This is a genomic window from Geomicrobium sp. JCM 19037, from assembly GCF_000698105.1.
Lineage (GTDB): Bacteria > Bacillota > Bacilli > Bacillales > Marinococcaceae > Geomicrobium_A.
In genome coordinates this window covers 1-51,544 of sequence record NZ_BAWZ01000031.1, presented here as the reverse complement: position 1 = coordinate 51,544, position 51,544 = coordinate 1, and the positions used below count along the sequence as shown (strand labels likewise).

Here is a 51,544-nt window from a genome sequence, read left to right as displayed (position 1 = left end):
CTCAGATAGCTTTTCCTTTGGTTTCTTTGGCTTCTTCTGCTCCGCCATCCAATCCCTCCCAACTAAAAAGAGCACCAACTAACACAGCGATTGCTGCATCAATCAGTGCCCCGATTTTTTCGGTAGCTTGTTTAGTTAACTAACGATTTCCTTCCGAAACCACGTATATTCGTGCAATTTTTGTAGTGGGAATGTAAAATTCGTGCTTTTTTCAATACCTGCGTTCTTCTGTAGGTAGAGATTTCCGCATTCTTTTTTCGCGATCATTTGTATAGCTTCATCAAAATCTATTTGTCTGTAGTTAACTTTCTCTTCGCTCACCTTACCGCCTCCCATTTATTTAATTAGAATTTGTATTTTTCGAGCGCCTTCATTTGAAAAAGGTGCAGAAATCTTGAAGCGTCTCTTTCTGTGATTCCTAACGAATGCTCAACGCCCTCAATTTGAAATCTCAACAAAATTTCGCCGTCATCATTTATTTCCCAGTCGAATAAAAAATTATCAATATAGATACCTTTCACCGCCTCCTACAATCGCTCTGTCGCCGATACCTTTTTATGCACCAGCTTATGGTCCTGCCATGTAATGACTTGCTCTCCAAACCCCGTGACTGGCTTCTCCACCTGTGTAATCTCGCCGCCTTTTATAATCAACACCGCATCTTTGCTCAAATCAATCTCCGCCGTCTTAAACAATGCGACCCCTCCCGTGTATGTGGTATACTCTCTGTGGGTACAGACTCCGCAAGGGGTCTTTTTTTGTCTTTTATCTATATAACCTCTGCAACTCGTATTTTAAAAACTCATCCACCGTAAGCTCCCGTCGATATGCCACCGCACCATACTTGCCATAAAACATGTCGATTTCTGCCATATTAGGCGGCTGACACCACGGACCCGGCGGTCTGTAAAGATACTCGTACCAGTAAAGTGGTGGCATCCTACAACCTCCCCGCAATCTCTCTCGCACGCTGTTCCGCCTTGTCCGCCTCGATCTCCTGCCTAATCACTTCGCGTTGCCATTTGAGTTGCTCACTATTTTTCGGTTTCATGTCGTTTCCTCCAATTAGCTTTCTTTATCTTCATTTCGTTTTTTAAATGGTCTAGTTTATTTTGATCTATGATGCTACCAATTTTTACTAAACGGTGATCTTTATCGTTATAAAACTCACTTAGAGTCCCATCAAAATGCATGACATGAATGAATTTCTTAGTTTTCCTAAGGAATATTGCCTTTCTGCCGGGATTGTCTTCCCCTGTCCATCCATTTTCTAGAACATCGCCGAATTTAAAGGTCAATCCGATCCCTCCACCTCTTCTTTTATGATTCTTTTAGCCGCCATCAACATTCATGTATGCCATTCGCTCTTTCCCGTCCATTCGTTTTGTAACAATCTCGAGTTTCTTATCAATCGATTTGTTTATCCTCTCAACTGATCCACATAACTGATCACTCACCGCGTTCACTCCCATCCAATAATTTGTCTCCAATTACGACCAAATTTGTGCTGAAGGTGCATGGTTAATCGACGATTTTCCTGCTGATATCTTTCTTTGCTTTGTTCTAAATTACGTAATTTTCTCTCTGTGTTTTGAATGATTGTTTTACTCTGGCTTTTATAAAATTTTTGGTGTTCTCGATCCAATGACCTTATAAAAGAGTCCTTGAGCACCTGTTCATCTATCAATAACTCTTGTCTTTTCGCTCGTTTATCTACACTAATTCCATTAACGTAAACACCGATGTGTGCAGGGATCTCGTCTCGCACTTTGGTAAACAATTCATGTGGCATTACATAGTAGTTCAGATGACCAACAAAGGTATTTTTGCTTTTGCTCCTGAAATCCGACACCGACGTTTTAATCTCATAACAGCGCCAAACTCCTTTAGTATCGTAGGTCATATATCACTCGCTCTTTGCCACCAAATCCTATCGTTACCTCGAAACAGCCGAATGTGCCCATCTTTTTTGTAGTGAAATAGATACGACGCTCCAAGTCCTCTGTAGCCACTGTTTTCGCCATATCATCACCTCACGATTTTTAGCGATAAGTCAGGATACTGCTTTTCAAACATTTTTCGCTTCAACTTAAAAGCCTCGGTTTCCATGCCCTTCACATCCACAATTTCTACCGACCCGTCGATGTGATACACCTTAAAATCCGCTTTATATTTGATCGCCCGGTGCGTCACTCCGTTTTTACGGAAACCATCTTGCAACAAGTACTCTGGCTGCATTACAAAATCTTTTATATCCCAGCCGTTTACGCAGCATCAGATCTTGGTAGTATCTAGCCTCTCGCTTGCTGTCAAACGTAATGCCGTCCACCTCAACGCGTTTGTTGTGGTACTTGCTACGCCTCTTACGCTGACGCTTGTTATACTCCTCAGCAGCCATCCTAAGCTGTGCCATGTAAATCCTCCTCACTGTTTGATCACCTAATTTAAAGGGTAATTTCAATAGATATACGCTTGGAGTTGATATTATGAATAAACGACTAAAGTACACCCTTCAAGGGTCGTTGAGCCATTTTGTAATTGCATTTCTTGTTACATTCTTTTTTGACGATGAGATTAATTGGTCATTTGTTATCAGCATTACGCTCGGAGGTACCGTTTATTGGGGATTAGTTCACCCCATTCTCAGCGATCGAAGAGCAAGTAAATCCCAATAACAAAAGTTGATTTGTAGAGAGGAGCGATGAGTTCACTCACCGGCTGCCTCCTACTTGTTGCTCTCTTCGATTTTTATAATCGCTTCAAATATCGGGTAGATCTGCTGCGGTACTACTGCGTTTCCAAGTCCTCTAATTCTGTCCACCGATCGGGAACCCCATGAGCCACTCGACCCACGGCGGGTTCAGTTGCCCACCATGTGTTGTGTATAGCATTTGGTTTTTCTCTTCCTCTGATATTTTCCCTTTGCTCACCAGGACTGACATCATATCTCTCGCCTGTTCCCCTCCATTCATCCCCTTCTCTGATGTCGGAGTTGGCCAGTGCTTCACTGCCGTAATTAAATTGGTCATGTGATCGCCAGTATCCATCTCCTTTTTGGATAACGGCCCCCTCTTCGCGTCCCAACTGTTCGGCGTAGGCCACAATAAACGTCCGATCTCGTCTGTGCGGGGCGCCGATGGCACAAGCCGGTAATATAACCGCGCGCCCTTTGTAACCGATGGTTCCAAGTCAAAAAGCGTCCGGTCGAGCTCCATTGTTGCGAAGTTAGCAACGTTTTCACCAACAACCCAACGGGGTCTAATTTCTTCGATGATCCTAAACATTTCTGGCCAGAGGTCGCGGTCATCTTCCGTGCCTTGTCGCTTCCCGGCGATACTGTAAGGTTGGCAAGGGAATCCTCCGGTAATAAGCTCAATTGCTCCAACGTCTACACCTCTTTCCTCTAGGGTTGATTTATCTAGTGTTGTAACGTCATCAAATATCGGTACGTCCGGCCAATGCTTATTTAGTACCTTTTGGCAGTAAGGTTCACGTTCGCAAAAAGCAACTGTATCTATGCCTGCCCACTCTGCTGCTAAACTAATTCCACCGATGCCGGCAAATAGTTCGAGGGATTTCATGCTCGCATCTTCCTCACAGGCTTAGTGCCTGCTAAATCCGCATCCATTCCACGCTCACGACGCTTATGGAATGTTTTATAACTAATGCCGTTTGTGGATTTAACCCACTCGTCAAAGACATTGCTAAACTCCCTTTTCTCCTGCGTTAATGCACGGTCTTTGCTCCAACCGTGTCTCAGCCTTACTTGCACTAGTTTTCGAGATATTCCTTTTTTTTCAGCGTTTAGATATTCTTGCAATGTGATCGTTTCTCTCACGCTAACCGCCTCCTAGCATAGTCTCATCCCATAAACAATCTGCGGCGACTGGGTTGAGCCACAATACTTCATTTCGCGTTGCTCCACCTTCTGCGGCTACTTGCCGTGTCTCAACCTTCCAACCTCTCAAACGATCATCGTACAGCTTGTGTGCGTAACCGGATAACAGCACCGGCCCTGGATGATCATTTAACGCGTCTAGTAGATCAATGTGGTCGTCTATTGTCATTTCGTGCTTATAGTGGCGCTTGGTCCTCGTCTCAATGATATAAGGCGGATCTGCATATATCAGGACTCCCTCACGCTTGTATCGATCCAATAATTGGAGAGCTGGCTGCTGCTCAATCTGCGCTTGTTTTAATCGTCCCGATACTGCCGTGATTTTGTCTGGCAGTCGCGCCCACTCTCTTGTCGTTTTGGGTCCATTTGCTTTAATGATGCTTCGCCACCCTGTGCGGTCACTTGTCTTAGCGCCTATCGCTTGCCAGCACCTAATCAAAAACCGCCGGGCATCCTCCATCTGATCGCCTGTTTGCTCGTAACTGCTGTAATACTCTTCGCGGGACAATGGTGTATATTCGATCATTCTGGCCAATTCGGTTGGTTGGTCGCGTAGGATCCGGAACAAGTTAACAATCTGGCTATCAAGATCATTTATCGTTTCAACGGTTGAAGGTGGTTTTGAGAAAAACACGGCTCCGGATCCGAAGAATGGTTCAAGATACGTTTCATGCGGCGGCATCTGCTCAATGATCCACTGAGCGATTCGCCACTTACTACCTGGATAATGCAAGATCCTTGGAATCACACCGCCCACCTCCTCATATCCGCTTCCCACTTCGCGAGCAACCGCGCCCTCTCCTCTTGCCTGAGCCTCCGATCCTCGTCCGTGCAAGTCGGGCATTGGGTGACCACGCACCCGTAGCCTAGTTCTGTCCATAGCGTCCCGGTGTCATCGCATGTTTTGCACATTACATAGCACCTGCCAATCTGTGATTAAGCTCAAAACGATCACCTTGTATCGTCACGATAAAGTCCTTGCACATCTCAAAAATCCGAGTACCTAGTGCCTCATCGACGTTACACAGGGCGTTTATATCAAGCTCAGACGATACCATGACCGGCTTGTGATTGAGATACCGGTGATTGATTACTGCGTACATTTGGTCTACTTGCCATGCTGTGGCTCTCGGCTCACCTTTTGCGGGCTTAAACAGGTCATCAATTAACAACACATCTACACGTTGCATCCGGTCAATCTTTCCGTCCAATGCACTCAGATCATCTCTCAAGTTATTAAACCCTTCGACAAACGGGAAGTACTGCACCGCCACGCCTTTTTTGCGTATGAGGTTATTTGCTAGAGCTGACAATAGGTGCGTTTTGCCGCTACCCGGTTGCCCGAGCAAGGCAATGCTGTTTTGTCGATCCTCACGCACCTCATAAAATGCCGTGTAGTAATCGTGCGCCGTTTGGTAGGCATCCTTGATCGCTTGGGGCTTGCCGTCAATCTCAAATTGTGAGAACCTAGTTTCTTAAATTCATCGGTCATCTCACTGCCCGCAAGTAGCTCCTCGGCTTTGCGCTGTTTAAGGCACGGGCATTTAACATAAAACTCGCGCTTATCGTCCGTAGACTCGACCCACCCGCCAATATCACGGCAACGGGGGCATTTATGCACGCTTGTATCGTCCGACGAACTCCGGGACGAATTGCTCTTGGCCTGTTCTGCCTTTGCCCATATCTCGCTGAGGATTGTTCCCATGTCTCGCATTTGGTTTTGCCTCCTTTTTGTGGAGCTCGTGCGCTCTTACTTTTTCGATATCGGTTAAAGAGTGATTAAACCACTCCCGTAAAATTGACTCTGTGTAGCTGAATTTCCGAACCCCGTTTTCAGAAGTAATCTTCATCGCTTCCATCACGACTTCCTCAGTTAAGTCATCGCACCAGTTGCCGATCTTGTCTTGTATGTGACCGTTGAGGATGTGAAAGTTCTGTTCAAAAAACGAGAAAGGGGTTTCCTTGCGCGCGTCTACTACTACTCTTTCTTTACTTTCTTTCTCTTTCTTTAACTGGGGTGCGCTTCCGCCCCCTGTAGGGGGTGCTGGCGCGCTACCTGTAGGGGGTGCTATTCCGCCCCCTGTACTACTATCTGCACCCAGTGAGTTATTAGAGGTATTTTGCTCCATTTCTTCAACATTTTCTGGAGCATCTGAGACTATTTTCCATGTCTCGTAATCTTTGTTGAACATCAACTCTCGGGACCCATTGAACGACGCTTCTTTAACAACGGTGATTACGTTTTTATCAATTAAACTTTTAATGCCACGCTTGGAAGCATCTTTGCTAAGCCCAGTTTTGCTCTGCACAAAGGATATAGAGAAAGCGTGGCTTTTCCGATGAAAGCCGTAAGTATAACGCCATATCACCAATAGGATTTTGTGTTGTGTACTGCTGAATTTACGTATGGCTACTTCCTCTAAAATCTCATTGGCAACTGCCGTATACCCCTGTTCTTTCTGCGGATTTGCCACGATTTATCCCCCTCCCTATCTATTGCGCCTACATATCGCATAACTACCCTTGACACTTATCACCTTGTACTCAGGCCGCCCTTTGGCGATGTAACTAATCACCGACTGCTTAAACTGGGATTCATTCTCCCGCCTAATAGCTACTATCCAAGGCGGGAGAAGCACCCGGTATTCGTCATTCATTCTTCAAATTTCAGCGCGAGGTCTTCTGCTGATCCTTTTTGCTTTGCTTCTTTCTTCGTTTCAGCTGGAGGTTCATCTGCTGGTTCATTAGGCACCTCGGAAACCTCGAAGTCCACATATTCACTATCATCGTTAATCTCCTTACGATCGCTAGGATCCTTTGTGTCCTCGACATACGCTGTTTGTAGTTCGATGGAAAGGATGCCCCACTTGGACAACAGGTTGCGGATAACGGTCTTTTTCGCCATTGCATCCCAATCGTTCTTCCAGCCAAAATCGGATTTACTGAACTTCTTCTTGTGTGCTTCAACTTCTGACTTGGTCCAGTACACGGTTTTTCTAAACCCATTGATAAGCTCGAAAAACCCTGCGTAACCGATCACCTTATCGGATTCTTTCGCTTCGAAATCAATGTCGATCTCTTCGGTGAGACGGTTCCATTTTTGCAACTCGCCCTCATGGATCTCGATCACATTAATATTTTTATATTGGCCCGTTCTCAATGCCAACTGGATCAACCTTTGTAGCCAATCTGAAACGTGGCTTTGTTGCCGTAAGGGACGATGTAGCATAGCCTAGGTTTTTATCAACCGGCAGGTCCATTGTGGCTGCAATCATCGCTGACGAGATCACGCTCATCGGTTCCGATTTCTGCAACATCTTTTCAGAGTTATAAAGATTTACGATGCTCGTAATGAACTGACTTGATCGCTTGCCGAGGTTTTCTTCAAAACGTTTCTTAATTGCCGGACTTTCGAGCAAGCCTTTGAGCGTCGTGCCTTGCTGTGCTGGAGCTTGACCGTTATTCTTTTGCAGGTTGTTTTTAAGTGATGTGTTGGTAGCCATAAGAGCCTCCTATACTGATTGGATTGTGAATGGTCGTGATACGCTTTCCTTCGAATACTCGTCATAAAGCTCGGGCTTTTCTTTCTTTATTTTTTTGGTATCAAGTCCTTGTCTAACAACGTTTTTCCATACGACTTTAAATTCCGTCGTGAGTGCCGTCTCAGCGTCTTGCATTTGATTTTTAATGTTGTTCTCGATCTCAGCCTTTTGAACGCCTAGTAGCTTAATCTGTTCCTTAATATGCTCTAGCTGTTTAAGATTCTCCAAGTCCGATTTGCCGAGGTTCACAACCTTCTCTTTCTCCGATTCCGGGTACTTCTCTTTGATGTACCTTTCTGCTGCGCTTGAACCGTCTAATGCAGGAGCAACGCCAGCCACTACATGCTCATACCAAAACTTTTTTTCTTGGCGGATAATCATGTCAATGAGTTCGTTATCGCGCTCAATCTCTTTCCATACAAAGCGCTGTCCGCCGATTAGTACGGCAAAGTATGCTTTGCTCTTACCTGTGACAGCGAGGTAGTGTTGCACCTGGACCAGGTAAGCATCCGGCACCTCTTCACCGTCCCAATCCTTGGCCAAAAACTGATTGGCAGTCTTGCACTCTAAAATTGCGTCCTCACCTACGACTACACGGTCCACGTCAGCGATCATAAAATGAAATGTAGGGTGTTTAAGCATAAAGTTCTTTCGGCGTACCTTCTTACCTGTTCTTCTTGCGAATTCGGTAGCAACAACATCCTCTAAGATGTTGCCAAAATACGCGGCCTCGCTTGGATCGTCCGTGTCTGGCACGTAATCCTCTGATTTTTCATGCCACACCTCAAACGGTGTTTTATACTTGCTGATGCCGAGCACGGCGGCTGCATCTGATCCTCCAATACCTCGCTTGCGATAGTTGAGCCATTCCTCACGACTTAGATCGGCTGTGCTTATCATTGCCTGTGTCATTCCGAATCACCTGCCACCCTTGCGGTATAATGAGTCTCTTCGGAACTGCGTTTCGTAACGGCGTCACCTTGTGCGTTTTTATGCTTCGCTCTGTTAATAGCAGCATCTGCGCTTTTTGCTTCCACTTTGATTTCTTTTCTGACTTCAATCACTACGGTAACGTTATATTTTGTCATTCTGCCGCCTCCTGTGCCCAGTTGATAACCGCGGGGTCATACGGTATACTGGGGATATAATTTATTGTGTTTAACCCCAGAGTCGTTTTGAGTTGCAGCTCAAACGGCTCTTTTTTTGTCCAAATAAAGATCTACAACTGTCTGCTCGCTAAATCCCAATCTCATTGCTACCTGCCTAATGCCTCGCTTTAAGCCGAGCACCTTAATGTGATTGACAATGTAGTATCTTACGTCTTGCTCAGTGATCATCTGCGCACTGCCACCTCTCTGATGTATGCCGCTATACAAGTTGTGTCGTCGTGTAAAAGCACGTCGTCAATCTCCAAATGCTCATCTGTCTCATGCACATTGTCTTTGCATCCTTCACACTCGCCTATAACCATCGGCTCGACCGGATCAAGATATTTGTGTGGCAGTAGCATTGTGTTTTCGATCATGTTTAGCCTCCTCAAAAATTGATGTGAGCGACTGTCAACGCCGCCAATAATCCAGTTGCAAACAATCCTACAAGCAACACGCCTTGCGCTTTCTCGCTCATGTGATCACTCCTATTAGTGATATAAATCCTGCTACGCCTGACAGCGTCTCCACCATCTGTTGGATGACCACCGGGGCGTCTGTGCCTAAAAAGCTAAACAAAACAGCGTCTTGGCAATTTAAGCGTTTGGCCCACTCCTGCGTAGTGTAAAAATCCGGGATCATCTTACTGCTCTCGACACGAGATACTATAGCCTGGTCTATGTTGAGCATTGCCGCTAGTGCCAGTTGCGTTAAGCCTTGTCTTTTGCGTGCTTTGCGGAATATTTTGCCTAATGCTTGCGTGCCGTCCACATCGTCTCACCTCCCAAATATGATGGATTGTCATAAATGACTGTTTGTCATAGATTGCAGGCTGTAGGTCAAGTTATGATGTGATTAGTTCATCCAACTCGCATCGTTGCTTGATTCATAATCCACGCTTCAACCTCTTCCTCCAAGAAAAATATCCTGCTCAATACTTTAAAATGTGGGATCTCTCCTTGCTTCGCCAGTTTATACACCGAGTGTTTGTGGACGCCGAGGTAATCCGCCACCTGCTGTGCGTCCCAGGTCCTTTTCTCCATCAATCCATCCTCCCTTCTAATTGATCAAGTCGTGCACACAGTTGATGCAACCAATCCCAGTCTTCAGTGATATGGGCGATGTACATTAGTTCTTTGATCTTTCCTGCCTCGTGATAAAAATTCTGCAAGTAAATCATGCTTTCGTGTAACTCCGCTAACTCCATTTCCGTTAATGCCCTGACATTCTCTGTGATAGCAAGTTCCGTAAACCGCTCTTTGACAACTTCATAGCTCATGGGGATCACCTCATACTAGTTGTGATTTCTTTTTCTCTCTCGGGAACCAGCCATCGATATACTGGATTGCTTCATCAAAGTCTTTCCGCGGTATCTTGTCGTACTTGCTGACACCGTAATACCTTTTAAGCGCCGAGTAGATGGTTTGAAAGTGGGCTTCATGCCCTTGGCGTCTTAATGCAAACACACGACGAGATACAGTGTCTTGTATCTGTTTCTTCATCCGTTCGTTGACCCAAACCTCGTTGTCTACCACTTGCTTAATGTCAGCGACTTCTTGTTTCACCTCTCGCACTGATTCAGCTTGAGCGATAATCATTTCTTCTACTGTCATTGGTTTGTTCAATTGCTGCTTCATTCGATTAAACTCATTGATGTATAATTCCTTAAATCTTGCAGCTTCTTTGCCCGTGTAGCCCATAACCAGAAAAGCGAAGCCATCTTGCTTGATCATGTACTTTGGATACTTTCTGTTCTGATCATCTGTGTAATCGATCTGCGCAAAATTGCGCTGATTGAATTCTGGGCTACATTCCATGTTTCTGATGTCTCTTAACACATCGTTGTGTCTTTTACCGAAAGATTTGGCTACTGTTTGGCTGTCGGTTACTACGTCTTGGTTTTTGATGAAAACTAGTTGGTTCATATTATTGCCTCCTTGTAGGAATTTGTCCCTAGCTGTCGAATAGGACAGGTAAAGGGGGTGAAGATATGGCGATAGAATTTCATGAAAATTTTTTCGTAAAAAACTGTTTGAATTGCTCTAACGAAATCACTGATTTAAAAGAAGATCATACTCACTGCACTGAATGCGGGTTTCCTATTCGCAATGAGTGCACTGGGACTACAAAATTCACTAGTGGATACGGCAATAATGAAGTGGCTCATGACACAGAAGATAAGGAATACGCTTTAGAACCCGATACTCCTTTCTGCCCTAAGTGCGGAACTGATTCACTGTTTAATCGCAAAGGATTAATTAAAGTCGATCATCCAAAAGTGGAAGTTTCCGATCCTCAACCCAAGCTCACAGATGACGACATTCCTTTTTAATGAACTGCTAGTTCATTTCCACATGAGGAGCAATATTTCGCTTCAGGTAAATGGCGCTCTCTTTTGCATAATGAACAGAAAGAATGCTTAGGAATGACTTTAGAGGTCGTCTTTTTATCAGTGGCGGCTTCTATCGTTTGTTCGTTCATTTGAATTCCTCCTATGCAGTTGTTTTCCGACTCGATATGCGTCCGTTATCTTCAAAAAAAAGCGTCCACTGAAATCCTAATGCCGAACTGATGCTCTTTGCTGTATCGACACTTGGATCTCGAGTCCCTACTTCAATACTTGACAAGTGACTTCTTGAAATCATAATTCTATCAGCTAACGCTTGTTGAGAATATCCTGCTTCTTCTCTTAAGTCAGCAAGCCATTTTCTCATTCTCGACCCTCCTTGACTCGTTTTGCGTCTATCTGATTAACATTATAAGACTCGTTTTGAGTCAAGTCAATACCTTTTTGATTCTTTTTGCGTCATTTGTTTATGACTCTTATTGAGTCATGTATACTGATGGCATATCAATGTAAGGAGTAGGCTATGCTCGCTGATAAATTATCTAAATTAAGAACTGAATTGAAGGTAAGTCAAACCGAGTTATCTAAAAGGTTAGGAATCCCTAGGACAACATATTCAGGCTATGAAAACGGATCAAGAGAGCCTGATTATGAAACTTTAAAGAAGATTGCGGATTATTTCGATGTTACAACAGACTTTTTGCTCGGCCACAAAACTGGCCAATCAGAAACTGAGCAACGAGTTTACGCTTATGGCGGTTTCCTGGACATGACCGATGAAGAAAAAGAAGAAGTTGAAGAAATTTTGGAGTTTGTGCGGGAACGTAACAAGAAGCGAAGGAAGTTGCAAAAAGAATTCGGTCAAGACAAAAAGGACCCTTTCGATCATAGCTAGGAGGAATACGGTGAGGAAAAAGAAGTTATTGTTACCCATGATCTTTATATTTGGCGCTTCTTTTATTGTCGCTTGCAGCGATGACGAGGAGCAATCTGCTGAATCAAACGAAATAGAAGGTGCTGAGGAAGCAGATGCATCAAATGAAGCTGTTGAAATCGAAGAGGTTGAAGAGATAACCAGAGAAGATGAAAGTGTTGAAGAAGATGCTGAGGTAGATGTATCGGATAATGAAACCGAAGAAAAAAATACAGAAATAGAAGATAGAGATCATGTTGTCGGAACGGCTGATGGCGATATTAATGAACTCTCTTCTATCACCACTATGAGTGTGCGTAACGACAACACTGATAGTTGGAAAAAAGTTGAACATTCCAATGGCGTTTTAATGCATGAATATTTACTTTCGTATGCCGACGAATATTGGGAAGAAAATGACGGTGTGCATTGGTTTATTGACTTTACAAATGGCACAACCACAAGCGCTAATGACTTAGGTATCTACTATTATGTGGCTGTCTACGAATATGTTGATGGAGAACAGCATGACGCAAGCGATCTCGGTACAGGGTTAATTCTAGGTGAATACCATGTATATAAAGATAATGGTGATATTGTCGACATCGAAGCCGTCATTGCAGAGGAAGAATCTTAAACTAAGTTACTGCCCGGAGAATTCCGGGTTTTATAAAAACTAAAAAGAGAACACACGTTTGGTCCAGGGGTGGTTTTTTGACTATTATTGAAAGTCTTGTCAACAGAGTATATAGCTAAACCAAATCAAAACTATCGATCAATTAAACATTGAAAAGATGGCCGAGACATTTTTAATCGAATTAAAATGGCATCGCAGACCTACAATCGGTAGTGACGACATGGGTATTAGGACAATCTGGATGGACAAGCGTGCAACCAAATCGGAACAAAATTTGCTATTTTATCATGACTTTACGCACTTTGTTTTGGACGACTTTGACCAAAGATACGCACACCCTATGTTTATCGAGTTATCAGAATGGCGTGCAAACATCGGAGCTCTTTACGCATCCATGCCACGCAAGCTCGTCGGCGAGCAATTTAGACACCACGGTGCCGTTACCTATCACGACATCGCCAGGGCTTTTGACGTCCCGCTCTGGGCAGCGAAGAAGCGAGTCGAGCAAATTTACTATGATCCATATCAAAATCTAGGAGTGAGATAAATGGGAAGCATACGGCAACGCGGAAAAGATAGTTGGCAACTACAAGTAACGGTGGGAGTAGACGCTCGCGGATATGCGGATCGGGAATATAAAACGATACGAGCAAAAAATATTTCCGAAGCTCGAAAAGAACTTGCGAAGTTTGAAGCTGAATTATTATCGGGAAATTATATCCGTCCTGAAAATATGACGTTACACCAATTGTACGAAAAGGAATGGGCAACGAAGTACGCACCTATTAACTATGGATCAAAGGCAACCTTAGAAGAAAACGTAAAAATCATTGAAAAGCGTTTGTTACCTCGGTTTGGTCATAAAAAAATTAAGGACATTAAAACCATCCACATTGTAAATTACATCTCAGAATTACAAAAAGACGGTTCCCGCTTAGATAACAAACCAGGCGCCTATCGCCGTCATCGATCCACAATGTGTATAAGGCGTATAACAGCTTGCTCAAATGTGCCCAATCATACGGTTGATCAAAGAGAATCCGGCGAAAGGGGTCAAGTTGCCATCAAAAGGGTCAAGCAAGGCTCAGATTAACTACAACAAAGAGCAAATTTGGGAATTAATAGATGCGATAAAGACAGAGCCATTTGACAAGCAAGTACTCTTTTGGATTGCTTTTATAACATCAGCAAGGGAAGCAGAAATTGCGGCATTGGACGACAACAGTATATTAATCGACGAATGTGCTATTCGAATTGATAAATCTCTAGGTGAGATGTCAGGAGGCGGGGTAGAAATCATACCTACCAAAAATCATTTAGAGGGGGTAGCAGCCATACCGGAGACTCTTATGGTGATGGTCGAGAAACTACTTCTTGATAAAAAGAAGTGGAAGATGCTCATGAGGGATAAGTGGGAGTATCCAGATAATGTATTTCTATTTTGCAATGATCACGGCCGTCCCATTCGACCAGATTCAATCAGCCAGTGGTGGATTCGATTCATTAAAAAAAACCAACTCCCGAAGGTGCGGTTTCATGATTTACGTCATATATCCATTACGTTTTTAATTTCTCAAAATCTCCCAATGAAATCCATCAGCTCTCGAGCGCGTCATTCAAAGATCGGAACGACGATGGATATATACGGTCATTCAATTGTTGAAGTTGATCGTGAGGCAGCCCAACTTTTCGAGCAATTCTTTTCCAAAAAAGAGGGGTAAAATAAAATCTTGCGTCAATCTTGCGTCAAAAACGTGGTTAAGTAAATGAAAATGGCGTCCCAGGAGAGATTCGAACTCCCGACCCACAGCTTAGAAGGCTGTTGCTCTATCCAGCTGAGCTACTGGGACAAAGGTGAAAAAGAGTTAATGACGACAATTAATATAGTACCTAAAAATTGCTAATGAGTCAATCGGTTTTTGTAATTTTTTTGGGATTGATTGCTGCTTAATGAGCAGCAATCAACGGTTACTTCGCTTGCCACGTTAAATCTTCGATTTCTTTGCCACTGTCTCGTTCCAAAAATCGAATGGACGTCACCTGACCTTCAGCGATTGTCACAATACTATACGTTGGTGGCCGGTCCGTGCGAGGTTGCACGAGACTACCAGGGTTTAGAAACAACGCGCCTTCATGTTCATGTGCTTCAGCGACATGTGTATGACCGTATAGGACGATACGTGCACCCTTTTCTTTGGCAATGCTATGAAGCGCTTCGTGATTGCCTCGGGTTACACGGAGCAAATGCCCATGTGTTTGCCATATTTTCACACCTTGAACCGTTGTTTCAAGAACGTCTTGAAACGGCATATCGATATCGGTATTTCCGTTTACAATCCGAAACGGTTGCACTAGTGGGTCATTTCCATTAAGTTCCGAGTCGCCACAATGGAACCAGCCGTCCGCTTCAGTGGCATGACGTTCATAGATTCGGTTAAGCCATTCACGATCGCCGTGTGTATCACTCAGTACGACAAGTTTAGTCATCACGATCACCTCCGTTGTTACAGTTTGTTCCACACGTTCTGTAATTGCTCGAGGCACGTCCTCGGTGACTGATCTTGTTCTTCTCATCAGCACTCATCTCCGCCAACGTTTTACCAAAGGACGGGATATACATAAGCGGATCGTAACCAAAACCATTTTCCCCTTTTGGCTCTCGTCCGATTGTCCCTTCACAATGGCCAAGGATCATCTCTTCGGTCTTTTTGTTTGGGTCGATATAAGCGAGTGCACACACGAACCTCGCCGTACGTTCCGCGTCAGAGACGTCTCGAAGCTCATCGAGTAGTTTTTGATTGTTTTTGTCATCGTCTTTCTCAGGTCCCGCGAACCTTGCAGAATACACACCGGGAGCACCATCAAGGGCATCAACTTCGAGACCGGAGTCGTCAGCGAGAGCGGGTAACCCCGTGTACTGTGCGACAAAATCGGCTTTGAGTTTGGCGTTTTCCGCGAATGTTGTACCTGTTTCTTCAACTTCTGGGCAGTCCGGATAATCTTTTAACGATTGAATTTCGGCCTTTCCTTCGAGCATGCGCTCAAATTCTTTTCTTTTGCCTTCATTGCCGGTAGCTAACACAATCTTTTTCATCCATCTCACCTCTATTTTTAAGATTCTCTAGCTTCTGCAGACTGGAGCACGTCTTGTTGAATATGAAGTAAAGATGAAATCCCCGCTTCTGCATACTCTAACATGTGTGTGAGTTGTCGCGCTGAAAATGTCGCTTCTTCTCCTGTACCTTGTAACTCTACGAACTCACCTTTGCCTGTCATAACGACATTCAAGTCGACAGCAGCAGACGCATCTTCTTCATAACATAAATCAAGAAGCACTTCGCCTTCTTGACTAATCCCGACAGAGACTGCAGCGAGTTGATCAACGAGGGGCTGCTCTTGAATCACTTCATCTTTTAGTAGTTTGGACAACGCTAGGGCTGTAGCAACATAAGCGCCTGTGATCGAGGCCGTTCGCGTTCCACCATCTGCTTGTATTACGTCACAGTCCACCCAAATCGTTCGTTCACCAAGCTTATCAAGTCAATGACCGCTCGCAACGCTCGTCCAATTAATCGTTGGATTTCCATCGTGCGACCTGTCACTTTCCCTTTTGATGATTCTCGAATATTGCGCTTTTCAGTCGCTCTTGGCAACATGCTATACTCTGCGGTAATCCAGCCTTTTCCTTGACCTCTTAAAAAAGGAGGAACCCGTTCTTCAACTGTCGCTGAACAAATGACTCGTGTATCACCGACTGAGATGAGTACCGATCCCTCTGGATGTTTAATATAATTTGTTTCAATTGTTGTTTTACGAATATCATTCGTTTCTCTTCCGTCGTTCCTCAACTGAATACCCTACTTCCTCTTTGATCATTGCATAACAAAAAGGCAGCAGATGCCGCCTCATTTTCTACTAGTATATCATGAATCGAACAATGCTGCTAAAACTCACCGCGATTTAGCATAACCGGACGTGTGACAGGTTCGGTGAGTGTCTCTCCGTTGCTCCGATTTAACGCCTGGGTTCCATTTACTTGGTACGATACCTCATTCACACCTTCTAGTTCCGTTAACGAGAGCGTTAGCATCGTAAGCGCTTCTTCAGATACGGCTGTTCCGCTATTCTCTGTGAGTAACGCCTCATTAAAGTTTAACGTCAACACTCCATCTTCTAGCGTCGGTTCTTCAATTAACTGCACACCTGACCGGATGCCTGTGAGTAAGTTCGATTGAATCGCCGGACCTTCGAGGAGTTGTTCAACGACAGCTAATGCTTGATTGTCATCCGCATCGGCTCGTCTAGTTACAGGTACAAAATAAACATCTTCCTCTTGTTCACGGATAAAGTATAACGTATTCGCTCTGCTCGCTGTAATATCAACAGGTGCATACCCTTCAAGGTTAATGCCAATATCTCTCGTTAGAGACTGTACAGGTGTATTGCCTTGTGGCATGTTCTCTTGAGTATGTCCATTAATTTGCAATTCAATCTGCTCAACATTCTCAAATTGTGTAAGTGTCCACGTGAGCGCTTGTAAGATCGCTTCTTCTTGTTCTCTCGGGTATTCTTCAAATGATGGCGAAAAATCAACGACCGCTGTGCCATCCTCCGTAATATTCACTCCTAGAATCTCAGTATCTGCAGGTAATACTGCCTGAAAGCCACTCGGAAGGTGCTCGGTTACAGGCCCTTCAGCGACCATAAATTCCAGCGATTGCTTTAGTACTTCTTCATTTGGGGGAAACCGGAATGTTCGAGGAACAACATACCCGTATTGATCCATTAAGTAAAGCTCACGTTCCGTTACATCCCCTGACCGTTCCCCTTCTTCTGGTTGATTACTCGCTTCCCCTTCACCTTGTTCATCTGTAGTCTCTATTTCTGTAACGACTTGACTTTGGTCGAGGTCTGTTGCCACTTCTTCCTCATCACTACCACACGCCTGTACGACAAGCACGGCCCCAAACAATAACATGGCTTTCATACTCCAGCTTCTCATGCCTCTTCCCTCCTAAATTCACGAATCTCGTATAGTATACGAGCCCTATTCGGAAAATAGACCAGCGGGTTTGGACAAGAAAAATCCGCGAGAATTATTGATTCATCGCGGATGACGCAAAGCTAATCGGAGATATGTTAACACTTGAATCTTCTAACCACGTACTGACCGTTTTTCTAAATGCATGCACGGACCCACTCGTGTAATAGAGATTCTCCTGCTCTTCTTCTGAAGTCGTGGACAACCGGTCGTGTTGTAAAATCATACTCACTTCTCTTGCCGTTTCTGCACCCGAAGAAATCACTTTGACATGCTCACCTACAGCTGATTGAATTACCTCTTTTAGTAGAGGGTAATGCGTACAGCCTAAGATTAGCGTGTCAAAATCTACAGACTCTAAAGGCTTTAACGTTTCTTTTACAACGTTGTATGCCTCTGAAAAGGACGTTCGATTTTGCTCTACAAGGGGCACAAATGGTGGACAAGCTAGACTTGTTACCTCAACTTGGCTTCCTTGAATGCCTGTATTGCTTCAGGATAAGCCCCGCTAGAAATCGTGCCTTCTGTCCCAATTACGGCGACTCGTTTGCTGACGGTATGATTTAGCGCTGCAATTGCCCCAGGATGAATGACGCCGACGACGGGGATCGATAATTTCTGTCTTGCTTCTTCGAGAATGACAGCCGTTGCGGTGTTGCAGGCAATGACAAGCATCTTAATCTTTTTTTGGAGCAGCCGCTCGATCATTTGCCAAGTAAAACGACGGACTTCCTCGTAAGGCCTCGAACCATACGGGCAACGATCTGTATCTCCGATATAAATCATCTGTTCCTTCGGGAGTTGGCGAGCGATTTCTTTTGCAACGGTTAATCCACCAACCCCAGAATCAATAACACCAATAGGTAAATTCACGCATATTCGCCTCTTTTTATCTGTTACTCTTTCGACATTTCATTATGCAGTGCATGTAACGTCACTTGAAGCTGCTCAACTTTTTCATCGGAAAAATGTTCCAGCACCTCATACAAATACTCCTGGCGTTTTTGGATCACCTCATCAATGATCTCACGGCCTTCCGATAAGATATGCACACGCACGACTCTTCGGTCCTTCTGATCTTTCACTCTTTCAACAAGTTCGTTCTTCTCTAAACGGTCCACCAAGTCTGTCGTTGTACTAAATGCGAGGTACATTTTCGATGATAGTTCACCAATCGTCAAGTCGCCTTTGTCTTTGAGGTATTGGAGCGCGATGAATTGGGGCGGAGTGATTGGAAATTGGTTTAGAATTTCTCTTCCTTTTTGTTTCACTGTAAAAGAAATTCGTCTTAAAGAATGTTCAATTTGTTCCACCTGGTCTGTATTCACACAATTAGCCTCCACTCAATATGTAGTGATGTTACTTATGAAAAAGCCGCCTGGTTTCAAGCACAGGCGGCTTAAGATGATCATCGGTTCTCTTGAACAAGGGACTTCACTTCATCAGCTGTTCCACACAACAAAGCTTCTGCTGAGAGCTTACGTGCTTCTTCATAGTCAAGGGACATGAGTTGCTCTCGAGCCGGGAGCACTGACGACGCACTCATGCTAAACTCATCAAGCCCAAGCCCGAGTAGCAGAGGAATCGCAACTTCATCACCAGCCATCTCTCCGCACATTCCCGTCCACTTGCCTTCGGCATGCGCAGCGTCAATGACACCTTTTACAAGTTGCAAAATTGCAGGGTGGTACGGTTGATAGAGATTCGCTACTTTTTCACTCATTCGATCCACAGCAAGTGTGTACTGAATTAAGTCATTTGTCCCAATGCTAAAAAAGTCAACTTCTTTAGCAAATTGCTTCGCTGCAACAGCGGTAGATGGAATTTCGACCATGATGCCAACTTCCATGTTCTCATCAAATGAAGTTCCTTCTTTTCGAAGCTTCTCTTGTTCTTCTTCAATGAGCAGCTTTGCCGCTCGATATTCTTCTAGTGTTGCCACCATCGGGAACATCACTTTCAAATTTCCGTAAGCACTCGCTCGTATGAGAGCTCTTAGCTGTGTGCGAAACATGTCTTGTTTCTCTAGGCATAAACGAATGGCTCGAAATCCTAGAAACGGGTTCATTTCATGAGGAAGATCCAAATACGGAAGCTCTTTATCGCCACCAATATCTAGTGTGCGTATAACAACGGGTTTGCTCTCCATCTTCTCAACGACGGTACGATACGCATCGAATTGCTCTTCTTCATTAGGCAATTCATTACGCTCCATGTAAAGAAACTCGGTACGATAAAGTCCAATACCTTCTGCACCGTTTTGAATCACACCATCTAAATCAGCTGCAGAACCAATGTTTGCCGCAAGTTCAACCGTGTGCCCATCACGGGTCGTTGAAGGCTCGTCAATGAGCTTCGCGCGTTGCTTCTTTCTTTCTTCGAACTGGAATTTCTCAGTTTCAAAGTGTGCAATCGTTTCTTGATCTGGATGAACATACACGTTCCCGTTCATTCCGTCTACAATGATCATATCACCATGCTCGACTTCTTCGGTAATCTTCGATAAGCCCACGACGCTGGGATTTCTAGGGAGCGCGCCATAATCGCAGAATGCGATGTGCGACCACCGATGTCTGTGGCAAACCCTAGCGCATATGCCTTATTTAACTGTGCTGTATCCGAAGGCGTTAAGTCCTTGGCAATGACAATGGATTGCTCGTTGATTTCAGATAGTGCAGCAGTATTTACACCGAGAAGGTGGCGCAATAGGCGTTGCGACACATCTTTAATGTCTGCTGCCCGCTCTCGCATGTATTCATTGTCCATGTCTTCAAACATAGCAATAAACATGTTCGCCGTTTCGTTTAGTGCAAACGCTGCGCTCACTTCTTCTTCTTGAACCTTTGTCTTGACTGCACCTGTCAGTTCAGGATCTTCAAGCACGAGTAAATGGGCAGAGAAGATCTCGGCGTTTTCCTTGCTTGATTCTCTTCTGTTCTCGCTTTTAGATCTTCTAACTCTGCCTTTGCCTTTTCGATGGCGTTTTGGAGGGAAGTCACTTCATCCTCTGCACCCTTTTTCGGTGCTTTTTCGATGTCTAATTGCGCCTGTTCATAAACAAACGCTTTCGCGATGGCAATGCCGTTGGAAGCAGCAATTCCTTGAAGGATTTGAGACATTATTCGCCCAGACCTTCTTGAATTTGTGCTGTAATAGCTTCCATTGCTTCTTGCTCGTCGTTTCCATTGATAACGACTTTAATTTCTCCTCCTTTACCAACGCCAAGCGACATAACACCCATAATCGACTTCAAGTTTACTTTTTTACCTTTTGCTTCCATTTCTATTTCTGATGAAAATTGGCTTGCTTTATGAACGAGCTGTGTTGCAGGTCTCGCATGCAGACCTGTATCAGCGGTAATCGTAAACGTCTTCTCTTGCATGGGATCCACTCCTCTTTTACGTATAAGTCATCACTCGTTTGAAAGCTAAGGATAGTTATCGCCTAGCTTGTCAATTCATATTTTATCATTACGGAGCGTGTACGCCAATTATTTTCACGCATTCATCACGATTTCGCCCATTTTTTTAAGCTTTCAAGTTTTTTAGTAGAAACTTTAACATTAAAAGAACTTCGTGAATACGATAAGCTGAGAATCTAAAACACAAGTGTGCGTGATTGACACTACTTTTAGCCTGAAACACGTCCAAGTGACCACTACTGCTTTTAGTTGAAAGCGAAACTCCTCGGTATAGTTGTTCGCCGCTTTTCGCTCCATCACTCACCGACGAGTGCATTCTCACATACGATATGGAGACTAAATGCTTTCTTCTAATCGTCCAATTTCCATTGAGAGCCGGACACACAAAGAGGGTGGCCTGGATTAGAAAGGGTGACACGATTGAAGGACTTGGAACGTGGTCCGCGCTCCCTTCTGACGAAAAGGGAGAAGGAGGTCTTTGACCTTCTCGTGCAGGACAAAACAACGAAGGAAATTGCCGGACAGCTCTACATCAGTGAAAAAACAGTCCGTAATCATATTTCTAATGCCATGCAAAAGTTAGGCGTTAAAGGACGTTCACAGGCTGTAATTGAACTGATTAGACTAGGTGAAATCCAAATTTAATCATTGCCTCAAAGCACCAGATCATGGGTCTTTACAGGCGATCATCGTAATAACTGATTGAGGGATCAGGCAGACAAGATCTAAAAAACCGGACGTTCTGATGTGAACATCCGGTTTCGGTCTGTTTGTTTATAGATTGTCGCTTCCAAAGAAGTTCTTGAAAGACTGCAAAGTCATATCGCGGTTAAGCGCTGCAATTGACGTTGTTAGTGGAATTCCTTTCGGGCATGACTCTACACAGTTTTGGGAGTTCCCGCAATTTTGCAGTCCCCCTTCACCCATAAGTGCGTTTAGACGCTCTTCACGGTTCATTTCACCTGTTGGGTGTGCATTGAATAAACGTACTTGCGACACTGGTGCAGGTCCAATAAAGTCCGATTTGTCGTTCACATTTGGGCATGCTTCAAGGCAAACTCCGCACGTCATACATTTCGAAAGCTCATACGCCCATTGACGCTTGTTCTCAGCCATACGTGGTCCTGGTCCAAGATCATACGTACCGTCAATTGGTATCCACGCTTTCACCTTCTTCAATGAATCAAACATACGGCTGCGGTCCACGACGAGGTCACGAACGACAGGGAATGTTTTCATTGGCTCTAGGCGAATCGGTTGTTCAAGTTGATCAATGAGTGCTGTACACGATTGCTGTGGCTTGCCGTTAATAATCATACTGCATGCCCCGCAAACTTCTTCCAAACAGTTCATATCCCAAACGACGGGCGCGGATTCCTTCCCGTCTGCAGTCACTGGGTTTCTTCTGATTTCCATGAGTGCAGAAATAACATTCATATTCTCACGGTGAGGAATATTGAATTCCTCCGTGTATGGACTGGCGTCAGGGGTGTCTTGACGAGTGATGATAAAGCGGACGGTTTTGTGTTCGCTCATTATTTTCCAGCTCCTTGTTTATCAGAGGCTTTTTTCTTTGAGTAGTCTCGTTTTCTCGGTGTGATTAGCGATGTATCGACATCTTCATATTCAAATACCGGCTTGTGATTGGCCGCATCATACTTCGCTTTTGTTGTTTTTAGGAATTCTTCATCATTACGATCAGGGAATTCTGGCTTGTAATGTGCACCGCGACTTTCATTACGGTTATAAGCACCGAGCGTAATGACGCGAGCAAGATCAAGCATTCCTTTCAACTGGCGTGTGAACGGCGCAGCTTGGTTAGACCAACGGCTCGTGTCATGCATGTTAATGTTATTCCAGCGCTCCATTAACTCTTGAAGCTTATCATCCGTTTGAAGTAATTTCGCGTTTTCACGAACGACGGTAACATTGTCTGTCATCCACTCACCAAGTTCACGGTGCAACGCATAGGCATTTTCTTTTCCGTCCATTTTCAAGATGCCTTCATATTCATCTTCAACTTTCTTGCGCTCTGCATCAAAAAGTGTCGATGAAAGATCCTCAGCAGACTTATCCAATCCTTGGATATATTCAACGGCCTTTGGTCCAGCCACCATACCCCCGTAGATTGCTGAAAGCAAGGAGTTCGCACCAAGACGATTCGCTCCGTGTTGCGAGTAATCACACTCACCTGCCGCAAATAAGCCAGGGATGTTCGTCATTTGGTCATAATCAATCCACATACCACCCATTGAATAGTGAACAGCAGGGAAGATCTTCATTGGAACTTTACGCGGGTCATCACCCATAAACTTCTCGTAAATCTCCATAATTCCGCCAAGCTTTACATCTAATTCATGGGAATCTTTATGGGAAAGATCAAGATATACCATGTTCTCGCCATTAATGCCGAGCTTTTGCTCTACACAAACGTCAAAAATTTCACGTGTGGCGATGTCACGAGGAACGAGGTTCCCGTATGCTGGGTACTTTTCTTCGAGAAAGTACCAAGGTTTACCATCTTTGTACGTCCATACTCGACCACCTTCACCACGTGCCGACTCACTCATTAGACGAAGTTTATCGTCTCCTGGAATGGCTGTCGGGTGGATCTGGATAAATTCACCGTTTGCATAATATACGCCTTGCTCGTAGAGCTTCGCAGCTGCAAACCCTGTGTTAATCATTGAATTTGTTGACTTTCCGAAAATAATTCCGGGTCCACCTGTTGCATAATAACCGAATCCGCACGGAAGCTCTCAACTTCCATGGAAGAAAGGTTCTGACCCGTGATCCCACGGCAAACCCCATCGTCATCAATGACTGCTGATGTGAACTCCCAGTTTTCATATTTCTTAACGAGACCAGCAACTTCATAGCGGCGGACTTGTTCATCCAACGCATAAAGTAGTTGTTGACCTGTTGTTGCTCCTGCATATGCCGTACGGTGATGTTGGGTACCTCCGAAACGACGGAAATCGAGTAAACCTTCTGGTGTACGGTTAAACATAACTCCCATACGATCCAACAGGTGAATAATTCCTGGTGCTGCATCCGTCATTGCTTTTACAGGGGGTTGATTGGCGAGAAAGTCTCCGCCATATACCGAATCGTCAAAGTGCTCCCAAGGTGAATCTCCTTCACCTTTTGTATTAACGGCACCGTTAATACCACCTTGAGCACAAACGGAATGTGAACGCTTTACAGGGACGACAGAGAACAATTCAACGTTCTTTCCTGCTTCTGCCGCTTTAATTGTTGCCATCAGTCCGGCAAGTCCGCCACCGACAACAATAATGTTTCCGTTGCTCATTGATCACCGACTCCTTTACATGTTAGCTAAAGCTGGATCTAAAAACGCGATAATTGCGCGAATACCTATAAATGAGAGCACGAGGAATACCCCAATGCTTACGTATGTCATGATTTTTTGTGATCTTGGTGTTACAGTGAGTCCCCAAGATACCGCAAACGACCAAAGACCATTTGCAAAGTGGAACGTTGCAGCTAATACACCAGCAATATAAAATACGAGCATAAATGGACTGCTAAGTATATCCGCCATCATATCATAGTTTACATCTGCACCGAAGGCTGCAGCAATTCTTGTTTCCCAAACATGCCACGCAATAAAGATGACGAGAAACACACCAGAGATTCTTTGCAATAGAAACATTACGTTTCTAAAATATCCATACTGACGGGTGTTGCTTCTCCCTAAAAAGGCAATGTACAAACCGTAAATTGCATGGTATAGAAGCGGGAGGAAAATCACAAATACTTCAAGTGCATAACGAAACGGAAGGCTTTCCATGAAATGCGCAGCGGCATTAAATGAACTTGCTCCGTATACAGCAAAATGGTTAATGATGAAGTGCTGGATTAAGAAAACACCTACAGGAATGACACCAAGCAGTGAGTGTAATCTTCGATTAAAAAATTCCTTATTCTGAGGCATTGATAAGGCTCCCCTCTTTTTTCTGCTGACCTTTTTACTCATACCTACCTACCATATTCTTTGTTTTATAAAGCGATGAAACCCTCCCAACAAACATTACACGAACACGGCGCTAAAACTCCCCCGTGTCGTCATAATTTCTTTAACAATAAAACGGAACGCAGTATGTATGACCATTGTCAATACAAGCATACCACTTTATAAAAATGTAACAAAGCGTTTTCAAGATGCTTGAGCATCGTTCCGTCCATTCAAATTTCCGACATATTTATTGTACCCTCGTACACAATCATCGTCAAGAAAGCAGATATTTCGCCTAAACGATGAAGTGGAGATTCGATTGTCATAGAAGAATTGACTGACAATAAAAACTCGGTTCCGTTTCTTGTTTCCGTGATCTTTTTTACATTTTGATACGTGATTTTAACGAACGTATTTTGTGAATCGAGTAGTTTTCTACACGAGAAACGCTTATAATAGAGAAGTGAATTGGGGGAGATTCGGTTGTCTGATACAGAGAGAAAGTATACAGATTTTGGGTACGAGCTCGTCAGGGAGACGCTTCTACCAGAACTTTTGAACGAAGAAGAAGATGAGATTATGTACTGGGGTGGAAAGTTGATTGCCCGCAAGCATCCGCTTGACAGCGTAGATGACATCCCTTCGTTTTTTGAAAGAGCCGGGTGGGTTCGCTCAGTCTGATTAAGGATTCAAAAAAACAAAGCACGTTTGAATTACATCTAATGGAGGATGAAAAGCGCGCGCTTTTTCTCGCTACTTGGAAGCAGGTTTCATTGCTGCGCAATATGAATGGCTATTTGGGGTAGCAGCAGAAACGGTCATAGAAAAAAAACGGCGCAAACTTCGCCTGCACGTACATATTGATCCTACGAATGATCGTAGGTCGTAAAGAAGCCATCCCTTTGTTGGGCTTGGCTTCTTTTATTCGCGATTCAATGTTTTTAAAATGTCGTCAGCGACATTTCTTGGAATGGAAAGATTTACATAATCGTCAATCGTCGCTTCTTTCATCTTTTTTATGGAACCGAAATGTTTCAACAACATTTGTTTTCGTTTTTCTCCAACACCATTGATGTCATCCAACACAGAACGGCGAACGCTTTTCCCCCTCGATTCTCGATGAAAGGTTAATGCAAAGCGGTGCACTTCATCTTGAATTCGTTGCAACAAATAAAAGGCGTGGCTATCTCTCGCTAATGGAATTAAGCGTGCGTCTTCACCTAACAACAACTGGGAAGTCTTATGCTTCTCATCCTTTGCAAGACCTGCAACAGGTACAGATAAATTCAACTCATCTTCTAACACCGATAGTGCTGCAGACAGTTGGCCTTTTCCACCGTCTATTAAAATTAAGTCAGGCATTGGGGCTTCTTCGCGGAGCAACCGTAAATACCTTCTACGGATCACTTCTTTCATTGACGCGTAATCATCAGGACCTGTCACATCTTTGACCCGATACTTACGATACTCTTTTTTGTGGGGCTTACCGTCAACGAAGGAAACCATTGCAGAAACAGGGTTCGTGCCCTGAATGTTCGAGTTGTCAAACGCTTCAATTCGATAAGGGGCATCCATTTGCATCGCTTCTCCGAGGTGCTCCACTGCTTTTACCGTTCGCTCCTCGTCGCGTTCAAGCAAACTGAACTTCGCTTGCAATGCTTCTTCAGCATTTTGGTTTGCCAATTTTACAAGGTCTTTCTTTTTCCCTCGCATTGGAACATGGATCGTTGTTTGCAGGAGCTCTTCAACTTCTTTTTTGTCCACCCCTGAAGGAATTAATATCTCCTTCGGCTTGATATGGGCGCCCTCCCAATAAAATTGACCGACAAATGTTAAAAAGTCTTCTTCAGGATCTTGATAAAAAGGAAAAATTGAAACATCCCTTTCAATCAACTTTCCTTGTCTTACGAAAAAGACTTGTACACACATCCACCCTTTATCGTAAGCATAAGCAAATACATCACGGTCAACGCCGTCAACTTCCGTCATCTTTTGTTTTTCCATAACAGCGTCAATGTGTTGAATCTGATCTCTTAATTCTTTAGCTCGTTCAAAGTTGAGCGCTTCAGAAGCTTGCAGCATATTCTGTTCAACTTCTTTTCGAATGGCTTGATGACCATTGTTTAAAAACCGTTGAATTTCAGAGACGAGTGCTTTGTTCGTCTCCTCGGTAACTTCAAATTCACAAGGAGCTAAACATTGCCCGATATGATAATACAGACATACACGGTCCGGTAGCGTCCGGCATTTCCTTAGCGGATATAAACGGTCCAGTAATTTCTTAGTTTCATTCGCTGAGAACGCATTCGGATAAGGACCGAAATATTTCCCTCCATCTTTTTTTACATTTCTTGTCGTAATGAGAGTGGATGTTCTTCGTTCGTAATCTTCAAGTACGGATACGACTTGTCATCTTTAAGAAGCACATTGTACTTCGGCTCGTATTTTTTGATGAGGTTCATTTCAAGAATGAGTGCCTCAACGTTTGACGATGTAATAATGTAGTCAAAATCATCGATCTGGCTAACGAGACGTTGCGTTTTTGTGTCATGACTTCCGATAAAATAAGAACGAACGCGGTTCCGAAGAACTTTCGCCTTTCCTACGTAAATGATTGTCCCCGTTTTATTCTTCATTAAGTAGCAGCCCGGCTTTGAAGGGAGCACGCTTAACTTTTCTTTAATCGTTTCCATCTGCCCACCTCCTCGATCTAATGTAAAAGAAAAAGCCTGAAGTAATCAGGCTTTTTACTCGTTTACATGTGCTTTTCAAGAAGTTCTACAAGCGCTTCTTTCGGTTGGAAACCGACGACTTGCTCTACTTGTTCACCGTCTTTGAAAACCATTAGTGTTGGGATGCTCATGACGCCGAATTTACCGGCTGTCTCTTTATTCTCATCAACATCAAGCTTAGCGATCTTAACTTTATCGCCCATTTCGCCATCGATTTCCTCGAGAACTGGAGCGATCATTTTACAAGGTCCACACCAAGGTGCCCAAAAATCTGCTAGCACGACGCCTTCTGACGTTTGTTGATCAAAATCTTGGTCTGTTACATTTACAATTGCCATTGGGTTAGACTCCTTTCTTTACTAGCTTACTCACTCATTAATTATAGCATTCAGCCATTCATGTGAAAAATGATCTGCTCGATCAGCTTTCACCTGTTCCCTTTATACTGGACACATTTCCATTCGTCAATACTTATGCACCGAAGTGTGTTCGAATCATAAGTAAAAGACGGAGGGAGCACCGCTCAACTCTCCGCCTTTTCTACCTTTTGACTGCTGGAATTATGCTCCCGCTTTTACTTTTTTGAATTCATCTGTAAGGATTGGGAGGATGTCGAACAAATCACCAACGAGTCCGTAATCAGCGACGTCAAAGATCGGCGCTTCTGCGTCTTTGTTAATGGCCACGATGACTTTTGAGTTTGACATACCTGCAAGGTGCTGAATCGCTCCAGAAATTCCGACAGCAATGTAAAGTTCAGGTGTGACAACTTTACCCGTCTGTCCAATTTGTAAGGAGTAATCACAATACTCAGCGTCGCAAGCACCACGTGAAGCTCCGACTGCGCCACCTAAAATGTCAGCCAGTTCTTCAAGCGGCTCGAACCCTTCGGCACTTTTCACGCCACGACCACCTGCAACAATGACTTTTGCTTCTGCAAGGTCGACTTTGCCACTCGTCTTCTTCACAACATCTTTAATGATCGAGCGGAGGTCTTTAAGTTCAATACTTACGTCTTTTGTATCTCCACTACGGCTTGCATCTTCATCAAGAGCTGCAATGTTATTCGGACGTACCGTTGCGAACAACATTCCGCCTGTTACACTTTTCTTCTCGAATGCTTTACCCGAGTAGATCGGGCGAGTAAACACCACTTCATCTCCAGCAAGTTCAATGTCGATAATATCTGATACAAGACTGAGGATAGCTTCGCTGCAAGTCTTGGAGCCAAATCTTTACCAGAAGATGTGTGCGGGATTAGTAGTGCATCTGGGCTTTGCTCTTCAATTACTTGTAAAAGAACTTGTTTATAGGCATCTGTCGTATAGGTTTTTAGATCAGCGTGCTCAGCCACTAGCACTTGGTCGGCACCTTGTTTAATGAGGGCATCGCTAAATGATCCTACCCCATCGCCAACGAGTAGTGCATAAACTTCGCCACCATCACCTGCGATCTTTTTACCAGCAGCAATTACTTCAAATGATACGTTACGCAATTCTCCATCACGAGCTTCTGCGAGTACGAGTACTTTTTTAGACATTAGAAATTCCTCCTTATATGACCTTTGCTTCTGTTTTTAAGAGCTTGATGAGTTCTTCTACTTGTTCAGCAGGTTCGCCTTCGAGCTTCTTCCCTGCTTGTTTTTCAGGTGGCAAAAAGCGATCAACCGTTTTTGTTTTTGCCTCCAGCTCATCTTCATCGAGTCCAAGGTCGTCAAGGTCTAACGTTTCTAACGGCTTTTTCTTCGCTTTCATAATCCCCGGAAGTGAAGGGTAACGCGGTTCATTTAACCCTTGTTGACACGTAACAAGCAGAGGCAATTCAGTCTCAACGACTTCTACGTCCCTTCCACATCACGTTCGATTGTTGCTTTTGTCCCTTCGATGTCCAGTTTCGTAATCGTCGTCACTTGGTTAATGTCAAGAAGTTCAGCAAGACGAGGGGCTACTTGGCCAGCTCCGTCATCAACCGCTACGTTTCCGCCAAGAATGATGTCATACTCTTTGTCTTTAAAGAATGCATTGAGCATTTCAGAAATGGTATAGTGATCAACTTCGTCTTCTAAATCTTCCGTGTCAAGAAGGACTGCTTTATCTGCTCCCATTGCTAGCGCTGTACGAAGCTCTTTCTCTGCTTCTTCATCCCCAACAGTAACGACGGTTACTTCACCATCATGAGCTTCTTTTAATACGATCGCTTCTTCAATGGCATATTCATCATAAGGTTGATGACAAACTCTGCACCTTCCTCATCAACACGCCCGTCTTTTATTTCGACTTTCTCTTCAGTATCAAATGTACGTTTCATAACTACATAAATGTTCATAAGGCTTCCTCCTCCATTGGTCTATCGATTGGAAAATTCTGGTTTTCTCTTTTCTAAAAATGCGCCAATGCCTTCTTTTGCATCGGCACTGTCAAACACTTCACTAAAATACTGGGCTTCTTTTTTAAGCCCTTTTTCGAAGTCTTCACCATGATGCGCCTCTTGCACAAGGTCAAGGATACGCTCAGAAGTGAGCCGGCTTTTTTCAGCGATCGTTTGTGCAAGTTTTCCGGCTTTTTCGAGCAATTGTTGCTCGTCTTTCGCCGTGTCATTCACAAGGCGCCACATTAACGCATCAGCCCCTGTAATCGGTAGGCCAGTGAGCATCATTTCTGCCGCTTTGTGAGGACCTACGAGCTTAGGCAATCGCTGAGTGCCGCCGTAACCTGGGATGAGGCCTAAATTTGTTTCAGGTAATCCCAGTTTGGCATCTTCAGTTGCAATGCGGATCGTACAGGCCATAGCCAATTCCAAACCACCACCAAGCGCTGCACCGTGGATGGCAGCAACAATCGGTTTGTTAAACGACTCTAGCTTATTAAAAAGGGCTTGTCCGCCGTCAGCGAGATCACTGCCCTTCTTTCCTTCAAATTCCTTAATGTCGGCACCGGCAACAAAGAATCGCCTTTCACCGTGCAATATGATGGCAGAAATTTCATCGTCATGGGAAAGCTCGGTCATCCGCTCATCCAATTGTGTAAGCAGTTCTGTTGACAGTGCATTCGCAGGAGGATGTTTCACCTGAACCCAGGCAACTGACTCTTCCTTTGTTACTCCAATCATTTCGTTAGAACCCCTCTCAATCATGATGTCTTTTGGAATCCAGCCAAAAGCATTCGGTAGGTAGAAGGCGCAAGTTCCGACAAGTCATACTTACCTTCTTTCATTACCCAGTTTGTGACGATCTCATCTAGCGTTCCAAAAAGCATTTGTCTCGCTAGCTTCGTATCGAGCTGGTCTTGAAAGACTCCCTCCTCTTTCCCTTCATCTATAACATTCTCCATCACATGCACATATCCCTTTAAGACGTCGTTAATTTTTAGACGTAACTCTCTTGCTGACTGCCGAAGTTCTAGCTGAGTCACTACCGCCAAGTCGGGCTGGTCCGACAATTGCGATAAATGTTTTTCGACAAGATAGCGCAATTTCTCATCTGCTGTCTTGCATGATTTTAATCGCTCTTCAATCGTCGAAATAAACGTGCCCATCTTGAGTCGAAACAAGGAAATGAGAATGTCCTCTTTATTTTTGAAATACAAGTAGATCGTCCCATCGGCCACACCCGCTTCTTTTGCAATCTTAGACACTTGTGCGTGATGATATCCGTGTTTAGCGATGACGCGCACCGCAGCATCAATGATGAGGTGGTACTTTTCGGAATTCTTTTTGTCCACTGCCATAGGCGGCTGCTCCTTCTTCCCTCTGCAGGTTATGAATGATTATTCATTCATAAATTCTACCGAAAAAATAAAGCGCTGTCAACGGGACGAAAAGAAAGGTACAGCCCGGAGTTTCGTGATGACCGGACTGCCGCCTATGGTTGACCATCAGATGTTTAGCTTCCTTCTTGAGCGGAAGCATTCTTTGCTTTTTCTTGTTCTTCTTCAACAAGAACACGACGAAGGACTTTTCCAACCAAAGTTTTCGGCAGCTCTTCCCGATACTCATAAACGCGCGGCACTTTGTAAGCCGCTAGTCGAGCACGGCAAAATTCATTTAACTCATCTTCCGTAACTTCTTGATTCTTTTTCGTCACAACAAATGCTTTTACCGTTTCTCCTCGGTATTCGTCTGGGACACCGACGACGGCAGCTTCTAAGATTGCTTCATGTTCGTACAAAATCTCTTCTACTTCACGTGGATAAATGTTAAATCCACCAGCGATAATCATGTCTTTCTTCCGATCGACTACATAGAAATATCCTTCTTTATCCCGATACCCCATATCTCCACTTTTGAACCAATCTTCATGAAATACGGCGTCAGTTGCTTCTTGTCGGTTCCAGTAGCCTTTCATGACTTGCGGACCCCGAATAATGATCTCACCGACTTCATCTACATCTAGAAATTCTCCGGTATCCGCATTGAGAATCGCAAGTTCTGTATCTGGCCAAGGCAATCCGATACTGCCATTTTTACGGTTTTCCCAAATGGGGTTAGCCGCCGCAACTGGTGATGTTTCCGTCAGCCCGTATCCTTCAATGAGACGCCCTTTTGTCTTTTCTTCAAACTTCTTTTGGATCTCTTTTGGCAAAGGTGCCGCTCCACTCAAGCACACTTTAATTGATGATAAATCGTGCTTATCAATTTCCGGATGATTCACTAGTGCCGTATACATCGTTGGTGCTCCAGGGAAAAGCGTTACCTTTTGTTTAGCAATTGTTTTAATGACTTGTTCAGGATCAAACTTTGGAAGAATAATGAGCGTGTAACCGTTCATCATCGCCAAGTTAAGGGCAACGGTCATCCCGTAAACGTGGAAGAATGGTAATACGGCTAGCACATGTTCATGAGCCCCTTCATCACCCTTTTTGTACGTCCAATTCGTACACATCTCCGTATTGGAAACGAGATTGTGGTGCGTGAGCATAACCCCTTTTGGCACTCCCGTTGTACCACCGGTATATTGAATAAGAGCAACGTCTTCTTTCGGAGAAACAGAAACCTTCTCATACGATTCACTAGCGGCTTTTAGTTTGTCTTTAAGGTTATGTGTTTGCTCGTCGTAATCGACTCAATTTTCATTCCCATGTTCTTCTTTTGAATAAACGGATAGATCAAATTTTTCGGAAATGGAAGGAAATCTTTAATAAATGTAACAAACACGTGCTCAACCTCTGTGTTCTGTCGTACTTTCTCGACTCTTGGCATTACCATGTCTAAACAAACGAGTACTTTTGCGCCAGAGTCCACCATTTGATGCTCAATCTCACGTTCCACATATAACGGGTTCGTTTGCACGACGACGGCACCTGCAAACAATGCACCGTAATACGTAATGACCGATTGCGGCGTGTTCGCAAGCATGATTGCCACTCGGTCTCCTTTTTCACCCCTACATCTTGCAGCACTCTCGCAAACTTGGCCGCATAGGTGAAAAGTTCTTTGTAGTTCATGTCTGTGCCCATGAAATGAATGGCCTTGCTATTCGGCTTTTCTTTCGCTGCTGCGACTAAATAGTCCGATAATGCAGCTTCAGTGTAAGAAAAGCTTGGCGCCACCCCTTTTGGATAGTAGTCAAACCAATCATGCTTCACTTGTTCCACTGTCATATTTGGCCTCCTTTATCTATTCCTACTTATAGTCTACAATCATTTCATTGGAAACGCTATCATTAATAAATATATTGTGAATATTTTTGCTGAGGGGTTCAATTTCACGCCTGTAGTACAAGCTTTTTCTAATTTCAGTCTTCAAATTAATACTCTACTAATATAATAAAAAAACCGATGCAAGGAGAATAGTCCCTGCTCGGTTATTTTATACGAGAAACAATAGATAAATCACACCTGCAAGCATGAAACCGATGCAACAGGCAACGAGGATTTTCCAAAGCTTGTCCATACATCCTCCTAAGAATTCGTAATTCCTGCGCCAATGACAAACGACAATCCTACAGAAAGTATGAATGCCAATAAACCAATCGCCCGGTTGTCATTAGCAATCTGTTCATCCACATTGAAAAATGGCGTTAGAAATTCAAAGATTAGATAGCAACAACGAGCAGGATAAATCCGAAGCTCCCCCACATTAACATTTGCAACAGCGAATCATTATTTTCGATTGAAAACTTAAAGATGTTTGTAACACCAAATATTTTTCCGCCTGTTGCTAATGCAACCGCGAGGTTCCCTTCAGAAATAGCTTCCCAATTTTTATATGGGGTAACCCACTCAAAAATGACCATAAACACAATCAAAGCTAAAATTGAAACGCTGTACTGAGCGATGACCATAACCCAAGTGTATTCTAACAATACGTCCATGGATGAACCTTCCTCTTTTTATTTCAGATCTGCAACGGTGTTTCCGATTCCACCTTCGCTCATCCCACCATCTCGCGTACTAACGACGCTCGGATGTTTGGCTAGGTACGATTTCACACCTTTACGCAATGCTCCTGTCCCTTTTCCGTGAATGATGTGCACCCGCGGATACCCTGCAAGTACGGCTTCATCTAGATATTTCTCCAAACGTTGCAATGCATTTTCATACCGTTCCCCACGAAGGTCAAGTTCAGGCTTCACTTGCGAACCGCTCGTGTTTACCCGGGTCACTGGACGAATCTCTTTCGCTTTTGGTTGCTCTGTTTTCTCAAGGTCTGCGGCTGAGACCGTCATTTTCATAATACCGATTTGGACGAGATAATCTTTGTCTCCAGACTTCTCAATCACCTGGCCTTTTTGTGAAAACCGGGGTACAAACACCTCTTCACCAGGAGTAAATGTGAACGCTTCTTGTGCTTTGCGCTTTACTTGTTTTTGCTTTTTCGTAAGCGTCGGAGCCGCATCATCCAACCCTTTACGCGCTTCAATCAATTCGTGCTCTTTCACCTGCACACCTTGCTTTTGCAGCTCTCGAAGCTCAGAAACAATCAATTCTGCTTCTTCTTTCGCCCTTGCCACTTCTTTGGCAGCCCGCTCTTCAGCCTCTTGAAGCACCTTCGCTTTTTCTGTTTCCAAGTGAGAAAATGCCACGCTTAACTCCCCGTGAAGCTTTTCAGCTTCAAGACGAATGGTCTCTGCTTCTTTCATCGCGTTCTCTGCCTCTTGTTGCTGGTCTTCAAGGGAGGTGATCATCTGTTCTGCCTGTTTCGTATCGGCTTGTAACTCAGTTTCCGCAGAAGTAATAATGTTCTCATCTAGGCCGAGTCGTCTTGATATTGCAAACGCATTACTCCTGCCTGGGATACCGATGAGCAATCGGTACGTCGGGCTTAGCGAGGCGACATCAAATTCGACACTCGCATTTAGCACGCCTTCGCGATTGTATGCATACCCTTTTAATTCCGTATAATGGGTAGTCGCAACCGTTCGCGCGCCACGGGCATGTACTTCATCTAAGATGGAAACAGCTAAAGCTGCACCTTCAGCCGGGTCGGTCCCTGCTCCTAGCTCGTCAAATAATACGAGGCTTTCATGATCCACATCTCCCAGTATGCTTACGATGTTTGTCATATGGGAGGAGAAAGTACTTAAACTCTGCTCAATGGACTGTTCATCCCCGATGTCGGCATACACATTGGAGAACACCGATGCTTCTGCTTTTTCAGCTGTCGGTAAAAACAAACCTGACTGAGCCATAAGTGTGAGCAGTCCTGTCGTTTTGAGCGCAACGGTCTTCCCGCCTGTATTCGGTCCTGTGATGACAAGCGACGTGTACTCATCGCCAAGTACAAGGTCTGTTGGAACGACCGAATCAGCATCCAAAAGCGGGTGTCTTGCTTCTGGATAAGATAAATAAAACCGCTCGTTTAATTTCGGCTTCACAGCAGTTATTTCATTACTGTACCGGGCTTTGGCAAACATGAAATCAATGCGCCCCAACTGCTCGACATTTTCAAGCAGCACGGCTTCATACATACCGACTTCACCGGTCAATTCTCTCAGAATTTTTTCGATTTCTTGCTTTTCTTTCATACGTGCTTCTCGTAGCTGATTGTTCGCGTTTACGACTGATTGCGGTTCTACAAATACGGTCTGTCCCGATGAGGACTGATCATGCACCATGCCCCCGTAACTATGACGATAAGCCGCTTTTACTGGAAGCACATAACGATCGTTTCTTACCGTGATCACCCGGTCAGACAATTTGGTGTCGGCGTCTTTCGCCCGAAGAAACTGTTCCAAGCGAGACCGTACGGTTGACTCTAATGTTCGGATTTGTTGTCTTGCGCTTCGCAATGCCGAACTTGCACTGTCTAGAACATATCCATCCTCACCGATCGCTTGACGGAGCGTCTGTGCCAACTCTTTTAACGGTGCAATGTCCTCTACGACGGCCGTTAAAATGGGTAGTTTCAATTCTTCCTCTTCAGCGAGTAGCCGCTCTGTAAATTGCCGAATGACGTTGCCTGAGCGAATCGTCTCAGCGATTTCATTAAATGACTTTGCCTCAAGCACACTGCCAAGTGCCGCTCGCTTCACTTCGGAGCGAATATCGTGTAAACCGCCGAGAGGGATGTGACCACGATGACGAAGTACGTTTACACCTTCATCCGTCTCATCCAACCATTCCGTCACTTCATGAAAATCTGCTGATGGCGTAAGCTCAGCGACTCGCTCTTTTCCTAAGGCAGAGCTCACGTGCTCTGCCAAATGGTGTTTCATTTTATCGTATTCTAATGTCTTAAGCATATTCGGTTGTATGACTTTTCACCTCAATCATTCAAAAAGCGTTCGTTTATTATCCGTAAACTGCTTGAATTGCTCATATGTCCATGTATTCATGACTTGTTCTTTTTGGACGAATGCTTTGTTTAACGTTGCCACACCAATCTTCATATGATCCATCATTTCTTGGCGATGGGCATCCGTATTCACCGCAATCACAACGCCACTTGTGACTACCTTTTTTAACTGCTCGGCTGATAAGTCCAGGCGATTAGGGTTTGCATTTAATTCTAGCGCTGTTCCTGTTTCCTTTGCTCTGGCAATGAGCCAATCGATATCCACTTCATAACCGCTTCGTTGACCGATTATTCTTCCTGTAGGGTGCGCAATCATATGAACGAACGGATTGCGAAATGCCGTCTCAAGACGTTCATGGATTTGCTCTTTCGATTGCGAGAATGATGAATGGATCGAAGCAATGACAAAATCTAACGTTTGTAATACATCATTATCAAAATCAAGTGTGCCGTCAGGACGAATGTCCATTTCTGTTCCTTTTAACACTCGAATGCCTGATACGTGCTCATTCGCATCATCAATGTCTTCTGCCTGCCTCGCAAGACGTTCTTCATTCAGTCCGTTCGCTACTTGCAAAAACTTGGAATGGTCGGTAATGCAAATGTAATTGTACCCACGCTTTTTCGCATCGTCCGCCATTTCTTTCACGGAGTTTGCGCCATCGCTCCACACCGTGTGCATGTGCAAGTCACTTTGAATGTCCTCTAGCTGAATGTACGGGTGGTCGTGTCGAGACCGCTCGATCTCCCCACTTCCTTCTCTCGCTTCTGGTGGAATATACGTAAGACCAAAGTGCTCAAAAAACTGACGTTCATCTTTAAATTGCACTAAAGAACCATCTGCATCCTGCTCCACACCGTATTCGTTGATTTTTTTCCCTTGATCTTTGGCGAGCTTTCTCATCAATAGATGATGATCTTTTGATCCTGTAAAGTGATGAAGGGCTGTTGCAAAAGCTTCATCTTCGACTAATCGAAAATCGACGCCAATGCGATGTTTCTTCAGAAGAACAAACGACACTTTCGTATCTCCATCGGCAACAATCTCTTCAATGTCAGTAAGCGTTTTAAGTTGTTCACGTACCGACTGAGCGTCACTTGTACTAATGACGTAATCCACATCTTTCACTGTCTCTTTTATGCGGCGTAGGCTGCCTGCACGTTCAAAACGAAGGATATGTGTAAACGCACGCAATTGCTCCTCAATTTCTTCAGCAACCGACAGCATGTCACTCACTGGCAAACGCTCAGGCCGTTTCCCAACTTCGTTTAACGCTTGGAGGATTTTCTCCTCTGTTTTTACGCCAAATCCTTGCAGTTCTCGAATTTGCTGCTTTTCACACGCTTCTTTTAACGTATCGGCATCCGTAATCCCTAACTCTTTGTAAAGCTTCCCGACTTTTTTGCCACCTAGACTTTGTAATTGCAATAATGGCGGTAATCCTGCAGGAATGCTTTCTTTTAATTCATCCAATACATCGGACTTCCCTGTATCTCGAAGCTGTTCAATAACGCTTGCCGTACCTTTACCGATTCCTGTTAGGCTCTCTGGCTTCTCAATTTCTAGTAATGTCCGCTCTTCTCTTTCTAAAGCAGCGGCTGCTTTACGGTAAGCCGATATTTTGAACGGATTTTCTCCGGCAATTTCCATATATGTCGCAATCGTCTCTAACGATTGTATGACGTTCTTTTTATCCAACGAAACAGCCTCCTGCTATTGAATTAGTCTACGTCCACCGGCGAAATCCATAGCTCTTGCAACCAGCCGGATAGGAACGGGGTATGATCAATGATTAATCGGGCAATGGATGAGTTGCCGATCGTTTGTTGCACGGCATCAACAGGCAGCAATGCTGCAACGATGAGTAGTACAAACACGATAAGATACGCCTCAACGAATCCAAGTGCCCCACCGAGCAAGCGATTCACAGACCTGAGTACAGGTAAGTGACTAACAAAGTCGAGCATTGAAGCTAATATGTGGAGCAGTATTCTTGTCGCAAAAAACAATATCGCAAACGCAATACCGTTATAATAAACCGCTTCAAAGTTAAATGCGGATATAAACATGTTGCTTGGGTCATCTAAAAACTGTGGGTATGGGACCCACAAACGTAAGTATTCCGCAACGTCGCTATAAAATAAGTAAGCGATAATTAATGAACCGAAAAAGCTTACAAGGTGAAACAGCTGGAGAATAAACCCCCGTCTTAACCCAATAAAAAAAGTTCGTCACTAAAATGAGTAGGATTAATACACTTAACATTCACTAGTCCTCGTCTTCAGCCGCATCGGCTGATTCTTTTTTTGAGCTTTAATGTAATCGTCTGCAATATTAACAGCCGCTAACACCGCAAGCTTGATGTATCTAAAAAAGGGTTTACTCTTTTCATTTCTTTCATTTTTTCATCCACGTACTTTGACACATCGTTCACGTGATCTTCTGATTCTTCGCTAACAATGGTATATTGATGTCCATAAATCGACACAGTCGTTCGAGTTCTTCCGTTCATCACCAGTTCCTCCTATCCGTGACCACTCGCAATTGCTCTTTATCGCTATTCTCTCACACTCTAAACTTCATCATATCAAAATCAACTACATAAGAAAATCAATCCTCTAATATTCTCTACGAGTTATGGGGCAAATCGGTTACAAAAAAGAAGCAATCACACCGTTTGTGACTGCTTCTCCTTCTTTACCCTCTTAATGTAGCCCTAGTCTCGATTGGAGCTTGCTTACGATTTGCTCGTGAACAACTTGAATGTCTTCGTCAGTGAGCGTCTCTTCTTTATTTAAGAACGACAGCGCATACGCAAGCGACTTCTTGCCAGCTGGCAAATGCTCCCCTTCGTATACATCAAATAGTTCAACATCCCTTAACCACTTGCCGCCATTTTCTTCAATAGCCCGTTGTACTTCCGAAGCGGATATTTTCTCATCAACAACGATGGCAAGGTCTCGCCTTACACCTGGGAACTTCGGTAACGGATCATATTTCATTACTGTATCTCGTTCCTTGAATAGTACATCGGCGTTCAGTTCGAACACGTACGTTGCCGCTAGACCACGCTCTTTCGAAACGGTCGGGTGAAGTTCACCGATAAAACCAATGAGCTCATCACCCATGAGAATTTCTGCACTCCTTCCAGGGTGCAAGCCAGCGCGCTCTGCTTTTTGGAATGTCCATTCATGGTGAACGCCTAGCTGTTTCGCTAACCCTTCGACGATTCCTTTAACGACAAAGAAATCAACGCTCGTCGTTGTTTCTGCCCAGCTAGACTCCCCGAATGCGCCCGTGAGTGCACCTGCAATTCTCAACTCTTCATGTGGAAGATTGTCATCTGGCGTTGGCAAGAAGACCGAACCCATTTCAAAGAACGCCACATTCGTTTGTTGACGGTTCTTATTGTACCCAACACTATCGAGAAGGTGTGGAATGAGACTACGGCGAAGCACTTGACGCTCTGCACTCATTGGCATGAGCACGCGTACATCCGCTGCTGTTTCCTTCAACATGAATTGTACAGACTTGGTTTCACTTGTCAGGGAGTACGTAATGGCTTCATTCATGCCTGCCCCTTCTAAGAAACGCCGCGCTTTTCGTTTCAATTTTTGGGTGTTCGTTAAGCTGCCGCCCGTTCGTTCCCCTATAGGATAGGTGCTCGGGATGTTGTCATAACCATGAATCCGAGCCACTTCTTCCATTAAGTCTTCTTCAATATTTAAATCGAGCCTTCTTGCTGGTATGATGACTCGCCAAGACTCACCGAGTGACTCCACTGTGAATCCGAGACGATACAAAATCTGCTCAACTTCTTCAACATGTAAGCTCGTCCCGAGCCGTTGGTTCACTCGGCCTAAATTCACTTCAACCTCTTGTTGATATTGCGGCATTTCGCCCGACTCAACAATGCCATTTAACACCGAGCCTTCGGCATATCGTTCAAGAAGATACGCTGCCCGTTCTGCGGCTTCACTCGTGCCTTGGGATTAATCCCTTTTCAAATCGCATACTTGACTCACTACGAAGACCGAGACGTTTGGCGGTCTCGCGCACGTTCAACGCATCGAACTGAGCGGCTTCAAGGAGTATGGTCGTTGTGCTATCCACCACTTCAGATGATGCACCACCCATGACACCCGCAAGCGCTACCGGATCTGTACCGTTCGTTATGACCACATCGGTGCCTGCTAACACACGCTCTGTTTCATCTAGGGTAATCATTTTCTCTCCAGGTTTTGCTTTTCTCGTCACCACTTCATCTGTGCCAAACCGATCGAAGTCAAACGCATGTAGGGCTGACCGTATTCGAGCATTACATAGTTCGTAATATCAACAACATTATTGACCGGTCGCATTCCCGCACCAATTAAACGCATTTGCATCCATTTCGGTGATGGGCCAATCTTCAACTTTTGGACGACTTTTGCCCCGTAGTATGGTACATCTTCACCGTTCTCCACAGTTACGCTGACAACGTCTGCGACATTTTTGCGCACCGCGCCGTGTTCGATGTCCGGCACATGAATCGGACGGTCCAAGATGGCGGATAGTTCATAAGCAACGCCGATGATGCTGAGCGCATCCGCACGATTCGGTGTTAGATCTAGTTCTAAAATGACGTCATTTAATCCTAAATAGTCAAGAGCGTCGCCGCCGGGTACCGCATCATTTCCAAGTTCAATAATTTGATCTTGTTCTTCTTTTGGAATCATATGATCGGCTACACCTAGCTCATCAAGTGCACAAATCATTCCTTCAGATACTTCGCCACGAATTGTCGTTTTCTTAATTTCCACATTCCCTGGAAGAACGGCTCCGGGTTTCGCTACAACGACGTATTCTGCAGCAACAACGTTCGCAGCACCGCAAATAATTTGCGAAGTTTCTTCCCCCGTATCGACTTGGCAAATCGTTAGTTTGTCTGCATCAGGTGGGGGGCCGTTTCAATCACCTTACCGATTACCACGTGGTCAATGCCATCATGAAAACGATGGACATGGTCGACTTCTAATCCACCTCGAGTCAATAATTCGGCGACCTCTTCCGGTGTGATGTCTTTTAAATCTATATAATCATTTAACCATTGATAGGAAACGAGCATTGTCTCCTTCACCTACTTTCATCGCGATATTAAAGGTTTTTAAACTGTGAGAGAAATCTCGTGTCATTCGTGTAGAAGTGCCGGATATCATCGATGCCATATTTGAGCATCGCAAATCGCTCAACACCCATTCCGAAAGCAAAACCAGAATACACTTCTGGGTCAAACCCATTCATTTCCAACACTCTTGGGTGAACCATGCCTGCACCGAGTACTTCAATCCAGCCCGAATGTTTGCATACTCGGCACCCACTACCTCCACAGACGCCACAATTCACATCAATCTCAGCTGAAGGCTCTGTAAACGGAAAATAGCTCGGACGTAAACGGATTAAGCGATCATTACCGAAATACTGCTTCACAAACGCGTCAAATACGCCTTTAAGGTCACTCATTCTTACGTTTTTATCGACATACAAACCTTCAATTTGCGTAAACTGGTGAGAATGCGTCGCATCGTCTTCATCACGTCGATACACTTTTCCGGGGCTAACCTTGCGAATCGGCCCTTCCCCTTTTGCAGCTTGTAGCGTTCGCGCTTGTACCGGGGAGATGTGCGTTCTTAGCAACGTGTCATCGGTAATATAAAATGAATCTTGCATATCTCTTGCTGGATGGTCTGGTGGCAAGTTCATCATCTGGAAGTTGAAATAATCCAATTCCACTTCAGGTCCTTCTGTCACTTCAAACCCTAATCCAATAAAAATATCTTCAATTTGCTCAACGACGGCCGTTAATGGGTGCGTCGCTCCTTGTGTCATTTTACGCCCAGGCAAGGTGACGTCGATTTGCTCTTCCGTCAACTGCTCGCGCAGTTTTGCTTCTGCAAACAGCGCAAGCTTCTCATCAATCGCTTGTTGAATCATTTCTCGCACTTCATTGGCTTTTTGGCCGACGACTGGACGCTCCTCAGCTGAGAGCTTTCCCATTCCCCTAAGCACTTCCGTAATCGGTCCCTTTTTCCCTAGGTAGGTAATGCGGACTTGTTCGAGCTGTTTTTGGTCCTCACTATTAGTTACGCCTGTAAGGGCTTCAACTTTCAGCTCTTCTAATCGTGTAATCATTCTCTTCCTCCTTATCTTCACCGTCAATACAAAAAAACTTCGTCTCCCTAAAAAGGGACGAAGGTTTCGCGGTACCACCCTTGTTACCGACTCATGCAAAGGCTCGAGTCGATCACTCGATCACTGGTAACGGCAGTAAACCGGGGCACCTTGTGACCGGTGCCAACTCCAGAGTGAATTCAGGTGAGCTTAAAGGGAAAGGCTTGCAGTCTTTGGCCCATCCTCCCTAGACATCAGTGTTCACCGTACTACTCTCTATCAACGTGTTCGTGCATGTGTAATTTGTTCTTAGTATAGATGGTTTTCGCTAAGCTTGCAAGGGCTTAATCATGAACTTCTAAATTGGCTGAAATCTACAGGCCTCTTTTCAATAAATGCATTCTTCCCTTCTAATGCTTCATCTGTTTCATAGAACATCGCCAAACTTCCAAGTGCCATTTGATTAATTCCTGCAATGCTGGCAGAATCGGCATTAAAGGAATATTTCAACATTTTTAGTGCTGTCGGACTTTTCTCTAACATTTCGTTCGCCCAATCTCTCGCTTCTTCCATCAGTTGTTCGTGTGGAACGACTTTGTTTACGAGCCCCATTTCATACGCTTCATCCGCTGAATACTTCCGGCATAAATACCAAATCTCTCTCGCTTTCTTTTCGCCAACAATTCGTGCTAAATATGCAGAGCCAAACCCGGCATCATAGCTTCCTACTTTCGGACCGGACTGACCAAAAATCGCGCGCTCTGAGGCAATCGATAAGTCACAAATGACGTGTAAGACGTGCCCGCCGCCGATCGCGTAACCATTCACAGCAGCGATCACTGGCTTAGGGATATTGCGCATCACATAATGAAGAGTTTCCATCTCTAATCCCATTCCGCCGGTTAACCCGCCATTCGTTCCATAACCTCCGCTATCACGATCTTTTTGATCTCCACCTGCACAAAATGCTTTATCCCCAGCCCTGTTAAGATGACGACGCCAACGCGATTATCATCCCACGCGTCACGAAAGCTGTAGATTAACTCTTGCACCGTACGCGCCCCGAATGCATTATATTTTTCTGGTTTGTTTATCGTAATTGTGGCGATGCCTTCGGATTTCTCATAGATTACTTCTTCTAGTTCCATCATGTTCCCTCCATTTTAAATTAAACGATTTTCGTTTTCCATTGTTCCAACAACCGAAATTTTTGTATCTTTCCTGAAGCCGTTCGTGCGAGTTCGGGTACAAGCTCTATATACTCCGGCCATTTATATTTCGCTACATTTTGTTCTTCTAAATACGTGACCATCATCTCGTACGTAAACGTTCCATTCGGGTTAAGAGTGATGAACGCGCACGCTTTTTCTCCCATCCTTTCGTCTGGTACTCCGACCAACGCAACTTCTTTAATTGAAGCATGCTGAAGCAAAAGATTCTCAACTTCAACCGGGCTAATATTTTGACCACCACGAATAATCATATCTTTTTTTCGTCCGACAACCCGTACGTATCGGTCGGAATCCAACGTGCCTAAATCTCCGCTATAATACCATCCGCGCTCATCTAGATATTTCCTAGTAAGCGACGGATCATTGAAATACCCAACGAACACGTTCGGTCCTCTCGTTGCTAATTCTCCAATTTCATCGGTTGCGAGAGATTTACGGTCATCGTCGACAACTTTCGCATCAATTCCTTCCAACACTTGACCATCTGTTTGGCTAACCCATTCTTCAGAATCATGTAAGCAGCTAATCGCATGAGGAGGGCTTTCACTTGCCCCATACACAGACAATAACCGGAATCCATTTTCTTTCGCTTCGTCAACAAGATGTCTTGGGATCGGGGCACCCCCACATAAAAAGAACCTGAGCGTCGATAATGCACCAGGGTTGCCTTGTTGTTGAATTGCTTTCAATATATCGTGGACAAAAGTTGCTGCACCCATTGAAAACGTACACTTTTGCCTTTCGATGACCCGAACGGCTTTTTCACCTTGGAAATGGTCCATGAGTACACTCGTCGCTCCGGTGATGAGTGGCAAATTCACAGCATGCAAAAAGCCGGTAGCATGAGAAAGAGGAGATGCCATAAAAACGCGATCATCTTCTGTTATGTTCAACGCCTTTTGCATCGCCTTCTCCCCAAATAATACGGTGTTGTGTGTATGCACAACCCCTTTTGGCAATGATTCTGTTCCAGATGTAAACAAAATGACGAGGGCGTCATCCGCATGTACGTCAGGGGCATCCACGTGTTTATCTACAGGCAACAAATGAAACGGCAAAAACCGACGATCTTGAACGGACTCCCCTTCTTGTTCAAGAAGGTACACATCGGGAAGGTTTACCGAATGAGCGACCTCATTAAGAATAGGCTCATACGCTTTTTTACGAAAGTGACAAACAGATATGTGTAGTGCTGGTCGACTGATCGTAAACATGTTCGCGACTTCTTTTGCCGTTGCGTTCACTGGTATTGGGGTAAAGATAACGCCTATTTTTGTGCAAGCAAGGTAAATCGCTACATATTCAATCCAATTTGGCAACTGAACGGACACGACATCGCCTTTTTTTAACCCTTTTACTAGAAAACCATTAGCGATTTCTGTTGAAAAGGTTCGTAACTGCTCATACGTAATGGATCGATACGGGTCAATCACTGCGACTTGGGTAGGGTTAGATTGAACCGCTTTCAAAAAGGTTTCATAAACGGTACGCGTTTGCCAATGTCCTCGCTCATAGTAGTGGGCTTTTCGTTCTTCATGGATGTGCATCCCGTTGACCACGTTTTACACGCTCCTTTACGTTTTACTTTTCGGTCTGCCTGCCAAGTGTTGTTGTATCGTCCCTAATAATCCACCATCAACGATAAGGCTTTGTCCTGTCATATATGCACTTTTGGCTGATGCTAAAAACAGAATTACGTCGCTAACATCTTTACTCGTACCAATTCGTTTCAATGAAACGAGAGATTCACGCACGACTCGCATTTCTTCATCGTTATAAATGTCCTCGGTGAGCGGGGTGTGAATTAAGCCGGGACTCACACTGTTTACACGGATGCCATACGCCGCCCATTCGGCAGCCATTTGTTTCGTGAGCATCGTTAATGCTGCCTTACTCGTGCTATAAGCCCCATACCAGGGTAAGCTTCATGTCCTGCCATTGAACCGACGTGTACGATCGAACCTGCTTGCTTTTGCAAAAGAGGAACGAGTTGTTTTGATAATAAAAACGGCCCCCGCACATTTGTACTTAATACACGATCCCAACTGTCGGTTTCCAAATCCATGAGTGGGGCTGGAATGGATATGCCTGCATTGTTTACAAGCACATCCAGATGATCAGTGTAACGCTTCACTTCTTCAGCAAACGTCTCAATGCTGTTCTCACAGCTCAAATCCAGTGGCAAAATCTGTACCGGTGCTCCTTATATTCTTCTTGAAGTTGCATGATGGCATCTCGATTTGAATGGACAGCGGCAATGACCGTTGCCCCGTCATTGAGAAACGACCGGGCGGTTTCAAGACCGATACCTCCATTTGCGCCTGTAATGACAACGATTTGATTTTCATGTTCAGTCAAGCATATAACCTCCTTACGCTAGAAAAATACGTTCTGGGTCAAACTCACGTAACCACGTAAGTTCTTTGGCGCTCACTGGCCCGGCAACTTCACACTTCTCATGAACGTCAGCTTTCCATGGAATGAGCTGATTAAACCTCGACATGCTATCTTTATGCATCCATTCCACAACTTGAAATGCATCCCCTTCGGCACCTCGTTCAAGCACACCTTCTGGTGTATAAATTTGGTGGACGTGATCCCCTGGGGATGTAACATGAGGGACGGTCGACACAAACTTTCGACCATCCCCATACATCATCGCAACGACACCGTGAGCAACAGCAGCAATATCATTAGCCCCTCCAGAACCAGTTAGGAACAAATTCTTTTCTGGAATCATCGTCGAGTTGATCTGTCCATACTGATCAATTTGCGCACCAGAGAGAATGGCTAATGTGCGATGGTTTTTGTCACCTACCATTTGACCAAGAATTTCTACGAAACTACTTTGTTTTTTATTATTGTATAAATTATTAAAATTAAAAATATAAGAGTCACCTAAAGCGGGTTTGTATCCGTAAAAACCTGTCTCTGTCAATAGTTGCACTTTCACTCCTTCAGCTTCTAATTGACGGTGGACGAGCCAAGCCGTCAAATGAGAAATGCCAATTCCAGCGAGCAACATCGTGTAATTTTCCGCTTTAATCTTTTGAGCAATCCGGCGACTAGACACGATGATGAATGTTTCTACGTCAGTTAACGGACGATCGTCGTGCTTGATCGTTTCGGTGGTGTTCGGCCTCGCCGCTCGTTCAAGTTCGTGCAATCGCTCTTCCCCTAAATGGCTCAAAAAACGGTTATGACTCACATCCAAATGTTCTCGCTCCATCCACGTTTCAATAGATTCTCCACGTTGTACAGCGTGACGAAACGATGTACGGAACTTATAATCTTCGCTATAACTATGCTCGGAGTACCCGATTGGCGAAACACCAAACGGATGCGCACTATACGGAAGTTCAACGACGGCATCGACGAGATGCGCGGGCACTTTCACGAGGTGAGACAACGATTCGATCTTTTTAGCATTCACGATCTTCTCCGCAATGACCACCACCTTCTTGGCGGCATAGATTCCCCATAAATCTTCACCATAAGGTGGGGTTACGACCGTGTTCCCATCTTCATCAGCAACACTTCCATGCACAATCGCCACATCCGGTACGAGTGAACGAATCATGACCGTATCTTTTCCTGTATTCTCGTCATGTGTATAAAAGGCGACGCCTGAGTTCAAATGTGTTTGTAGCAATGAACTTCCTTGTAAGGAGCGGGTAGGGACATAATCAAAACCGTTTGCAGCCGCCATGAAACGTTGTGGGATCGTAAGGTTCGTCCAGTACTCGAGCGTTAACCGCTCCTCCTTCGCTTGTTTCATAATGACTTTGTTCGGGGCGGGGGAAGGGTATGTTTCCCCGAAGAAAGCCCCAACGAGCTTTCTTACTTGACCGGCCCACACAAGGGCGATGGCGTGTTCGAGCATACCCGTGCCGACTAGCTCAAGTTGAAGTGCTTGGTTTTTATTTTGGCGAATGATTTCCCACGCGTACGCCATTGCCCGATTGTGCGTAAAGCTAAAATGAAGAACACATTCAGGAAAAATAAACTGTTGGACGCTTTCGGATAGACTGATTACTTTTGTCATCTCAGTCATCCTTTCTACTCTGCCATCAGGTAACTGCCAATAATCATACGCTGCACTTGATTACTTCCATCTAAGATCTGGAATACTTTTGCATCCCTCATTAAACGCTCGACTGGATAGTCTTTCATATATCCGTAGCCACCTAGCACTTGGACAGCATCTGTTGTTGCGCGCATCGCCATATCGGTAGCATAACACTTTGACATCGATACCATCGCCATCGTTTGTTTACCGACCTTCGGTGATTCACGGTCCACTCGTTCATTCGTTTCCCGGACGAGGCAACGGGCGGCTTCTAATTCCATTGCACGATCAGCTAGCATAAACCGAATCGCTTGAAAATCACCAATTCGTTTCTCAAACTGCTTCCGCTCTTTCGCATATTCAACGGCTTCATCTAAAGCGTTTTGAGCGATGCCAAGCCCAATCGATGCCGCTCCCCACGAACGCATGCTATTTCCCGTTACCGTGAGCAATTCCCAGCCATCGCCTTCATGACCGACAAGCGCGCTTTCCTCCACTTCGCAGTTCTCAAAGATAATATCCCCGGTCATACTTCCATGGAGGCCCATCTTCTTTTCAATTTTGCCGTAGTGTAACCCTGGGGTATCTTTATGAATGAGAAATGCGGAAATATCTTGTTCTGACGTTTTTGCAAACACGAGATAATAGTCTGCTACTTGCGCTAATGTGACATAGATCTTCGTACCATTTAATGTATATCCGCCTCGTTCATTCTTCTTTGCAAATGTACTTAAAGCTCTTGCATCTGACCCTGCATGAGGTTCAGTTAAACAGATGGCACAGAGGGCATCTTCTTTCGACAACGCTTTGAAAAACCGCTCTTTTTGCGGTTCTGTTCCACCCAAAGCTACCATGCGTATGACCGTATGCGTCGACAGCATCGTCGTTCCCATCATCGCTAACCCACGACTAAGTTCTTCGATTACTTGGGACAACAGCGATGAACTTGCATCAATGCCTCCGTATTCTTCTGGCAACGACATTCTAAGCAATCCATTTTCTGCAAGCGTACGTGCAAGATCATGCGGAAATTCGTCACGCTCATCCACTTCCATCGCTCGTGGGGTAATTTTATCTTTTCGGATTCTCTTTACCGTTTGGATCATTTCTTCTTCAAAGGTTTTTTCGGTAATCATTCGGTTTCCTCCTCGTCAAATTTTCTGTTAGTCAGCCATTGTTAAGCCGCCGCTTACACTCGTTACTTGCCCCGTTAAATAACCTGCCCGCTCAGAAGCGTAAAACCCTACGGCGTAGGCAATGTCTTCTGGCTCTGCCAAACGTTTAAGGGGAACTGCTTTTACGAGTGCTTGTTTCATTTTCTCTGGTTGCGATTGAAATAGTGCGGTATCTGTCGGTCCAGGACATACACAATTGACAGTAATTTGATGTCTTGCCATCTCTCTTGCCAATGATTTCGTGAAACTAATCACCCCCCTTGGCTCCTGCATAAACCGTCTCTCCCATACTACCGACACGTCCCGCATCGCTGCCGATGTTAATAATCCTTCCTGAAGAACGCTCAATCATTTGCGAGAGTACCGCTCGACTTCCATACAAAGCTGATTTAAAGTTGATATCGATGATTTTTTCCCAATAGCTTTCGTCGTTTTCAATAAACGGTTCAATAATGTCCCAACCAACCGTATTGACGAGTACTTCTACCGGACCTAGCTCCTGTTCAATGTCACTTACGGTTGCTTTTACGTCACTGAAACTCGTCACATCGGTCTTAAAAAAACGGCTGTCCGTTTTCTTATTCAATTCGTTTGCAGATGCCTTTCCAGTTTCTTCATTCAATTCACATACGGCCACGGAAAACCCCGCTTCAGCCAATTCTCTTGCCACTGCAAAACCTATGCCTTGCCCAGCTCCGGTTACCATTGCTACTTTTGCCATTTCTCTTCACTCCTTTTCATGAATGAACGTACGTTCGTTTTTACTTACTCATAAATTCAGGTGCTTTTTTGGTCAGAAAAGCTCCATACCTATGCGGGCGTCCTCCGATGAAAACGCATTCAAAGTTTCCGTTAACTCACGCTCAGATCCTAGCGAGTGGGTCTGTTCGCTAGCGGTCTGAATGCAACGTTTTACACTAACAATCGCAGAAAGGGACTGATTGGCAAGCTGTGAGGCGATTTCCAGAACGTCTTCTCTGCCATTGACAACACTTGAAACGAGTCCGTGTTGATATGCTTCATCCGCATTCCACTGTTTACTAAAGTAGATCAATTCTTTTGCTTTCGTTTCACCGATTAACCTCGTCAGTCGTTGCGTACCGCCTGCCCCAGGAATTAAGCCTAGTTTGACTTCGGGTAATCCGACTTTTGCAACCTGTCTATTCATAACACGGAAGTCACAACTCATCGCTAACTCTAAACCACCGCCGAGGGCATGACCTTCAATATAAGCAATTGTCGGCTTACTCATTGCTTCGAGTTGGTCGTACAATTGCTGTAAATCTTTAACGTAGTGAACCATCTCTCTTACTTGCTGTAGCTGGTGAAACGTCTCCATCATCTTAATGTCAGCACCTGCAACAAATGCTCGAGTGAGGCTGCGAATGATGACGACCCGGTCTTGTGAACACGCTTCTACGTCATGAAACGCTTCGCGCAATTCTTCAATTAACTCTTTGTTCAACGCATTTACTGGCGGACGATTTAAAAGAATCTCGACAACCCCTTCGTCACGCAACAGTTCAATGTACTTCAATTGATACCCTCCTTATCCACGAATGAACGGTCGTTCGTATGACGATAATTTACCATACATATCAGAAAAGTTCAAACTTTTGTGTGTGCTACTCTACAGAAATCATCCGTCTAATGTGCGCTTGTTGTTCGTCAATGTACTCATCAATGGACATTCTCGAACGGAAATACCACTGCTTTAACCCCCACATATGGCCGAGAATAATGATGTCATATGCGACAAGTGACACGTTAATTGAAGACTTAAATACCCCTTCGTTGACGCCCTCTTGTAAAATGTCTTCATAAATCTTATTCGTCTTTAGTTCCAACTCTTTAATGTATTCACGATATTTTTTGGATAGTGATTTTGAAGACACATAGGCGAGTATCACTTTCTCATATTCTTGGTCTATGATGCGATAATAATGATCGATGCCCGCAATCAACTTATCCTTCGGGTTGAGCGTCGAATCAATTCCTGAGTGGAGTTGATATTCATACCTTTTCAGAATGTACTCTAAAATGAGCACTAAAATTTCCTCTTTATTCGTCACGTACTGATAAATTGACCCGATACCAATACCGGAGTGCTTCACAATTTGACGAATCGTTGTTGCGTGATACCCGTGTTTGCTAAACAATTCAGTTGCTGCCTCAATTAACTTTGTATGGTTTTTTTGGACGAGTAACTCATCTTCCACTTGTGCTTCAATCATTTCAGAATTGAACGCAAACACCGCTTCTTGCTTCATGTTGAAAACCCCTTTTACTTAACTTCTGGATAGTCCATTATATCACCAATATTTCATAAATTACATGAAGCTAGGTAGAAAGGTGACGAAATGAGGAAACACGATGAGAATGAATAAACAAACGAAGACAGCCACAATCATCGGAATGACACCTTTAAAGATATCCTCAATAGGAATATCTTTGGCAATACCTTTCACGATAAATACATTCAAGCCAAGAGGCGGCGTCATAAGACCAACGTTTACGACGAGCACC

Annotated in this window: 50 protein-coding genes, 1 tRNA gene, 16 pseudogenes and 1 other annotated feature; of the genes and pseudogenes, 9 read left to right on the top strand and 58 right to left on the bottom strand. The window is 44.4% G+C overall.

Annotated elements, in window-relative coordinates; all coding sequences use genetic code 11:
- Nucleotides 1-135: 135 nt before the first annotated feature.
- From JCM19037_RS16240 to JCM19037_RS29530, 7 genes are all read right to left on the bottom strand, one after another.
- Nucleotides 136-321 carry a hypothetical protein gene (locus tag JCM19037_RS16240; RefSeq protein WP_152549106.1) on the bottom strand — a complete coding sequence of 62 codons (186 nt, stop codon included), beginning with the start codon at nt 319-321 and terminating at the stop codon, nt 136-138.
- A gap of 206 nt (nt 322-527) precedes the next feature.
- Nucleotides 528-695, bottom strand: coding sequence for a DUF3954 domain-containing protein (locus tag JCM19037_RS24525; RefSeq protein ID WP_152549105.1), 168 nt, complete (start codon nt 693-695; stop codon nt 528-530).
- A 339-nt stretch (nt 696-1,034) separates the two neighbouring features.
- A complete protein-coding gene (locus JCM19037_RS16235) occupies nt 1,035-1,298 on the bottom strand; it encodes a hypothetical protein (RefSeq protein ID WP_042402995.1) in 264 nt (87 codons plus the stop codon).
- Between the two features lie 33 nt (nt 1,299-1,331).
- The gene (locus JCM19037_RS28690; protein ID WP_255357930.1) at nt 1,332-1,457 is read right to left on the bottom strand and encodes a hypothetical protein; all 126 of its coding nucleotides are present in this window, start codon (nt 1,455-1,457) and stop codon (nt 1,332-1,334) included.
- A 5-nt stretch (nt 1,458-1,462) separates the two neighbouring features.
- On the bottom strand, nt 1,463-1,903 hold the full coding sequence (locus tag JCM19037_RS16230) for a hypothetical protein (protein ID WP_042402992.1): 441 nt from the start codon (nt 1,901-1,903) through the stop codon (nt 1,463-1,465).
- Between the two features lie 125 nt (nt 1,904-2,028).
- Nucleotides 2,029-2,238: a DUF1064 domain-containing protein gene (locus tag JCM19037_RS29535; RefSeq protein ID WP_307189848.1), complete on the bottom strand. Its 210-nt coding sequence runs from the start codon at nt 2,236-2,238 to the stop codon at nt 2,029-2,031.
- Nucleotides 2,201-2,398 (bottom strand): DUF1064 domain-containing protein, encoded by a 198-nt coding sequence (locus JCM19037_RS29530; RefSeq protein WP_307189850.1) that lies wholly within the window; start codon nt 2,396-2,398, stop codon nt 2,201-2,203. The genes JCM19037_RS29535 and JCM19037_RS29530 overlap by 38 nt, the downstream gene beginning before the upstream one ends.
- An 88-nt stretch (nt 2,399-2,486) precedes the next feature.
- On the opposite strand from JCM19037_RS29530, the gene JCM19037_RS16220 reads away from it, so the two are divergent.
- Nucleotides 2,487-2,675: a hypothetical protein gene (locus tag JCM19037_RS16220; protein ID WP_042402987.1), complete on the top strand. Its 189-nt coding sequence runs from the start codon at nt 2,487-2,489 to the stop codon at nt 2,673-2,675.
- Nucleotides 2,676-2,725: 50 nt separating this feature from the next.
- On the opposite strand, the pseudogene JCM19037_RS29525 reads toward JCM19037_RS16220, so the two are convergent.
- The 14 genes and pseudogenes from JCM19037_RS29525 to JCM19037_RS16155 all read right to left on the bottom strand — a co-directional run bounded on the left by JCM19037_RS29525 (nt 2,726) and on the right by JCM19037_RS16155 (nt 10,513).
- A pseudogene (locus JCM19037_RS29525) lies at nt 2,726-3,581 on the bottom strand (DNA cytosine methyltransferase).
- Entirely contained in the window at nt 3,578-3,838 is a 261-nt protein-coding gene (locus JCM19037_RS16210; RefSeq protein ID WP_052363977.1) for a hypothetical protein, read from the bottom strand. Before JCM19037_RS16210 ends, JCM19037_RS29525 begins: the two are co-directional and overlap by 4 nt.
- A gap of 1 nt (nt 3,839) precedes the next feature.
- Nucleotides 3,840-4,646, bottom strand: coding sequence for a DNA adenine methylase (locus tag JCM19037_RS16205; RefSeq protein ID WP_373901090.1), 807 nt, complete (start codon nt 4,644-4,646; stop codon nt 3,840-3,842).
- A 163-nt stretch (nt 4,647-4,809) separates the two neighbouring features.
- Nucleotides 4,810-5,328: an ATP-binding protein gene (locus JCM19037_RS16200; RefSeq protein ID WP_238544763.1), complete on the bottom strand. Its 519-nt coding sequence runs from the start codon at nt 5,326-5,328 to the stop codon at nt 4,810-4,812.
- 183 nt (nt 5,329-5,511) lie between these two features.
- On the bottom strand, nt 5,512-6,372 hold the full coding sequence (locus JCM19037_RS23255) for a replication protein (protein ID WP_052363976.1): 861 nt from the start codon (nt 6,370-6,372) through the stop codon (nt 5,512-5,514).
- A gap of 179 nt (nt 6,373-6,551) precedes the next feature.
- Nucleotides 6,552-7,401: pseudogene (locus JCM19037_RS16190) on the bottom strand (recombinase RecT).
- Nucleotides 7,402-7,410: 9 nt separating this feature from the next.
- On the bottom strand, nt 7,411-8,352 hold the full coding sequence (locus JCM19037_RS16185) for a YqaJ viral recombinase family protein (protein WP_042402985.1): 942 nt from the start codon (nt 8,350-8,352) through the stop codon (nt 7,411-7,413).
- Nucleotides 8,349-8,528, bottom strand: a complete 180-nt coding sequence (locus tag JCM19037_RS16180) for a hypothetical protein (protein ID WP_042402983.1) — start codon at nt 8,526-8,528, stop codon at nt 8,349-8,351. The genes JCM19037_RS16185 and JCM19037_RS16180 overlap by 4 nt, the downstream gene beginning before the upstream one ends.
- Before the next feature lie 99 nt (nt 8,529-8,627).
- Nucleotides 8,628-8,777: a hypothetical protein gene (locus JCM19037_RS25915; RefSeq protein ID WP_193744785.1), complete on the bottom strand. Its 150-nt coding sequence runs from the start codon at nt 8,775-8,777 to the stop codon at nt 8,628-8,630.
- Nucleotides 8,774-8,965, bottom strand: coding sequence for a hypothetical protein (locus JCM19037_RS16175; protein ID WP_042402980.1), 192 nt, complete (start codon nt 8,963-8,965; stop codon nt 8,774-8,776). Before JCM19037_RS16175 ends, JCM19037_RS25915 begins: the two co-directional genes overlap by 4 nt.
- A gap of 97 nt (nt 8,966-9,062) precedes the next feature.
- Nucleotides 9,063-9,359 (bottom strand): helix-turn-helix domain-containing protein, encoded by a 297-nt coding sequence (locus JCM19037_RS16170; protein WP_042402977.1) that lies wholly within the window; start codon nt 9,357-9,359, stop codon nt 9,063-9,065.
- Between the two features lie 89 nt (nt 9,360-9,448).
- Complete coding sequence (locus tag JCM19037_RS16165) at nt 9,449-9,631, bottom strand: helix-turn-helix domain-containing protein (protein WP_042402974.1); 183 nt, start codon at nt 9,629-9,631, stop codon at nt 9,449-9,451.
- Complete coding sequence (locus JCM19037_RS16160; protein WP_042402970.1) at nt 9,631-9,867, bottom strand: hypothetical protein; 237 nt, start codon at nt 9,865-9,867, stop codon at nt 9,631-9,633. The genes JCM19037_RS16165 and JCM19037_RS16160 overlap by 1 nt, the downstream gene beginning before the upstream one ends.
- A gap of 10 nt (nt 9,868-9,877) precedes the next feature.
- The gene (locus JCM19037_RS16155) at nt 9,878-10,513 is read right to left on the bottom strand and encodes a Rha family transcriptional regulator (protein WP_042402968.1); all 636 of its coding nucleotides are present in this window, start codon (nt 10,511-10,513) and stop codon (nt 9,878-9,880) included.
- Nucleotides 10,514-10,578: 65 nt separating this feature from the next.
- Between JCM19037_RS16155 and JCM19037_RS16150 the strand changes: the two genes are divergently transcribed.
- The gene (locus JCM19037_RS16150) at nt 10,579-10,920 is read left to right on the top strand and encodes a hypothetical protein (RefSeq protein WP_042402966.1); all 342 of its coding nucleotides are present in this window, start codon (nt 10,579-10,581) and stop codon (nt 10,918-10,920) included.
- On the opposite strand, the gene JCM19037_RS25910 is transcribed toward JCM19037_RS16150, so the two are convergent.
- Together JCM19037_RS25910 and JCM19037_RS16145 are read right to left on the bottom strand one after the other, a co-directional pair.
- On the bottom strand, nt 10,917-11,069 hold the full coding sequence (locus JCM19037_RS25910) for a hypothetical protein (RefSeq protein ID WP_193744784.1): 153 nt from the start codon (nt 11,067-11,069) through the stop codon (nt 10,917-10,919). The two genes, JCM19037_RS16150 and JCM19037_RS25910, sit on opposite strands and share 4 nt — an antisense overlap.
- An 11-nt stretch (nt 11,070-11,080) precedes the next feature.
- Nucleotides 11,081-11,302 (bottom strand): helix-turn-helix transcriptional regulator, encoded by a 222-nt coding sequence (locus JCM19037_RS16145; RefSeq protein WP_042402964.1) that lies wholly within the window; start codon nt 11,300-11,302, stop codon nt 11,081-11,083.
- Between the two features lie 156 nt (nt 11,303-11,458).
- Here JCM19037_RS16145 and JCM19037_RS16140 point away from each other — a divergent pair, with 156 nt between their 5' ends.
- From JCM19037_RS16140 to JCM19037_RS16120, 5 genes are all read left to right on the top strand, one after another.
- Nucleotides 11,459-11,830 carry a helix-turn-helix domain-containing protein gene (locus JCM19037_RS16140; RefSeq protein WP_042402960.1) on the top strand — a complete coding sequence of 124 codons (372 nt, stop codon included), beginning with the start codon at nt 11,459-11,461 and terminating at the stop codon, nt 11,828-11,830.
- Nucleotides 11,831-11,840: 10 nt separating this feature from the next.
- Nucleotides 11,841-12,485: a hypothetical protein gene (locus tag JCM19037_RS16135; RefSeq protein ID WP_042402959.1), complete on the top strand. Its 645-nt coding sequence runs from the start codon at nt 11,841-11,843 to the stop codon at nt 12,483-12,485.
- A gap of 157 nt (nt 12,486-12,642) precedes the next feature.
- Nucleotides 12,643-13,032 carry an ImmA/IrrE family metallo-endopeptidase gene (locus JCM19037_RS16130; RefSeq protein WP_152549103.1) on the top strand — a complete coding sequence of 130 codons (390 nt, stop codon included), beginning with the start codon at nt 12,643-12,645 and terminating at the stop codon, nt 13,030-13,032.
- Nucleotides 13,033-13,578, top strand: coding sequence for an N-terminal phage integrase SAM-like domain-containing protein (locus tag JCM19037_RS16125; RefSeq protein ID WP_042402953.1), 546 nt, complete (start codon nt 13,033-13,035; stop codon nt 13,576-13,578).
- Nucleotides 13,544-14,206: a site-specific integrase gene (locus JCM19037_RS16120; protein WP_042402950.1), complete on the top strand. Its 663-nt coding sequence runs from the start codon at nt 13,544-13,546 to the stop codon at nt 14,204-14,206. The genes JCM19037_RS16125 and JCM19037_RS16120 overlap by 35 nt, the downstream gene beginning before the upstream one ends.
- Nucleotides 14,207-14,258: 52 nt before the next feature.
- Here JCM19037_RS16120 and JCM19037_RS16115 read toward each other — a convergent pair.
- The 9 genes and pseudogenes from JCM19037_RS16115 to JCM19037_RS16075 form a co-directional block, all read right to left on the bottom strand.
- Nucleotides 14,259-14,335, bottom strand: a tRNA-Arg gene (locus JCM19037_RS16115).
- Between the two features lie 118 nt (nt 14,336-14,453).
- A complete protein-coding gene (locus JCM19037_RS16110; RefSeq protein ID WP_042402947.1) occupies nt 14,454-14,972 on the bottom strand; it encodes a YfcE family phosphodiesterase in 519 nt (172 codons plus the stop codon).
- On the bottom strand, nt 14,965-15,579 hold the full coding sequence (locus JCM19037_RS16105) for an XTP/dITP diphosphatase (protein ID WP_042402945.1): 615 nt from the start codon (nt 15,577-15,579) through the stop codon (nt 14,965-14,967). The genes JCM19037_RS16110 and JCM19037_RS16105 overlap by 8 nt, the downstream gene beginning before the upstream one ends.
- Nucleotides 15,580-15,596: 17 nt before the next feature.
- Nucleotides 15,597-16,333 (bottom strand): annotated as a pseudogene (gene rph, locus JCM19037_RS16100) (ribonuclease PH).
- 95 nt (nt 16,334-16,428) lie between these two features.
- The gene (locus tag JCM19037_RS16095; RefSeq protein ID WP_042402942.1) at nt 16,429-17,487 is read right to left on the bottom strand and encodes a GerMN domain-containing protein; all 1,059 of its coding nucleotides are present in this window, start codon (nt 17,485-17,487) and stop codon (nt 16,429-16,431) included.
- Nucleotides 17,488-17,581: 94 nt separating this feature from the next.
- Nucleotides 17,582-18,399, bottom strand: a pseudogene (gene racE, locus JCM19037_RS16090) (glutamate racemase).
- 23 nt (nt 18,400-18,422) lie between these two features.
- Entirely contained in the window at nt 18,423-18,854 is a 432-nt protein-coding gene (locus JCM19037_RS16085) for a MarR family winged helix-turn-helix transcriptional regulator (RefSeq protein WP_042402940.1), read from the bottom strand.
- An 80-nt stretch (nt 18,855-18,934) separates the two neighbouring features.
- Nucleotides 18,935-20,645: pseudogene (ptsP, locus tag JCM19037_RS16080) on the bottom strand (phosphoenolpyruvate--protein phosphotransferase).
- Nucleotides 20,645-20,908 carry a phosphocarrier protein HPr gene (locus JCM19037_RS16075; RefSeq protein ID WP_042402937.1) on the bottom strand — a complete coding sequence of 88 codons (264 nt, stop codon included), beginning with the start codon at nt 20,906-20,908 and terminating at the stop codon, nt 20,645-20,647. Before JCM19037_RS16075 ends, ptsP begins: the two are co-directional and overlap by 1 nt.
- Before the next feature lie 459 nt (nt 20,909-21,367).
- Between JCM19037_RS16075 and JCM19037_RS16070 the strand changes: the two genes are divergently transcribed.
- Nucleotides 21,368-21,592, top strand: a complete 225-nt coding sequence (locus JCM19037_RS16070) for a response regulator transcription factor (RefSeq protein ID WP_042359623.1) — start codon at nt 21,368-21,370, stop codon at nt 21,590-21,592.
- A gap of 129 nt (nt 21,593-21,721) precedes the next feature.
- Here the strand turns inward: JCM19037_RS16070 and sdhB are convergent, their stop codons facing one another.
- The 3 genes and pseudogenes from sdhB to JCM19037_RS16055 form a co-directional block, all read right to left on the bottom strand.
- On the bottom strand, nt 21,722-22,483 hold the full coding sequence (gene sdhB, locus JCM19037_RS16065) for a succinate dehydrogenase iron-sulfur subunit (RefSeq protein WP_042402934.1): 762 nt from the start codon (nt 22,481-22,483) through the stop codon (nt 21,722-21,724).
- Nucleotides 22,483-24,260: pseudogene (sdhA, locus tag JCM19037_RS16060) on the bottom strand (succinate dehydrogenase flavoprotein subunit). The gene sdhB and the pseudogene sdhA overlap by 1 nt, the downstream one beginning before the upstream one ends.
- Before the next feature lie 15 nt (nt 24,261-24,275).
- Complete coding sequence (locus JCM19037_RS16055) at nt 24,276-24,905, bottom strand: succinate dehydrogenase cytochrome b558 subunit (RefSeq protein ID WP_042402931.1); 630 nt, start codon at nt 24,903-24,905, stop codon at nt 24,276-24,278.
- A gap of 504 nt (nt 24,906-25,409) precedes the next feature.
- Between JCM19037_RS16055 and JCM19037_RS23250 the strand changes: the two genes are divergently transcribed.
- Complete coding sequence (locus JCM19037_RS23250; protein ID WP_052363975.1) at nt 25,410-25,607, top strand: DUF2507 domain-containing protein; 198 nt, start codon at nt 25,410-25,412, stop codon at nt 25,605-25,607.
- Nucleotides 25,608-25,847: 240 nt separating this feature from the next.
- Here JCM19037_RS23250 and uvrC read toward each other — a convergent pair.
- The 23 genes and pseudogenes from uvrC to JCM19037_RS15930 form a co-directional block, all read right to left on the bottom strand.
- Nucleotides 25,848-27,619: pseudogene (gene uvrC / locus JCM19037_RS16045) on the bottom strand (excinuclease ABC subunit UvrC).
- 62 nt (nt 27,620-27,681) lie between these two features.
- The gene (gene trxA / locus JCM19037_RS16040) at nt 27,682-27,996 is read right to left on the bottom strand and encodes a thioredoxin (RefSeq protein ID WP_042402928.1); all 315 of its coding nucleotides are present in this window, start codon (nt 27,994-27,996) and stop codon (nt 27,682-27,684) included.
- Between the two features lie 222 nt (nt 27,997-28,218).
- Nucleotides 28,219-29,198: pseudogene (locus tag JCM19037_RS16035) on the bottom strand (electron transfer flavoprotein subunit alpha/FixB family protein).
- Between the two features lie 13 nt (nt 29,199-29,211).
- Nucleotides 29,212-29,983: pseudogene (locus JCM19037_RS16030) on the bottom strand (electron transfer flavoprotein subunit beta).
- Between the two features lie 21 nt (nt 29,984-30,004).
- Nucleotides 30,005-30,766, bottom strand: coding sequence for an enoyl-CoA hydratase (locus JCM19037_RS16025; protein ID WP_238544762.1), 762 nt, complete (start codon nt 30,764-30,766; stop codon nt 30,005-30,007).
- 20 nt (nt 30,767-30,786) lie between these two features.
- Complete coding sequence (locus JCM19037_RS16020; protein WP_042402923.1) at nt 30,787-31,383, bottom strand: TetR/AcrR family transcriptional regulator; 597 nt, start codon at nt 31,381-31,383, stop codon at nt 30,787-30,789.
- 155 nt (nt 31,384-31,538) lie between these two features.
- A pseudogene (locus JCM19037_RS16015) lies at nt 31,539-33,255 on the bottom strand (long-chain-fatty-acid--CoA ligase).
- Nucleotides 33,256-33,555: 300 nt separating this feature from the next.
- A pseudogene (locus JCM19037_RS16010) lies at nt 33,556-33,968 on the bottom strand (DUF350 domain-containing protein).
- An 18-nt stretch (nt 33,969-33,986) separates the two neighbouring features.
- Entirely contained in the window at nt 33,987-36,338 is a 2,352-nt protein-coding gene (locus JCM19037_RS16005; protein WP_042402921.1) for an endonuclease MutS2, read from the bottom strand.
- A gap of 27 nt (nt 36,339-36,365) precedes the next feature.
- Nucleotides 36,366-38,090 (bottom strand): DNA polymerase/3'-5' exonuclease PolX, encoded by a 1,725-nt coding sequence (gene polX, locus JCM19037_RS16000; RefSeq protein WP_081829363.1) that lies wholly within the window; start codon nt 38,088-38,090, stop codon nt 36,366-36,368.
- A gap of 23 nt (nt 38,091-38,113) precedes the next feature.
- Nucleotides 38,114-38,581 (bottom strand): CvpA family protein, encoded by a 468-nt coding sequence (locus JCM19037_RS15995; protein ID WP_307189849.1) that lies wholly within the window; start codon nt 38,579-38,581, stop codon nt 38,114-38,116.
- 69 nt (nt 38,582-38,650) lie between these two features.
- Nucleotides 38,651-38,904, bottom strand: a pseudogene (gene zapA / locus JCM19037_RS15990) (cell division protein ZapA).
- A 185-nt stretch (nt 38,905-39,089) separates the two neighbouring features.
- A pseudogene (pheT, locus tag JCM19037_RS15985) lies at nt 39,090-41,499 on the bottom strand (phenylalanine--tRNA ligase subunit beta).
- A gap of 29 nt (nt 41,500-41,528) precedes the next feature.
- On the bottom strand, nt 41,529-42,563 hold the full coding sequence (gene pheS / locus JCM19037_RS15980; protein ID WP_042402918.1) for a phenylalanine--tRNA ligase subunit alpha: 1,035 nt from the start codon (nt 42,561-42,563) through the stop codon (nt 41,529-41,531).
- Between the two features lie 50 nt (nt 42,564-42,613).
- Nucleotides 42,614-42,834, bottom strand: a binding site (T-box leader).
- A gap of 56 nt (nt 42,835-42,890) precedes the next feature.
- Nucleotides 42,891-43,690: pseudogene (gene menB, locus JCM19037_RS15975) on the bottom strand (1,4-dihydroxy-2-naphthoyl-CoA synthase).
- Nucleotides 43,691-43,710: 20 nt separating this feature from the next.
- On the bottom strand, nt 43,711-45,333 hold the full coding sequence (locus tag JCM19037_RS15970; protein ID WP_081829362.1) for an AMP-binding protein: 1,623 nt from the start codon (nt 45,331-45,333) through the stop codon (nt 43,711-43,713).
- Nucleotides 45,334-45,348: 15 nt separating this feature from the next.
- A pseudogene (locus JCM19037_RS27535) lies at nt 45,349-46,132 on the bottom strand (SDR family NAD(P)-dependent oxidoreductase).
- A 13-nt stretch (nt 46,133-46,145) separates the two neighbouring features.
- Nucleotides 46,146-47,819 carry a CoA-transferase gene (locus tag JCM19037_RS15955; protein ID WP_042402914.1) on the bottom strand — a complete coding sequence of 558 codons (1,674 nt, stop codon included), beginning with the start codon at nt 47,817-47,819 and terminating at the stop codon, nt 46,146-46,148.
- Nucleotides 47,820-47,833: 14 nt separating this feature from the next.
- Nucleotides 47,834-48,979: an acyl-CoA dehydrogenase family protein gene (locus JCM19037_RS15950; RefSeq protein WP_042402913.1), complete on the bottom strand. Its 1,146-nt coding sequence runs from the start codon at nt 48,977-48,979 to the stop codon at nt 47,834-47,836.
- Between the two features lie 27 nt (nt 48,980-49,006).
- Nucleotides 49,007-49,724 (bottom strand): annotated as a pseudogene (locus tag JCM19037_RS15945) (SDR family NAD(P)-dependent oxidoreductase).
- An 87-nt stretch (nt 49,725-49,811) separates the two neighbouring features.
- On the bottom strand, nt 49,812-50,555 hold the full coding sequence (locus JCM19037_RS15940; RefSeq protein WP_042402911.1) for an enoyl-CoA hydratase/isomerase family protein: 744 nt from the start codon (nt 50,553-50,555) through the stop codon (nt 49,812-49,814).
- Between the two features lie 88 nt (nt 50,556-50,643).
- Nucleotides 50,644-51,288 (bottom strand): TetR/AcrR family transcriptional regulator, encoded by a 645-nt coding sequence (locus JCM19037_RS15935; protein ID WP_042402909.1) that lies wholly within the window; start codon nt 51,286-51,288, stop codon nt 50,644-50,646.
- A 60-nt stretch (nt 51,289-51,348) separates the two neighbouring features.
- Nucleotides 51,349-51,544, bottom strand: a 196-nt coding sequence (locus tag JCM19037_RS15930) for a TRAP transporter large permease subunit (RefSeq protein ID WP_042402907.1), incomplete at its 5' end; no start/stop codon positions are given.

What these genes read in the sequence shown, in the direction of transcription:
- JCM19037_RS16020 (WP_042402923.1), bottom strand. Translation starts at nt 31,383, where the DNA reads ATGGCAGTGGACAAAAAGAATTCCGAAAAGTACCACCTCATCATTGAT.
- JCM19037_RS25915 (WP_193744785.1), bottom strand. Translation starts at nt 8,777, where the DNA reads ATGATCACTGAGCAAGACGTAAGATACTACATTGTCAATCACATTAAG.
- JCM19037_RS16125 (WP_042402953.1), top strand. Translation starts at nt 13,033, where the DNA reads ATGGGAAGCATACGGCAACGCGGAAAAGATAGTTGGCAACTACAAGTA.
- JCM19037_RS16165 (WP_042402974.1), bottom strand. Translation starts at nt 9,631, where the DNA reads ATGGAGAAAAGGACCTGGGACGCACAGCAGGTGGCGGATTACCTCGGC.
- JCM19037_RS16130 (WP_152549103.1), top strand. Translation starts at nt 12,643, where the DNA reads ATGGCCGAGACATTTTTAATCGAATTAAAATGGCATCGCAGACCTACA.
- JCM19037_RS16110 (WP_042402947.1), bottom strand. Translation starts at nt 14,972, where the DNA reads ATGACTAAACTTGTCGTACTGAGTGATACACACGGCGATCGTGAATGG.
- JCM19037_RS16155 (WP_042402968.1), bottom strand. Translation starts at nt 10,513, where the DNA reads ATGAACCAACTAGTTTTCATCAAAAACCAAGACGTAGTAACCGACAGC.
- JCM19037_RS15955 (WP_042402914.1), bottom strand. Translation starts at nt 47,819, where the DNA reads ATGACAAAAGTAATCAGTCTATCCGAAAGCGTCCAACAGTTTATTTTT.
- JCM19037_RS16095 (WP_042402942.1), bottom strand. Translation starts at nt 17,487, where the DNA reads ATGAGAAGCTGGAGTATGAAAGCCATGTTATTGTTTGGGGCCGTGCTT.
- JCM19037_RS16140 (WP_042402960.1), top strand. Translation starts at nt 11,459, where the DNA reads ATGCTCGCTGATAAATTATCTAAATTAAGAACTGAATTGAAGGTAAGT.
- JCM19037_RS15950 (WP_042402913.1), bottom strand. Translation starts at nt 48,979, where the DNA reads ATGATTACCGAAAAAACCTTTGAAGAAGAAATGATCCAAACGGTAAAG.
- JCM19037_RS16105 (WP_042402945.1), bottom strand. Translation starts at nt 15,579, where the DNA reads ATGAAAAAGATTGTGTTAGCTACCGGCAATGAAGGCAAAAGAAAAGAA.
- JCM19037_RS16180 (WP_042402983.1), bottom strand. Translation starts at nt 8,528, where the DNA reads ATGACAAAATATAACGTTACCGTAGTGATTGAAGTCAGAAAAGAAATC.
- JCM19037_RS15935 (WP_042402909.1), bottom strand. Translation starts at nt 51,288, where the DNA reads ATGAAGCAAGAAGCGGTGTTTGCGTTCAATTCTGAAATGATTGAAGCA.
- JCM19037_RS16005 (WP_042402921.1), bottom strand. Translation starts at nt 36,338, where the DNA reads ATGCTTAAGACATTAGAATACGATAAAATGAAACACCATTTGGCAGAG.
- JCM19037_RS16175 (WP_042402980.1), bottom strand. Translation starts at nt 8,965, where the DNA reads ATGATCGAAAACACAATGCTACTGCCACACAAATATCTTGATCCGGTC.
- JCM19037_RS16230 (WP_042402992.1), bottom strand. Translation starts at nt 1,903, where the DNA reads ATGACCTACGATACTAAAGGAGTTTGGCGCTGTTATGAGATTAAAACG.
- JCM19037_RS16025 (WP_238544762.1), bottom strand. Translation starts at nt 30,766, where the DNA reads ATGATTGGAGTAACAAAGGAAGAGTCAGTTGCCTGGGTTCAGGTGAAA.
- JCM19037_RS16185 (WP_042402985.1), bottom strand. Translation starts at nt 8,352, where the DNA reads ATGACACAGGCAATGATAAGCACAGCCGATCTAAGTCGTGAGGAATGG.
- JCM19037_RS16150 (WP_042402966.1), top strand. Translation starts at nt 10,579, where the DNA reads ATGGCGATAGAATTTCATGAAAATTTTTTCGTAAAAAACTGTTTGAAT.
- JCM19037_RS29530 (WP_307189850.1), bottom strand. Translation starts at nt 2,398, where the DNA reads ATGGCTGCTGAGGAGTATAACAAGCGTCAGCGTAAGAGGCGTAGCAAG.
- sdhB (WP_042402934.1), bottom strand. Translation starts at nt 22,483, where the DNA reads ATGAGCGAACACAAAACCGTCCGCTTTATCATCACTCGTCAAGACACC.
- trxA (WP_042402928.1), bottom strand. Translation starts at nt 27,996, where the DNA reads ATGGCAATTGTAAATGTAACAGACCAAGATTTTGATCAACAAACGTCA.
- JCM19037_RS25910 (WP_193744784.1), bottom strand. Translation starts at nt 11,069, where the DNA reads ATGAACGAACAAACGATAGAAGCCGCCACTGATAAAAAGACGACCTCT.
- JCM19037_RS29535 (WP_307189848.1), bottom strand. Translation starts at nt 2,238, where the DNA reads ATGCAGCCAGAGTACTTGTTGCAAGATGGTTTCCGTAAAAACGGAGTG.
- pheS (WP_042402918.1), bottom strand. Translation starts at nt 42,563, where the DNA reads ATGATTACACGATTAGAAGAGCTGAAAGTTGAAGCCCTTACAGGCGTA.
- JCM19037_RS16075 (WP_042402937.1), bottom strand. Translation starts at nt 20,908, where the DNA reads ATGCAAGAGAAGACGTTTACGATTACCGCTGATACAGGTCTGCATGCG.
- JCM19037_RS16145 (WP_042402964.1), bottom strand. Translation starts at nt 11,302, where the DNA reads ATGAGAAAATGGCTTGCTGACTTAAGAGAAGAAGCAGGATATTCTCAA.
- JCM19037_RS16055 (WP_042402931.1), bottom strand. Translation starts at nt 24,905, where the DNA reads ATGCCTCAGAATAAGGAATTTTTTAATCGAAGATTACACTCACTGCTT.
- JCM19037_RS16220 (WP_042402987.1), top strand. Translation starts at nt 2,487, where the DNA reads ATGAATAAACGACTAAAGTACACCCTTCAAGGGTCGTTGAGCCATTTT.
- JCM19037_RS16160 (WP_042402970.1), bottom strand. Translation starts at nt 9,867, where the DNA reads ATGAGCTATGAAGTTGTCAAAGAGCGGTTTACGGAACTTGCTATCACA.